The following is a 57671-nucleotide window of genomic DNA, read 5'->3' on the forward strand; positions in this document are numbered from 1 at the left end:
CCAGAGCGCCACGGAGTCCAAAGTGGACAGCCGGTTGCTCGTCGAACAGAAGATCCGCGCACAGCGCATGTCGGCCTCCGCGGTTCCCGCACTGGGGTCTGGGGCGATGGTCTCCGCGGCCGGCACCGTACTCGTGGACATCCGGGGCCAGGTCTCGGAAGAACTCCTCAAGAGCCTGCGTGAATCCGGTGCGGGGATTCGCGCGGTCTCGGCCCGCTACGGCAGCGTCCGCGCCGAGGTCCCGCTGAACGCGCTCTCCACGATCGCCGGCCGCGCCGACGTCAAGAAGGTCGAAACCGCCAACGAGGCGTTCACCGCCCGTCAGCTCGCCGAACCCGCCACCGCGGGCGAGCAGGGGGACCGGGAGACCAAGGAACAGAAGGCCGTCCGGATCGCGGACGAGCTGAAGAAGGCCGTCGAGGCCAAGGGCCAGCCCGGGATCGCCGCCGGACCGGTGAACAGCGAAGGCGACCGCGCCCACAACGCCGACACCGCGCGCCAGCAGTTCGGCGTCACCGGCGTCGGCACCAAGATCTGCGCGCTGTCCGACGGCGTCGACTCGCTCGCGACCTCGCAGGCCCGGGGCGAACTCCCGGCAGGCGTCGACGTCATCCCCGGCCAGGAGGGCGACGGCGACGAGGGCACCGCGATGCTCGAGATCATCCACGATCTCGCGCCGAACGCGTCGCTCGGTTTCGCCAGCGCGTTCAACTCCGACGCCAGTTTCGCCGACAACATCCGGAAACTGCGCTTCGACGCGAGCTGCGACATCATCGTCGACGACGTCCTGTACTTCAAGGAATCCCCGTTCCAGGACTGGATCATCGCCCAGGCCGTGAACGACGTGACCGCCGACGGCGCGCTGTACTTCTCCTCGGCCGGTAACGAGGGCAACGTCGCCAACGGCACCTCGGGTCACTGGGAAGGCGACTTCGTCGATTCCGGCAAGGGCGTCGGCAAGTTCGCCGGTGTCGCGCACAACTTCGCCGGTGCCGCGGGCAACCAGATCTTCCAGCCGATGTCGAGCGCGTCGCCCGGCGTACCGGTCACGCTGTTCTGGTCGGACCCGCTGGGCCGCTCGGCCAACGACTACGACCTGTACCTGCTGAACGCGGCGGGCAACGTCGTCGACTTCAGCCAGGACAACCAGACCGGCACCCAGGACCCGTACGAGCGGGTGGACACCACGGGCGGCGCCGGTCTGCGGCTGGCCATCGTCAAGTTCTCCGGTGAGGGTCGCTACCTGTCGCTGTCCGCGCTGCGTGGCCGCTTCTCCGATTCGGCCGACGGTCTCAAGGCCTACACCACCCCCGGCGTGACCGTCGGGCATTCCGCCGCGCGGGACGCGTTCAGCGTCGCGGCGGCACCGGCGGCCAAGGCGTTCCCGCGGGCCCTCGAACCGAACGACCCGGCCAACCCGGCCGGCCCGTTCCCCGGCGCGTTCAGCGCGGCGTCCAAGGTCGAACGGTTCACTTCGGACGGACCGCGGCGGATGTTCTACCAGGCCGACGGCACCCCGATCACCCCGGGGAACGTGTCCGGGACCGGTGGTGAGGTCCGCGCCAAGCCGGACATCACCGCGGCCGACGGCGTCTCCACCAGCGTCACCGGCTTCACCACGTTCTACGGCACGTCGGCCGCCGCGCCGCACGCCGCCGCGATCGCGGGCCTGGTGCTCTCGGGCAACCCGGGGCTGCCCCCGGCCGAGGTGCGCGCGGCGCTGATCAACACCGCCGTCGACATCCTGACCCCGGGTCGCGACAACCCCAGCGGCGCCGGTGTCATCCTCGCCGACAAGGTCCTCGCCTACACCGGTGCCAGCCCGCAGCCGCTCGCGACCGCGGGTCAGCCGACGGTCACCCCGGCCGACGGCGGTTCCGCGCTCGACCCGGGCGACACGGCCAAGGTGACCCTGCCGGTGACCAACCGGGGCGACGGCACGGCGACCTCGACCAGCGTCGTGCTCACCAGCCCGACCCCCGGCGTCACGGTGGCGCCGCGGGCGAAGTCGTACGGCACGATCAGCCCCGGCCAGACCGGGGTCAACGACTTCACCATCACCGTTCCCACCACCCAGGAACTGGGCGTGCCGGTGGTGCTGAACGCCCGGGTGACGTTCGCGGGCTCGTTCTCGCCGACCACGTCGACGTTCTCGCTGCCGGTCGGCACCCCGTCGCCGGTGACGCGGAACTTCGCCTACGCCGGTGCCCCGGTGGCTATCCCGGACAGCGACCCGACCGGCGTGACCGTGCCGATCGCGGTGAGCGGTGTCGGGCGCGCGTCGAAACTGACGTTCTCGGTGGACGGGGCCACGTGCAACACCGACCAGACGTCGGAAACGGTGGGCATCAACCACTCCTACGTCGGTGACCTGGTCGGCACGCTGACCGCGCCCTCGGGCGCCAAGGCGACCGTGTTCCAGCGCAACGGCGCTTCGGGCAACAACCTGTGCCAGGTCGTCTTCGCCGACAACGCGGCCACTCCGTTCAGTTCGGTGACGGCGTCGAACGCGCCCTTCACCGGAACTTACAAGCCGGCGCAGGCCCTCGGCGGCCTGACCTCCGGTACGGCCGCCGACGGCACCTGGACGTTCACCGCGACGGACGTCGCCGGGGGCGACACCGGTTCGATCCGCTCGGTTTCCTTGCACATCAACGGTTTCGTTCAGCCCGGTGTGGCGGAACGGCCCGCCGGTGTCGGCAAGTCCGTCGGGCGCGGGCCGGTGAAGCCGGTCTAGCAAGGCGTCGAGCTACAGGGGGTCGTGAGTGGCAAGTGCCGTTAGAACGGCACTTGCCACTCACGACCCGCGCGACGGTCCCGCACCGGCACGTACCTTGGGCACATGGCGAGGGAGCGGCAGGTGGCGGGCGGAGGCCGGGCGGTCGAGGTCGCCCCGGACCGCCTCGAAGGCTGGTATGCCCGGTTCGCCGTGCGCAACGACGGCATCCGCTCGACGGAGATAACGCCGGACACCGTCACGGTCACCGCGGACAACGGCGTCGTCGCCGTGGCGAAGGTCCCCTTCGGCCCGCTCCCGGTAGAAGCCGTGACCGTGGACGGACTCGCCATCGCCCCGCTCGTCGACCACGCGCTGATCTCCCGCCGGATCGCGCTCCTGCTGGTCCGCCGCGGCGGGCACAGCGTCGGGATCGCGCGCGGGGGAGTGGTCGTCCAGTCCAGGACCGACCGGCATCTCGTGCAAGGCCGGTCCGCGGCGGGTGGCTGGTCGCAACAACGCTTCGCCCGGCGCAGGGAAGGACAGGCGCGCACCGCACTCCGTTCCGCCGCCGAGGACGCGTTCGAGGTGCTCGTGCCCCAACTGTCCGAAGTGGACGCTGTCGTGCTCGGCGGTGACCGCCGGGCCTTGGAAACACTGCGCGAGGACAGGCGGCTGGCCCCGTTGTTCGCCCGCGCGGAGCCCCGCGTCCTCGACATCGCCGAGCCCCGGCGCACGGTGCTCGACGACGCGGCCGAACGCGCCATCGCGGTCGAAATCACCCTGTCCGGGCCGTGACGTCGGGCACGGTCGGATAAAACCGCTCGACAGCGGCCCGTACACTGATCGCGTGGACATCCTCTTGGAGTGAGCTCCCCGCCGGCCGTCGGCCGGCGGGTCGAAGCTGTCCACTCATCCACCCCCTGTACCGGGAGTTCCCGTGATCACGGCCTCTGGCCTGCAGCTGCGCGCTGGTTCGCGCATTCTGCTCGACAACACCAACGTCCGCATCCAGCAGGGCGACCGCATCGGCCTGGTCGGCCGTAACGGCGCCGGCAAGACCACTTCTCTCAAGGTGCTGGCGGGGGAGGGCGAGCCGTACGCCGGCGAGGTCCGCCGCAGCGGCGAGCTCGGCTACCTGCCGCAGGATCCGCGCGAAGGCGACCTGTCCGTCACCGCGAAGGATCGCGTGCTCTCCGCGCGCGGCCTCGACACGTTGCTGCGCAACATGGAAAAGGCGCAGACCGCGATGTCGGAACTCGTGGACGAGAAGGAACGCGACAAGGCGGTCAACCGCTACAGCCGTCTCGAAGAGCGCTTCGCGTCCCTCGGTGGTTACGCCGCCGAGAGCGAGGCGGCGCGGATCTGTTCCAACCTCGGCCTCGCCGACCGCGTGCTCGCGCAGACGCTGCAGACGCTCTCCGGTGGTCAGCGCCGCCGCGTGGAGCTGGCCCGGATCCTGTTCGCCGCCGCCGAGGCGGGCGCGGGCGGCAAATCCGAGACGATCCTGCTGCTCGACGAGCCCACCAACCACCTCGACGCCGACTCCATCAACTGGCTGCGCGGGTTCCTGAAGCAGCACGACGGCGGTCTCGTGGTGATCAGCCACGACGTCGAACTGCTCGCGGACGTGGTCAACAAGGTGTGGTTCCTCGACGCGACCCGCGGCGAGCTGGACCTGTACAACATGGGCTGGCAGCGCTATCTCGACGCGCGCGCCACCGACGAGAAGCGCCGCCGCCGCGAGCGCGCGAACGCCGAGAAGAAGGCGTCCGCGCTTCAGCAGCAGGCCGCGAAACTCGGTGCCAAGGCGACGAAGGCGGTGGCCGCCAAGAACATGGCGCGCCGCGCCGAGCAGATGCTCGCCTCGCTCGACGAGACCCGGCAGGCCGACAAGGTCGCCCGGATCAAGTTCCCCGAACCCGCCCCGTGCGGCCGGACGCCGCTCACCGCGGAGGGGCTTTCGAAGTCCTACGGTTCGCTCGAGATCTTCACCGGCGTCGACCTCGCGATCGATCGCGGTTCGAAGGTCGTCGTACTGGGATTGAACGGCGCGGGAAAGACGACTTTGCTCCGGCTGCTCGGCGGAATGGAAACTCCGGATACCGGCGAGACCATTCCGGGTCACGGATTGCGTTTGGGCTATTACGCACAGGAGCATGAAACGCTCGACCATGATGCTTCCGTGTGGGAAAATATCCGTCACCTCGCGCCGGACACCGGTGCGCAGGAGTTGCGGAACCTGCTGGGTTCGTTCCTCTTCACCGGGGAGCAGCTCGATCAGCCCGCCGGCACCCTCTCCGGCGGTGAGAAGACAAGGCTCGCGCTCGCCGGACTGGTGTCCAGCGCTGCCAACGTTTTGCTGCTCGACGAGCCGACGAACAACCTGGACCCGGCCAGCCGTGCCCAGGTCCTGGACGCCTTGCGCAGTTTCGCCGGAGCCGTCGTCCTGGTGACGCACGACCCGGGCGCGGTCGAGGCGCTGGAGCCGGAACGCGTGATCCTGCTGCCGGACGGAACCGAGGACCATTGGTCCGCCGATTATCTGGAACTTGTCCAGCTTGCGTGAGGTCTGCGTCCGTTCGGGTGCTTGATCGATGCCATCCGGCCACTGAAATGGCCCAATGTGATCGCGGTTTCAGCAGTTTTGCGCTCGTCGTCTGGCATTCCGGCGCTCAGTGTTCGATCATTGCGGCGACAGGGGCCGTTATGTGGCCCAGAACACTCTCGGCGGGAAGGCGATCGACGTGGCTGATCTCAAGAAAGGCGCGCGGATCACCGGCAACACGCGTGACAAGCTGGCCGCTGACCTCAAGAAGAAATACGAGAAGGGTTCGAGCATCCGCGCCCTCGCGGAGTCCACGGGCCGCTCGTACGGCTTCGTGCACCGGGTCCTCTCGGAGTCCGGCGTTCAGCTGCGGGGCCGTGGTGGTGCCACCAGGGTCAAGAAGAAGTAGTCACGAAGAAGTAGCGGACTGCTGCGCGGGGGGCGCAGTTCCCTTCTCCGGGACCGCTGTTTCCGAGGATTCACCGGCGGCGAACACCAGCCTGGCACCGAGCAGGATCAGCGGATACACCAGGTAGCCGTACCTCGTCGCCGGGGTGAGCAGGATCAACGCGCCGAGCCCGACGGCCATGCGCAGAAGCGCGTCCGAACCGGTCGCGGGGGGCCGGCGCACCAGCCAGACCAGGATGGCGACGGCCGCGATCCCGAGCAGGGCGAAGGAAAACGCGGTTCCGACGGGGCCGAGCGAGGCGATGAGATGACCGGGCAGCGGGCTCGCCGCCGGTGACTTGATCACGCCCAGTCCCAGTGGGAACCGGAAGACGTGCTCGACGAACGCTTTCGGGTCCACGAGATAGACCGGTACATGCAGGACCAGGGTCGTCACCACGAGTGCCGCGGCGAATCCGCCCAGTGCGCGAGGACCACGCCGCGTGAGCAGCAGGACACCCAGCACCACCGCCGCGGGCGCGACGATGAGTTTCGCGCTGATCACCAAGGCCAGCACGAGACCCGAGACGAGCGGGCGGCCGCTCGCCGCCAGCGCGAAGGACAGCACGAGCAGCCCGGCGATGGCCAGATCCGGTCCGGCGACGGCCCAGGTCAGCGCGGTCAGCGGGCAGGCGAGGGCGAGTTGTGCGGCGCTCACCGGGATTTTCGGCCACTTCAGCAGCCGCAGTGTCAGCAGTACACAGGCGACGGCCGCCAGCGCGAACATCCAGCGCGCGTCGGTGAGGGCGTCGGCCACCGGTCCGCCGCCCAGTAGCGCGCGCGGCAGACCGAAGACGGTCATCACCGGACCGTATGGCGTGTAATCGTTTACTTCCGCCGCGCGGCCGAGCGCGGTGACGTCGACGTACGGGGTTCCGTTCTCCAGAAGGAGTTTCGCCGACCGTTCGATGACCCAGACCTCGGGCTGGGCGGCCCAGGAGTTCGGCGTGATCAGCCAGTCCACTCCGGTCAGACGGCGAATGACGAGCATTCCCAACGGAAGGATCATCGCGAACAACCCGATGGCGCCGATACCGATCCACCGCGAGCCGAGCACGCCGGACGGCCGCGCGCCGCGCCGGGTGGCGATCGCCAGCCAGGTGGTGTGGACCACGGCGAGCCCGTACCCCGCCACCGCGAAATTCGCCCACACGCGGTAGCCGTAGAACTCCGCCACGGCCGTGTTCACCACGGCGAAGACGAGGCAGCCCGTGTAGAAGACCAGGTCTATGGTCAGTCGTCGCCGGTCCGGGTCCTTGGTCACCGGCTCAGGCTACCGACGCGGCCACGTCCGCCGGAAAGAGGACGCGGAAACCGGGAAGTATCCGGTGTGCTGCGGTGTTGGTGCTGGTTATATCCGGAAATAATCTCGACCAAGGTCGAGGTTTACTGGGGGCGAGGAGAAGGATCCCATGGACAACACGTGGTCGCTGATGAGCTCGGCGATGAAGTCGGCCGACGTTCCGAAGGGGCTGCACAAGGGGACGCTCCGCCGCGTCGCGCGGTTCGCCAGGCCGCATTGGCGGAGGCTGCTGATATTCCTGGTGCTCACCGTCGTGTCGGCGGTGCTGGCGGTGAGCACGCCGGTGCTGGCCGGGAAGGTGGTCGACGCGATCGTCGGCGGGCACGACACCGCGCTGGTGGTGTGGCTGGCCGTGGTGATCGCCGCGCTGGCGCTGATCGACGCCGGACTCGGGCTGGCGGAACGGGCGCAGTCGTCGAGGATCGGTGAGGGGATCATCCTCGACCTGCGGGTCGCGGTGTACCGGCATGTGCAGCGGATGCCGGTCGCGTTCTTCACCCGGACCCGCACCGGCGCGCTGGTGAGCAGGCTCAACAACGACGTCATCGGCGCGCAGCGCACCTTCACCGCGACACTGTCCGGTTTGGTCACCAACGTGATCCAGCTGGCCCTGTCGCTGGTGGTCATGATGACGCTGTCCTGGCAGGTCACCCTGCTGGCGCTGGTGCTGCTGCCGGTGTTCATCCTGCCGACGCGGCGGCTCGGCAGGCGGATGGCCACGCTGCAGCGGGAGGCCGGTCAGCTCAACGCGTCGATGACCACGCAGATGACCGAACGGTTCTCCGCTCCCGGTGCGACGCTGGTGAAGCTCTTCGGCGATCCGGACCGGGAAGTGGGCGACTTCGGCGCGCGGGCCGGGCGGGTGCGTGACATCGGGGTGCGGACGGCGATGCTGACGCGCTGGTTCCTGACCAGCCTCACCACCGTTTCCGCGCTCGCGCAGGCGCTGGTCTACGGCCTCGGCGGCTACCTCGCGCTGACCGGGGCGCTCGCGCCGGGCACCGTCGTGGCGCTGGCGTTGCTGCTGACCAGGCTGTACTCGCCGCTGACCGCGCTGGCGAACGTCCGGGTGGACGCGATGACCGCGCTGGTGTCGTTCGAGCGGGTCTTCGAGGTGCTCGACCTCAAGCCGATGATCGAGGAGAAGCCCGCCCCGCGCGCGCTGCCCGAAGGCCCGGTTTCGGTGGAGTTCTCCGACGTGCGGTTCGGGTACCCCGCGGCCGACCGGTACTCGCTGGCGTCGCTGGAGGATGTGTCCACTTTGGACCACCGGGGTGGCGAGGAGGTGCTGCACGGCATCAGCTTCCGTGCCGAACCCGGGCAGATGGTGGCATTGGTCGGTTCTTCCGGCGCGGGCAAGTCGACGATCGCCTCGCTGTTGCCGCGGCTCTACGACGCCGACGCCGGATCGGTCCGCTTGTCCGATGTGGACGTTCGCGAGCTGAGTTTCGCCTCGCTGCGGGAAACCGTCGGGGTGGTGACCCAGGACGGGCACCTCTTCCACGAGACGATCCGGGCCAACCTCGAATACGCGCGGCCCGGCGTCACCGACGACGAGATCTGGTCGGCGCTGGAGCGCGCGCGGCTGGCCGAGCTGATCCGGGAACTGCCGGACGGGCTGGAAACCGTGGTGGGGGAGCGGGGCTACCGGCTCTCCGGCGGCGAACGGCAGCGGCTGACCATCGCCCGGCTCCTGCTGGCGCAGCCGCGGGTCGTCGTCCTCGACGAGGCGACGGCGCATCTGGACTCGCAGTCGGAGGCGGCCGTCGGCGAGGCACTGACCGACGCGCTGGAAGGGCGGACCGCGCTGGTCATCGCCCACCGGCTGTCGACCGTGCGGGCGGCGGACCAGATCCTGGTCGTCGAACACGGGGAGATCGTCGAGCGGGGAACGCACGAGGAACTCCTCGCGCTGGACGGGCGCTACGCGACGCTGTACCTGACTCAGTTCTCGGAGGAACCCGCGGCCGCGTGACCCCGGTCGTGAGTGGTAATGACGGTTCTAACCGTCATTACCACTCACGAGCGTTCGGGCCGATGCTCACCGCGCCGGGCGGTCCAGGCCGGTGAGCCGGACGACGACCGCGAAGCCGTCGTCGGTACCCGGCCAATGCGCGCGGACGGCGTCCAGGCCGGCGCGGCGCACCACCCCGCGCAGGACCGCGGTGACGATGATCGCGTCGTCCGCGTAGCCCAGCACCGGGATGAAGTCCGGGATCACGTCGAGCGGCAGGGCGAGGTAGGCGAGCAGCAGGCCCAGCCGGATCCGCACCCCGCGCGGCAAGGACCTGTCGGCCGCGAGGCGCCGGACCAGGCGCAGTACGTCCGGCAGCAGCCGAAGCGCCTCCCGCAGCAAGCCGCCGCGGGGCCGGACGATGGCCAGCACGACGACCAGGACGACCCACGTCAGCAGCAGGGCGGCGCCCACGCCGATCAGCAGGTCCACCCCCACGAGCCGGTCATGGGAGCCGATGCTACGGGTGCCCGGAAAGGGACGGCGCCGCGTTCCTACCGCAGGGCGGGAACGCGCGGGCCGTACTTGGCCAGCAGCGCGGCGTTGGCCTCGTCGCCACCGTCCACGTTGGAGCTGCGCCACAGCGGGATCTCGACGCCCTGCGCCGCACCGAGGTCCACGACCTCGGCGAGGACGAGGTTCCACAGGAACGCGTTGATCACTGTGGACAGTGGCGCGGTCCGCGGCGCGTCCGGCGGGTAGCTCGAGTCGCCGGGGCGGACGTGGGAGTCGAGCACGATGCTCGCTTCTTCGATCAGCGTCGTCGCCGAGCGCTTCGGCGCCGCGGCCACGGACGCGGCCGAACTCACCGCGATGACCGACGCCCCGCGTGCCCGCGCCCCGGCGGCCAGCTCGACCGGGTACGGGTTGACGCCCGAGGTCGAGAACACCACCAGCAGGTCGTCGGGTCCCGGCGCGCGCTCGGCCAGTACCTCTTCGGCCAGCCCGGAGCGGCGTTCGGTCCTGGTGCTGTGCTGCGCGCCGTGCAGCGGCAGGAGTTCGGGGTGGTACACCGGATACACGCAGGCGAGGCCGCCGGCGCGGTAGAAGGTCTCGGCGACCGCGGCCAGCGAGTGCCCCGCGCCGGCGGTGAACACCAGCGCGTCCGCCCGGATGACCCCCAGTACCAGCTCGGCCGCTTTCCGGATCTGCTCCGCGTTACCCCGTTCGGCTTCCGCGAGCCGTTCGGCGACGTCTGCATAACGTTCGGTGGTGCTCACCACATCCGCCCTTCCGTCTGGAGGTCAGCGACGAATGTATCGCGTGGACCAATGGCCGAAGTGGAATACATCGGGTCATGATCGAGGTTGACCCGATCGCTGCGGCCGGGTTTCGGAGACTGGAGGGTCCAGGGTGAGCGAGGCTGATCCCGCGGTGCGGACTTGGCGAGCGCGTGGCCGGGCGGAAGCCGTGGTGCTGGTACTGCACGGCGGTGCCGAGCACAGTCATGCCCGCGTGGCGCCGTGGCGGCTGGCGTACCAGCGGATGGTGCCGCTGGCGAAGGACGTCCACCGGGCGGGCCGGGGGCACGGGGTCGAGGTCCGGCTCCTGCGCAACCGGATCTACGGCTGGAACGACACGGGCACCGACGCGCTCGCGGACGCGCGCTGGGCCCTGGAACGGATCCGCGCGGACCATCCCGGGGTGCCGGTGATCCTCGTCGGCCACTCGATGGGGGGACGGGTCGCGCTGCGCGTCGCGGACGACCCCGCCGTCGTGGGGGTCTGCGCGCTGGCGCCGTGGACACCACCGGGTGAACCGATCGGGGCCGTCGAAGGCCGTTCCGTGGTCATCGTGCACGGGACCAAGGACCGGATGACCGATCCGGTGGCCTCCCACGCTTTCGCGGAACGCGCCGAAAAGGTGACATCGCGGTCCGCGCGATTCGAAATCGATGGCGAGGGGCACGCGATGCTGCGACGGTCTCGAGTGTGGAACCGGCTCGTACGGGCTTTCACCCTCGAGCTGATCGAAGCGGGGGGAACTGACGAAACGGTGAGCGCGGCCTGGAACCGGCCGAGCTCCGAGCGGCTGCGGATCCCGGTCTGACCGGGTGGGAGGGAGCACCTATGTCCACCTCGAGCGTCGACCGGGCGGCAGGTCCGTCCGGCCTGCCCGTCCCTGACGAAACCCGGTGGCCGGGACTGGCCACGCCACCGCATTCCCCGTTACGGGCGCGGATCGCCGAGCAGTTGTTCCGGCAGGCGATCCGCCCGCTGAACGTTCGCGTGCGCATGCCCGACGGCTCACATCTCGGTGCGGGCGGTCCGGACGCGCCCGAGATGCGGCTCAACCGTCCCGCCGCCTTCTTCCACCGCCTCGGCGTCGACGCGAAGATCGGCTTCGGCGAGGCATACATGGTCGGCGACTGGACGAGCGACGCGCTCGCCGAGGTGCTGACCCCGTTCGCGGAGCGGATGGCGACGCTCATCCCTCCGCTGCTGCAACGGTTCCGCCGGTTCGTCGATCGCGGTCATCCCCCGGAGGAGGAGAACACCATCGAGGGGTCGCGGGCGAACATCCATCGCCACTACGACCTGTCCAACGAGCTGTTCGGCGCCTTCCTTGACCCGTCGATGATGTACTCGTCGGCGTTGTTCGGCCCGGGCGACGACCTCACCACCGCGCAGCACCGCAAGATCGACAGCGTCCTCGACTACGCCGGGGTCCGCGGGGGCAGCACGGTGCTCGAGATCGGCACCGGCTGGGGTGAACTCTCGATCCGGGCGGCCGCGCGCGGGGCACGGGTCACGTCGTTGACCATTTCCCGGGAACAGGCCGCGCTGGCGACCGAACGGATCGCGGCGGCGGGGTTCGCCGACCGGGTCGACGTCCGGCTCTGCGACTACCGCGACTCCACCGGCGAGTACGACGCGGTGGTCAGCGTCGAGATGATCGAGGCCGTCGGCGAGTCCTACTGGCCCACGTTCTTCGAGACCATCGGAAAGCGGCTGAAGCCGGGCGGCCGGTTCGGGCTCCAGGCCATCACCATGGACCACGAACGCATGCTCGCCGCGGCCCGTTCGTACACCTGGGTGCACAAGTACATCTTCCCCGGCGGGCTCATCCCGTCGACCACCTCGGTCGAACAGGGCATGCTGGAGCACACCCGCCTGAAACTGCAGGGGGTGCGCGAGTTCGGCCAGGACTACGCCCACACGTTGCGACTGTGGCGGGAGAAGTTCACCCAGCGGTGGGACGAAATCACCGAACTCGGTTTCGACGACGTGTTCAAACGGATGTGGGAGTTCTATCTGGCTTACTCCGAAGCGGGGTTCCGTTCGGGGTATCTGAAGGTCCACCAGTTCGGATTCGCCGACAACGGGCGGTGAACGCCACCCAACCGATGCGGGGTGCCGGACGTCCTTCACCTAGGGTCTGCGGTTGACTGGGCCCCACACGCGAAATCGGGACGGGTGATTCGGCATGACGTATGGAGGCGACGACCGAGGGCGACGGATGCCGCCACAACGGCCGCCGTCCGGCCGCCCCCGGCAGCACCAGCCCGCGCAGATGATGCCGCTGCCGGGCCGGGGGAGCAGCCCGTACGACGAACGGACGGCGCCGATGGGCCACGGGGGCGGGGAACGCCCCGGTGGCCCGCCACCGCGCCGTCCAGGGCCGCCGCAGCCCCCTCCCGGCCGTCCGGCCGGCGAGGCGCGCCCGCCGCGTCGTCGTCGCTGGGGCTTCGGCCGGGTGCTGCTCACGTTGCTGACCGTGTTCGTGCTGTTCCTGGCCGGCGTCTGGGTGTACCTGGAGTTCTCCATCAACCGCGTCGACGCGCTGGCCGACTACGCCGGCCGCCCCGCCGCGGCCGAGGGCACCAACTGGCTGATCGTGGGCTCCGACAGCCGGGACGGGCTGACGCCGGAGGAGCAGGAGAAACTGGTCACCGGCGACAGCAAGGCCGCCGGCGGCGGCAGGCGGACCGACACCATCATGGTCGCGCACATCCCGGACAACAGCACCAAGCCGACGCTGCTGAGCCTGCCGCGTGACTCCCAGGTGAAGATCCCCGGCCACGGTACGAACAAGATCAACGCCGCGTTCTCGATCGGCGGCCCGGCGCTGCTCGCGCAGACCGTCGAAGGCGCTACCGGCCTGCGCATCGACCACTACGCCGAGATCGGCTTCGGCGGGTTCGCCAAGATCGTCGACGCCGTCGGCGGGGTCCACATGTGCGTCGAGAAGCCGATGGAGGACACCCTCACCGGGATCAAGATCGCGCCGGGCTGCCAGGACCTCCAGGGCCCGCAGGCACTCGGGTTCGTCCGCATGCGGCACAGTGCGGCCACCCCGCGATCGGACCTCGACCGCGTCGCCAACCAGCGGAAGTTCATCGGCGCGCTGGTCAGCGAGATCGGCAGCCCCGGCACGCTGCTGAACCCGTTCTCGCTGTTCCCGCTGCTGTCGACCGCGCCCGACGCGCTGACGATGGATTCCGGCGACCACGTGCACAACCTGGTGGGGCTGGCGCTGGCCATGCGCGGGATCTCGTCGGGCGGTGTGGTCACCACGACGGTGCCGGTGACCAACGGGTCGGCGGAGAACTGGGACAAGACCAAGTCGAAGCTGCTGTTCGACGCGCTGAAGAACGACACGGACATCCCGGACAGCGCGATCCTCACGTGATCTGCCAGTGAGGTCCTGAGTGGCGGGACCAAGGCCGGCCCGGGGCTGAAGGGCGCTTTCCCCGCATGTGATGCGAGGAAAGCGCCCTTCGCCGCGTGCGATGCGAGGAAAGGCCCCTTCATCGCGTGCCCGGAACCCACCACCTGCGGCGAGCGAAAAGCGGAGGCGTTCCTCGACGCCCTCCGTCACCATGGAGCGATGGAAGCGCCAGCCGAGACCCTCGCCGACGACGTCATCGTCCTGCGCCGCTGGGCGCCGGAGCAGCTCGACACGTTGGCGGCCGTCGCGGGGGATTCCGCCGGGCACATCGGCGCCTGGCTGATCTGGGCCTCGAACGGCTACAGCACCGAGGAGGCCGCCGAGTTCCTCGAAACCACCGCGCGGAACTGGGCCGAGGGCAAGACCTACGACTTCGCCATCTTCGCCGGAGGTGAGGTCGCCGGCGGCACGGGCATGATCGTCCGGCCGGACGGGGTCGAGATCGGCTACTGGCTGACTCGCCACCACACCGGCCGGGGACTCGCGACGAGGACCGCCCGGCTGCTGACCGCCGAGGCCTTCCGCCTCGGCGCGGCGGAGGTGCTGATCCGGCACGACGAGAAGAACGTCGCGAGCGGCGCCGTGCCCGCGCGGCTGGGGTTCACGATGACCGGCGCCGAGACCGTCGAACCGCCGCTCGCCCCCGCCTGCACGGGTGTCAACCGGATCTGGCGGCTCAAGCGTCCTTGAGACAAGGGCGACGGACGCCTAACCCTCAGCGGTCTTGCGCTCACGCAAGGCCGCCAGGGCCTTGTCCGCGTGCACGGTGAACTTCAGTTCGCTCTTGATCACCTCGAGCACCTTGCGGTCGGTGTCGATGACGAACGTGTGCCGTTTGGCGTGCAGCGGACTGAACTTCCGCCAGACGCCGAACTGCCTGGCCACCACACCGTCCACATCGGACAGCAGCGGGTAGTCGAAGCCGTGCTTGGCCGAGAACTCCTGCTGCTTGGCGACGGCGTCCGGGCTGATCCCGACGCGGTGCGCGCCGACTTCGGCGAATTCCGCGGCGAGATCGCGGAAGTGGCAGCTTTCCGCCGTACAGCCACTGGTCATCGCGGCGGGGTAGAAGAACAGCACGACCGGGCCGGACGAGAGGAAGTCCGACAGCGTGCGCTCCTCGCCCTTGTCGTCGGGCAGGGTGAAGTCCGGGGCGATGTCACCTTGGTCCATGGACGGATCCTGTCACGTCAGTGGGCGTGCCGTTCGATCAGTTCGTCGACCTCGTCCCCGGTCGCGGAATCGGCGACGAACGGGCCGCGTGCGGCGAGTACGCCGTACCGTCGCAGCCGCTCGGCCTGTTCGTGACTGCGGACGCCTTCCGCGCCGATGCGCAGCTTCAGTTCCTTGGCACGCGCGACCAGCTGGCACAGATGCCGTACGTCGGCCTCGTCCTCGCGGTCGGCCAGCGCGTCGACCACCGCGCCGGAGAGGATCACGTGGCGGACCGGCAGCCGGTGCTGCGGGATGAGCTCCAGATCGGCCGAACCGGAGATGGTCAGCACCAGCTGGGCACCCAGATCGGACAGCACCGCGAAGGAGTCCAGTACCTCGCCGCACCGCGGGTCGAGGACGGATTCGCGGTCCGTGCAGAGCCGCAGTGCCTGTGCGGGCAGGTTGTGGCGGTCGAGCTGTTCCTTCACCAGCAGTACCAGGTCGGGGTCGATCGCGAGCCGGTTCGGCAGCCGCACGCAGACGTCCGGGGCGGCGTCGCCGAACCGGTTCCGCCAGCGCGCGGTGGCGGCGAGCGATTCGGCCAGCAGCCATCGGCCGAGCGGGATGGTCATCCCGGTGATCTGCGCCAGCGGGTAGAACTCGTCGGAGTCCAGTTCGCCCTTCTCCGGATGGTTCCACCGCAGCCCGGCGTTGACCGCGGCCAGCTGATCCGGGCTAGCGAGTTTCACCGTCGGCTGGTAGATCAGCGAGAACTCGCCGTTTTCGAGTGCGCCCGCGATGACGGCGCCGAGCTGGTAGCGGCCGCGGTCGCGCGCGTCGAGTTCGGGATCGAACAGCATCCACTGCGCCTTGCCCGCCTCCTTGGCCCGGTGCAGGGCGATCTCCGCGGCCCGGAGCAGGTCTTCCTGCCTGCTTTCGGTGACCGGCCGGACGACGATGCCGGCGCTCGCGCTGACCCCGATGCCGTGCCCGCCGACGTAGATGGGCTCGGCCAGTTCCTCCAGCGCCTGCTCGACCAGGCCGATCACCTGGGTCGGCGAGAACTCGCCGCGCAGCAGGACGGCGAATCCGTCACCGGACAGCCGTGCGACGGAACCCTCGTGCGTGCCGGTGAACACGCTCTTGAGCTTGTTCGCGACGCCGCGCAGCACCTGGTCGCCGACACCGGCGCCGAGCCCGTCGTTGATCACCTTGAAGCCGTCGACGTCGAGATAGACGAGCGCGACCTGATCGCCGCCGGAACCGGCCAGCGCGGTTTCGAGCGCGTTGCCGAACGCGGTGGCGTTCGGCAGGCCGGTCAGCGGGTCGTGCACGTTCTGGTGCCGCAGCCGTTCCTGCAGCAGGTGGATCTCGTTGGCGTCGGCGACCATCAGCACCGGATAGGACGAGCCGGGCCGGTCACCGGGGAGGTCGGTCAGGGTCACGTCGACCCACAGAGTGCCTTCCTCGCTGTGCTTCAGCAGCAGGCGGTCCTGCTGGATCTGCCGTCCGAGTTCCCTGAGCTGGGACAGCCCGTTCCGCAGCCGGGCGATGTCGTGGTCGGCGGAGCCGAGGTCGGGAATGGCCCGCCCGCGCAGCGTGGTGGGAGAGCAGCCGAGCAGCTTGCCGAGCGCCTCGTTGGCCTCGACGATCTTGCCGTCGGAGTCGGCGAGCGCGATCCCGACGGGGGAGGCGGAATAGAGCTTGGTGAAGCGCAATACGGCGGCCTGGTGGTCAGGCTCGCTCCGCACGGCGTCCTGGGCGACGCCGAGCAGGAGCTGTTCGAGTTGCTCTTGGGGAAGCGATACTCCTTTAGTGTCAGCGAGCGTCGCGGCCCATCTCCGAGCGACGTCCACCAACCCTGGCGTGGCACCAGGCTCAGGCACACTTCACCTCTTCATGCGCGGTTAATGGCCAGCTCAGACGGGATGTCCGGGCTCAGGGACCCACACTAGGTATGAGCCGACCGGGAATAGTGCCACGGCATCACGCGCGATCCGGGGTGTCTACCGGCTGAAAGGGTGATGGCCACTACACGAGTGGTGACCGGAAGTTACCAAGAGTACTCGTTCGTGTTGTCCCGTTCGCCGGGATTCAGCGTGGTGCGAGCCGGATCGGCAGGCTGTCCGCGGGAACGGGCAGCGAGACGTAGTCCCAGCGGGCGGTGTAGTCCCCGGGGACCGACCAGCGATACGCCCGCAGCATCTCGTGCAGCAGCGCCTTCACCTCGAACGTGCCGAAATGCAGGCCGATGCACTTGTGCGCGCCGCCGCCGAACGGCATCCACGCGTAGCGGTGCGACTTGTCCTCGCGGCGTTCCTCGCCGAAGCGGTCCGGATCGAAGCGCATCGGGTCGGTCCAGTGCTCCGGTGCGAAATGGTTGACGGTGGGGGAGACCCCGACCAGTGTCCCTTCGGGAATGAAATGCCCGAGAACCTCGGTGTCCTTCACGGTTTTCCTTGCCAGGGAAGGTACCGGGGCGACCAGGCGCAGGGATTCCTTGATGACCAGGTCGAGAGTCGTCAGGGTCTCCAGCGCCTCGATGTCCGGCACGTCGTCGCCGAGCGCGAGGGACTCTTGGCGCGCGCGTTCCTGCCAGTCCGGGTTCTTGGCGAGGTGGTAGACGGCGGCGGCGCTGGTGATGGTCGAGGTGTCGTGCGCGGCCATCATCAGGAAGATCATGTGGTTGACGACGTCGGCGTCGGTGAAGCGGTCACCGTCTTCGGTGGTGGCGTGGCACAACGCGGTGAAGAGGTCGTCGCCGTCGCTTCGCCGTTTCGCGGGCAGGTTCGCCGAAAAGTAGCGTTCGAGTACCTTGCGGCCGTGCAGACCCGCCGCCCAGCGGCCGCCGGGCACGGGGAAGCGCACGATGGCCGTGCCCGCGCGCACGGAGTTCACGAACGCGCGGTTGATCGCGGCCGCGTCGTCGCCGGACCGCATGCCCATGAACACGCGCGTCGCGACGTCGAGCGTGAGTTGCTTGAGGGACCAGTAGATCCGCGGGTTCGGCTTGTCCGACCAGGTCGCGACGCCCTCGCGCAGCGCCGGTCCCATCTGGTCGACGTAGCCGGTGAGCCGTTGGCGGGTGAACGCCGCCTGCATGATCCGGCGGTGCAGATGGTGCTCGCCGAAGTCGAGCAGCATCAGGCCGCGGTCGAAGAACTGCTCGATGAAGAACTTCCAGCCCTCCTGGGAGAAGGCCTTGTCCTTGTTCACCAACGCGATCTGGGTGGCCTCCGGGCCGGAGAGGGCGACGATGCGGCGGCCGAACGCGCCCATCCAGGACACCGGGCCGTAGGTTTCGTAGCGTTTGAGGCCGAATTCGATGCCGAACCGCATGAAGTCCAGTGCGTGCCCGATGACCGGCGGGCCTTCGTCGCCGAGGACGGGCTTGAGGCCGGGCGGGGCGGGCGCGAGTTCACGGACCGGCCAGGTCGCGCCGAGCCAGCGCTGGTCGACCGAACGCGGCAGGGGGATCGACGTGAGCGGCGGAACCCGCTCGCGCAGCGCCCCGGTGACCTTTTCGACCGTGCTCGCCATGGTGACCATCTCCCCGCTGAGATCGGCTACCGCCCCACCATCGCATCCTTATTGACGTCCTGACAATACCTCGAAGGAAGTCCGTGAAGGCCTCCTTCCCTACCTTCAGAGTAGGGAAGGAGGCCTTCACGGAACGGTCAGGCGAGTTCGGACCGGACCGCGCGCGCGGCCGCGACCAGGTTCCGCAGGGCGGGCTCGACCTCGGCGTAGCCGCGGGTCTTCAGCCCGCAGTCCGGGTTGACCCAGATCCGCTCGGCGGGCACGGCGCCGACGGCGGTCCGCAACAACCCGCCGACCTCGTCGACACCGGGAACGCGTGGCGAGTGGATGTCGTACACGCCCGGCCCGACGCCGCGGCCGAAGCCCGCCGCACCGAGATCGGTGACGACCTCCATTTTCGACCGGGCGGCCTCGATGCTGGTGACGTCGGCATCGAGCGCGTCGATCGCCTTGACCACGTCGCCGAACTCCGAATAGCACATATGCGTGTGGATCTGCGTCGCGTCGTCGATCCCGGACGTCGCCAGCCGGAACGACGAGACCGCCCAGGCGAAGTACGCCTCGTGCGCCGCGGCCCGCAGGGGGAGCAGCTCCCGCAGCGCCGGCTCATCCACCTGGATCACGCGGATCCCGGCCTCCTGAAGATCGTGCACCTCGTCGCGGATGGCCAGCGCGACCTGGCGGGCGGTCTCGCCCAGTGGCTGGTCGTCGCGGACGAACGACCACGCCAGGATCGTCACCGGCCCGGTCAGCATCCCCTTGACCGGCTTCGCGGTCAGACTCTGCGCGTAGCGCGCCCAAGCGACCGTCATCGGTTCGGGCCGCGAGACGTCGCCGTACAGGATCGGCGGCCGGACACAGCGGGAACCGTAGGACTGCACCCAGCCGAAGTCGGTGGCGGCGAATCCGGCCAGCCGCTCGGCGAAGTACTGCACCATGTCGTTGCGCTCGGGCTCGCCGTGCACCAGCACGTCCAGGCCGAGGTCCTCCTGCAGCCGGACGACCCGCTCGATTTCCGCCTTCATCGCGGCTTCGTAACCCGCGTCGTCCAGCGAACCCGCCTTGTGCGCGGCGCGTGCCTTCCGGACTTCGGTGGTCTGCGGGAACGAGCCGATCGTCGTGCTCGGCAACGGCGGCAGCTCCAGTGCGGCCTGCTGGGCGGCCGCCCGCCGCGCGTAGGGGGAGCGGACGGTGTCCTCGGGGCGCAGAGCCTCCAGCCGGGCGCGTATCCCGGCGTCGGCCAGGTCGGCCGCCGTGGCCCGGTCCGCGGCGGCGGCACGGGCGGCGGACAGGTCGACGCCCTCCTCCTTCAGCGCCCGGCCGAGCAGGACGACCTCGTCGACCTTCTGTTTCGCGAAGGCGAGCCAGCCCTTCAGGCGCGGATGGAGCCCGGTCTCGCGCTCGACGTCGTAAGGCACGTGCAGCAGCGAGCACGACGTCGAGACGCTGACCGCTTTCGCGGTGCCGAGCAGTGTCGCCGCCCGGCTGAGCGCGCGGGCCGGGTCGGTGCGCCAGACGTTGCGCCCGTCCACGACCCCGGCCAGGACCTCCTTGTCGCGCAAGGCGGGCTCGGCCGCGACAGCGTCCACAAAGGACTCATCGGTGACGAGGTCGACGGCGATCGCGTCGATCGGGGAGCGGGCGAGCACGCCCAGCCCGCGGCCGAGGCCGCCGAAGTAGCCCGCGACCAGGATCTTCGGCCGCGCCGTCGCCTTCGCGAGCCGGTGATAGGCGCGGATGAGGGCGTTGAGTTCCTGCTCGGTGCGATCGGCCGCGAAGGCGGGTTCGTCGAACTGAACCCACTCGACGCCTTCGTCGTGCAGCCGCCGCAGCAGCTCGACATAGCCGTCGAGGAGATTGTCGAGCAGTTCCAGCGGGCGGAAACCCTCAGGAGCGCTCTCGGCGGCCTTGGCGAGCAGCAGGAAGGTCACCGGCCCCACCAGTACCGGCCGTGTCTCGACACCGATCGCGCGGGACTCGCGGTACTCGTCCAGCGGTTTGGTACCGGTGAGCGAGAACGTCGTGTCCGGGCCGAGTTCGGGAACGAGGTAGTGGTAGTTGGTGTCGAACCACTTCGTCATCTCCAGCGCCGGCGCGTCCTGCACCCCGCGCGCGGCGGCGAAGTAGGTGTCGAGCGGTGAGAGGCCGAGGTCGGTGAAGCGTTCCGGCAGCGCGCCGAACAGCTCGGCGGTGTCGAGCACCTGGTCGTAGTGGGAGAAGGTGTTGGAGGGGACGGAATCCAGTCCGGCGTCCTTGAGCTCCCGCCAGGTCCGCGTGCGCAGCGCACGGCCGGTCTCCAGGAGCGCGGCCTCGTCGATCTTGCCCGCCCAGTAGCGTTCGAGCGCTCGTTTGAGTTCCCGGTCCGGTCCGATCCGGGGATAGCCCAGCACAGTGGTGCCGATTTCGGTCACAGCTCTCTCCTCGCGAGCTTGTCGGGGAGCCCGGAGCGCGCGCGGGAATGACCGCCGTTCGGTCGTGCCCATCCCACGAGGCCCGGACTCACGCACGCCGTCGGCGCGCGTACCACGGGCAGGTCTTCGGACTCGTGGGCGAAACGCTCGCTCCTACCGGCCGTCGCTTCCCGGGTCGCCATGACCCAGTGCTTTACCGTGTCTCGCACGGTGACGGCTTTCGTTCCCACATACCGCTGCGGGGCAGTCCCGGATTCCCACCGGGTTCCCTGTTACCTCGACCGGCCTGGGAGGCCGGGCGAACCAGTAGCACTGTGGAGCGTACTCAGTCGAGCCTCGTGAGTGGTAATGACGGTTAGAACCATCACTACCACTCACGAGGCGCGTGAAAAGGCCCGCCCGGCGCGAGTGCGCGGGGCGGGCCTTTCCTCGGCTCAGGTGATCAGTCCCAGTCGAGGGCGCCACCGGACTGGTACTCGATGACGCGGGTCTCGAAGAAGTTCTTCTCCTTCTTGAGGTCCATCGCCTCCGACATCCACGGGAACGGGTTCTCCGTCTCGCCGAAGATCGGCGCGAGGCCGATCTGCTGCGCCCGCCGGTCGGTGATGAAGTGCATGTACTGCTCGATCAGCTCGGCCGAGAGCCCGAGCATGCCGCGCGGCATGGTGTCGCGGGCGTAGGCGACCTCGAGTTCGCACGCCTCGGTCAGCATCGTCCGGATCTCCGCCTGGAACTCCTCGGTCCACAGGTGCGGGTTCTCGATCTTGATCTGGTTGATGCAGTCGATGCCGAAGTTCAGGTGGATCGACTCGTCGCGCAGGATGTACTGGTACTGCTCGGCGATCCCGATCATCTTGTTCCGGCGGCCGAGCGAGAGGATCTGCGCGAAGCCGGTGTAGAACCACATGCCTTCGAAGATCACGTAGAACGCGACCAGGTCCCGCAGGAAGTTCTGGTCGGCTTCGGGGGTGCCGGTCTCGAAGTCCGGGTTCTCCAGGTTCTGCGTGTACTTCAGCGCCCACGCGTCCTTGTCCGAGATGGACGGGACCTCGCGGTACATGTTGAACAGCTCGCCCTCGACCAGGCCGAGGCTCTCGCAGATGTACTGGAAGGTGTGCGTGTGCACGGCCTCCTCGAACGCCTGGCGCAGCAGGTACTGGCGGCATTCGGGGTTGGTGATCTGCCGGTACACCGCGAGCACGATGTTGTTGGCCACCAGCGATTCCGCGGTGGCGAAGAAGCCGAGGTTGCGCTTGAGCATGGTGCGCTCGTCCTCGGTGAGGCCGTCGGGCGACTTCCACAGCGCGATGTCGGCCTGCATGGCGACCTCGGTCGGCATCCAGTGGTTGTTGCAGCCGGCGAGGTACTTCTCCCAGGCCCAGGTGTACTTCATCGGCAGCAGCTGGTTGACGTCGGCGCGGGCGTTGATCATCCGCTTGTCGTCGACGTTGATGCGGGCGGCGCCGACTTCGATCTCACCGAGGCCGGTGGCGTCGGTCGAAGCGTCAAAGGTGGTCATCAAGGCTCACTTCACGATTCGGGGGTCGTGAGTGGTAATGACGGTTAGAACCGTCATTACCACTCACGAGGGCGGCTTACTGGCAGGCTTCGCAGTCGGGGTCGTCGATGCGGCAGGCCGCGCCGTCGGTGGCGACGAAGTCGACGTCGGCGACCTGCGGCATCTCCTTCGGCTCCGGCTTGGCTGCCGGTGCCGGAGCGGTCACCGGGACGGCCGGGACCGCGGCGGCGGGCGACGGCGAGACCGCGGCGGAAGCCGACGGGGCGGGCGGGGCCGCAGGGGCCGGTGCCGGTGCGGCGGCCTTCGGCGTGGGCGGGGCCGGGGTGGCCGAGACCGCGTTCAGCTTGCCGTCGGTGCCGCGCAGGGTGCTCTTCTCCACGTGCGTCGCGGACCGCGCCCGCAGGTAGTACGTGGTCTTGAGGCCCTTGTGCCAGGCGTAGCGGTACAGCTCGTCGAGCTTGCGGCCGCTGGGCGCCGCGATGTACAGGTTCAGCGACTGCGCCTGGTCGATCCACTTCTGGCGCCGCGAACCGGCGTCCACCAGCCACTTCGACTCGATCTCGAAAGCGGTGGCGTACAGCGCCTTCAGGTCGTCGGGCACGCGGTCGATCTGGCCGAGGCTGCCGTCGAAGTACTTCAGGTCCGACACCATGACCTCGTCCCACAGCCCGCGCTCCTTGAGCGAGCGGACCAGGTGCGGGTTCACCACGGTGAAGTCGCCGGACATGTTCGACTTGACGAACAGGTTCTGGAACAGCGGCTCGATCGACTGCCCGACCCCGCAGATGTTGGAGATCGTCGCGGTCGGCGCGATCGCCATCACGTTGGAGTTGCGCATGCCGACGGTCTTGACTCGCTCCCGCAGCGGCGCCCAGTCCAAAGTGGACGAGGTGTCGACGTCGAGCGCGTCGCCCTGCCGGGCGTCGATCAACAGCTGCAGCGAGTCGATCGGCAGGATTCCCTTGCTCCACAAGGAACCCTCGAACGTCTGGTACTGGCCGCGCTCCTCGGCGAGGTCGGTCGAAGCCGAGATCGCGTAGTAGCTGATGTGCTCCATGCTGGTGTCCGCGAACTGGACGGCCTCGTCCGAGGACAGCGGCACGCCGATCTCGAACAGCGCGTCCTGGAAGCCCATCAGGCCCAGCCCGATCGGGCGGTGACGCAGGTTGGAGCGGCGCGCTTCCGGGATCGTGTAGAAGTTGATGTCGATCACGTTGTCGAGCATGCGGACCGCGGTGCGCACGGTCTTCTCGAGGCGCTTCGTGTCGAGGCCCTCGGGGGTGACGTGCTTGAGCAGGTTCACCGAACCGAGGTTGCAGACCGCGACTTCGTCGGTGGTGGTGTTCAGGGTGATCTCGGTGCACAGGTTGGACGAGTGCACGACACCCACATGCTGCTGCGGCGAACGCAGGTTGCACGGGTCCTTGAAGGTGATCCACGGGTGGCCGGTCTCGAACAGCATGGTCAGCATGCGGCGCCACAGGTCGACCGCGCGGACCTTGCGGAACACCTTCATCTCGCCACGCTCGGCGGCGGCCTCGTACTCGCGGTAGCGCTCGGCGAACGCGGTGCCGTAGAGGTCGTGCAGATCCGGGGTCTCGTTCGGCGAGAACAGGGTCCACTGCGCGTCGGCCTCGACGCGGCGGAGGAACTCGTCCGGCACCCAGTTCGCGGTGTTCATGTCGTGCGTACGACGACGGTCGTCACCGGTGTTCTTGCGCAGGTCGAGGAATTCCTCGATGTCCACGTGCCAGGTCTCGAGGTACGCGCAGGCCGCGCCCTTGCGCTTGCCGCCCTGGTTCACCGCGACCGCGGTGTCGTTGGCGATCTTGAGGAACGGCACGACGCCCTGCGACTGGCCGTTGGTGCCCTTGATGTGCGCGCCGAGGCCGCGGACCGGGGTCCAGTCGTTGCCGAGACCGCCCGAGTACTTCGCCAGCAGCGCGTTGTTCTTGTACGCCTGGAAGATCGAGTCCAGGTCGTCGTCCACCGTGGTCAGGAAGCAGGACGACAGCTGCGGGCGGGTGGTGCCCGAGTTGAACAGCGTCGGGGTGGACGCCATGAAGTGGAACGACGACAGCAGTTCGTAGAACTCGATGGCGCGGTCTTCGCGGTTGTCCTCGCGGATGGCCAGGCCCATCGCGACGCGCATGAAGAACGCCTGCGGCAGCTCGAAACGGACGCCGTTGTGGTGCTGGAAGTACCGGTCGTACAGCGTCTGCAGGCCGAGGAAGCCGAAGTCGAGGTCACGTTCGGCGCGGATGGCCGAGGTGATCTTGTCCAGGTCGAAGGTCTGCAGCTCGGGGTTGACCAGCTCCAGTTCGATGGCGCGCTTGAGGTAGTCCCGGAAGTACTGCGGGTACCGCGCGGTCATCTCGTCCTGGCTGGCCTGCTGCGGAACGCCCGCGAGGTAGCTGAGCGCCTCGCCGCGGAGCTTGTCCGCCAGCAGCCGGGCGCTGACGTAGGAGTAGTTCGGCTCCTGCTCGACGAGCACGCGCGCGGCCATGATCTGGGCGAGGGCGAGTTCGTCGGCGCTGATGCCGTCGTAGAGGTTGCGCTTGGCCTCGGCCAGCACCGGCTCGGCCGAGACGTCCTCGAGTCCGGCGACGGCCTCGCCGACGACGTGCGAGACGCGGGCCCAGTCGAGCGGGCGGAGCGTGCCGTCGGCCGCCTTGACGCTGATGGCGACGTCGGAGGAGGCGGGCTTCTCGGCCTCGCGGGCCTTCGCGCGCTCATCGCGGTACAGGACGTAGGCGCGGGCGACCTTGTGGTGCTCGCCGCGCATCAGCGCGAGTTCGACGATGTCCTGGATCTGCTCGATGTGCAGCGCGGTCTCCGGACCGGCGTGGCGGAGCAGGGTGGTCTCGATCTGCTCGGTCAGTTCCTTGACCAGGTGGTGGATCCGCGACGAAGCGGCCGCGTCACCGCCCTCGACGGCGAGGAAGGCCTTGGTCACCGCGACCGAGATCTTGTTCGCGTCGAAGGGGGACACGCTGCCGTCCCGCCGGATGACTCGCACGGTCGCGGGCGTCGTGTCCGAAGACGAAGGCGGCCGCTGACCGGTTTCCACTGACATGCGTCACTCCACTGTGTCTCTCGAAAAAGGGCGCGTTGAAGCACCACAAGGCCTCACAAGGCCGTGCGCTGCAGGTTCACCAAGCTGTCCGACAACCGCTCCCGAGCGGTCTCCCCGTCGCTGGGCGATGTCGGTTCCCAGAGACTACATGTAGGGGTCGGAGGCTGCACGTGCCCCAATGGGTGGCGTGTCGCTGGCTCACCCTGCCGGGTTAGACGATCACGCTCAGCGGCTGGTCAGCCGCCGAAAACGATCTTGAAATCACGCAGGTGAGCGCTCAGGACGGGCCGCTGACCGGCGAGGAAGCCGAGTGGCCCGGAGTCGTTGATCCGCCAGTCCGCGGCCGCCGGATGCGGGCGAGCCGTCGCCCGGACGGGGCTGCGTTTGAGACGGCCGTCCAGCATCTGGACGACGTCGAAGGCGGCGGGCAGCTTCACCGGGAGGCTCGGGCGGGCGGTGAAGGCGGCCGTCGCGATCCAGTCCTCGTGAGTGGCCGCCGAGGCGGTGAAGGTCCGCCCATGGGTGAAGTCGAGCGCGGCGAGGTCCTTCGGGATGCCCCACAGCGCGCGCCCGCCGGCGAGCGAGACCTCGCTGTCGACCCAGATGTCGGTGATGGAGCTGGAGAGCCGCTCGCCCCGGACGGCCACCGTCGCCAGCAGTTCGTGGTACTGGAGCTGACCGGGCTCCTGGTAGTCGATCCAGGCCGTGAAGACCTGCGCGCGGCCGCCGACCACGATGGGCTCGGCCCCTTCGGGCAGGCCGGGAAGTTCGCTCACCGGGACACGCCAGACCGACAGGTACGCCTGGCCCGCCAGGTTCCACGGTTCCGGGGGATAGGCGGTCACGCGTTCCGCCAGGGCAGGTAGGCGGGCTGGTCGGTGTCGACACGCATGGAGAACTCCGGTGGTCGTTTCTGCAGGAAGGACATGACCCCCTCGACGGCGTCCGGGCTGGCGCCCAGGCCGCCGATCAGCCGTGAGTCCAGTTCGTGCACGGGGAACGGCGACGCGGCGCTCGCCATCCGGTACAGCAGCTGGCGGGTCACCGCGACCGACACGGGTGCCGTGGTCGTGGCTATCTCGTGAGCCAGTTCGCGGGCCTTGCCGAGTACCTCTCCCGGCTCGTGGACACTGTGGACCAGCCCGGCGCTCTTCGCCTCCTCGGCGCCGAAGACCCGGCCGCTGATCATCCAATCGAGTGCCGTGCCCATCCCCACCAGCCGGGGCAGGAACCACGCGGACGCGCCTTCGGGGTAGATCCCGCGGCGGACGAACACGAACCCGAACCGGGAATCGGTGGACGCCAGCCGGTAGTCGCACGACAGCGTGATCGTGATGCCGCCGCCGACGGCCGCGCCCCGCAGGGCCGCGATCACCGGTTTGTTCATCGTGAAGATCCGCTTCGAGCAGCGTCCCGCCGGTTCCTGCCAGGCCGCGTCCGGGCCGGTCTCCGGGTCGAAGTCGAAACCGCCCTGGGAAAGGTCGGCGCCCACCGAGAAATCCTTGCCGTTGCCGGTCAAGATCACCACCCGGACGTCTTCGTCGCGGTCGGCCCGGTCCATCGCGTCGCCGAGTTCGTCGGCCATGCGGATGGTGTAGCCGTTGCGGGCCTCGGGCCGGTCGAGCGTGACCGTCGCGACGCGATCGGCGACCTCGTAGGTGATTTCGGCGTACGCGCTCATGACGTGAAGGTAAGCCAACCCGAGTGTGTTGACAAGATGTCAATAAGGCTTCATTCGACGTCGTCCAGGTGGTCCGCGTAGTACTCGACCGCCCGCCGGTACCGCTGGACTCCCGCGTCGGCGCTGGTCGCCGCGAGCACCTTCAGCAGCGTTCCCGCGGCCTCGCGTGCTTCGCCGACGTTGTAGAGCGCCATGGCGAGGAACGTCCTCAGTGCCGCGTCGTCCGGGAACTCGTCCAGGCCGCGACGCAGGGTTTTGAGCGCTTCGTCGTAGCGGCCGAGTACGCGATACGTGCTGCCGAGTCCGACGAACACGCCGTGTCTGTCCTCTGTGGACAGCCCGTCGCCCGCCAGTGCCCTTTCGTAGAAGGGGGCGGCTTCGGCCTCCAGGCCGGCGGAATCGTGTGCCCACGCCGTCTGGTAGGCGATCACGGCGTCCCGCGGGTGCTGTTCCGTCAGTGCGATCAGCCGCAGGCGGGCCTCGTCGGTGCCTTGTTCCCGGAGCCGGATGGCTTCCTGTGCCTCGTTCATGCGGCGGCGCCGTCGAAGGGCGGATAGCTTTCGCCGCCGACACGCTCGGCCACGACGATGTACTCGGCCAGCGCGTCACGCGAACGCGCCAGCTTGGCCATCTGCTCGTCCAGACGTCCGAGGCGCTCTCGCATCGCGGCCAGCAGTTCGGGACAGCCGATCAGTTCGGGCTCCTCGCCGATCGCGCAGGGCAGGAGGTACGCGATGTCCTCGGACGACAGACCGGCGGCGAGCAGGTGGCGGATCTGCTTGACCCGCAGCAAGGCGGTCTCGTCGTACTCGCGGTAGCCGTTCGTGGCGCGGTCCGCCTCCAGGAGACCTTGGGCCTCGTAGTAGCGCAACTGATGGGCGTTGACGCCCGTCCGGTGACTCAGTTCACCGATCTTCATCGTTTCCCCACTTGACCTTCATACCGATATCAACGTTGACGATCGTGCCATGACAGACGCGAAAACCCCGGTATCGATCATCGGCCTCGGTCTCATGGGCACCGCGCTCGCCCGCGCGTTCCTGACGGCCGGGCATCCCACGACCGTGTGGAACAGGACCGCCGCCAAAGCGGACGCGCTCGTGGCCGACGGCGCCCGGCTCGCGCCCACGATCGGCGACGCGCTCGGTTCGGGCGGTGTGACGATCCTGTGCCTCACCGACTATTCGGCCGTCCGCGAACTGCTCGGCGGCGCCGAGCTGGCGGGCACCACCCTGCTCAACCTGACCTCGGGTGACTCCGCCCAGGCCCGGGAAACGGCCACCTGGGCGGAAAAACAGGGCGCCCGGTACCTGGACGGCGCGATCATGGCCGTCCCGTCGGCGATCGGGACCGACGAGGCGGTGATCCTGCTCAGCGGGCCGCGGCCGGACTTCGAGATCGGCGCGCTCGGCACGATCAGCCATCTCGGCGAGGACCCGGGGCTGGCTTCCCTCTACGACGTCGCCGGTCTGGCCATGATGTGGAGCATTCTGAACGCGTGGCTGCAGGGCACCGCGATGCTCAAGACGGCGGGCATCGACGCCGCGACCTACGCGCCGTTCGCGCAGCAGATCGCCGTCGGCGTCGCGGGCTGGCTGCCCGGGTACGCCGAGCAGGTCGACGCAGGCGCGTTCCCCGCGGAGGTGGCGGCCTTGGAGACCGACGCGCGGGCGATGGCGCATCTGGTCGAGGAGAGCGAGGCGCTCGGCGTCAACGCCGAACTGCCGAAGCTGCTGAAGGCGATGGCCGACCGCGCGATCGCCGCCGGACACGGCGGGGAGCAGTACCCCGTACTGATCGAAGAGTTCAGCCGCCCGGGCCGGTGAGTTAAGACGGACACGATGGCTGAAGCCGCCCGTTTCGGGTGGGTCGCGTGGGTCGTGAGTGGCGAGTGTCGTTCTAACGGCACTTACCACTCACGACCCACGCGAGGTCTGGGCCCAGGCAGGGGGCCTTCAGGACGGTGCCGCCCGGGCTGGGGGGTGGGCGGGTAAAACAATCAGGCGTGCTTGCTTTTTTCGGGCACGGGTGCCAGCCTGGGGAGGACGCGAGGAGGCGGGCATGGCTGACCTTGGCGTGATCCTTGGGGATCTCGCGGCGGAATCACAGGCCATCGACGACGTGGTGGCGGAACTGCCCGCGTCGGACTGGGCGCGGCAGACCCCGGCCGAAGGCTGGACGATCGCTCATCAGATAGCCCATCTGGCCTGGACGGACAGGAAGGCGCTGATCGCGGCGCGCGGGTCCGAGGCCGACTGGCAGGCCGAGATCGAAGGGCTCCTCGCGACGGGGGAGAGCTACGTCGACGAGGGCGCGGCCGAGGGTGCGAAGACACCGCCCCGTGCGCTGCTGGAGCAGTGGCGCGCCGGCCGCGCGGAACTCGCCGAGGCGCTCGCCGCGGTGCCCGACGGCCAGAAGATCCCCTGGTACGGCCCCCCGATGAGCGCGGCCTCCATGGTGACCGCGCGGCTCATGGAGACCTGGGCGCACGGCCAGGACATCTTCGACGCGCTCGGCCTCCCGCGCGAGAACACGGCCAGGATCTGGCATATCGCCCGGTTCGGGACCCGCACGCGCGACTTCGCCTACAAGCTCAACTCACTCGCCCCGCCCGCGGAGGAGTTCCGCGTCGAGCTGGCCGCGCCCGACGGCGCCACCTGGGCGTTCGGGCCCGAGGACGCCGGGCAGCGGCTCACCGGGAGCGCGGTCGACTTCTGCCTGGTCATCACCCAGCGCCGTCATCCCGACGACACCGACCTGGTCGCCACCGGGAAGGACGTCGAGGAATGGCTCGGGATCGCGCAGGCGTTCGCCGGTCCTCCGGGTGCGGGACGGCGGCCGGGGCAGTTCGCATGACGGCGGCCCCGATCAGGATCGGCAACGCGTCCGGGTTCTACGGCGACCGCTTCTCCGCGGTCCGCGAGATGCTCACCGGCGGTCCGCTCGACGTGCTGACCGGCGACTACCTGGCCGAGCTGACCATGCTCATCCTCGGCCGCGACCGGATGAAGGACCCGAACCGCGGCTACGCCAAGACGTTCCTCCGTCAGATGGAGGAGAATCTCGCGCTGGCGAAGGAAAAGGGCGTCAAGATCGTCGCGAACGCCGGTGGGCTCAATCCCGCCGGGCTCGCGGACGCGCTGCGTGAACTGGCCGGGAAACTCGGTGTCGACGTCGCCGTCGCGCATGTCGAAGGGGACGATCTCCTCCAGCGCGCCGAAGAACTCGGTTTCGGGAAGACGCTGACCGCCAACGCCTATCTCGGCGCGTGGGGGATCGCGGAATGCCTGAACGCCGGCGCCGACATCGTGGTGACCGGCCGGGTCACCGACGCGTCGGTGATCGTCGGCCCCGCCGCCGCGCACTTCGGCTGGGCCCGCGACGACTACGACGCGCTGGCCGGTGCAGTGGTGGCCGGGCACGTGATCGAGTGCGGCGCGCAGGCCACCGGCGGCAACTACGCCTTCTTCACCGAGCACGAGATCGGTGTCCCGGGATTTCCCCTCGCCGAGATCTCCGCCGACGGTTCCAGCGTGATCACCAAACACCCCGGTACCGGCGGTGTGGTGAACACCGGAACCGTGACCGCGCAACTGCTCTACGAAATCACCGGAGCCCGGTACGCGGGCCCCGATGTCACGGCGCGGTTCGACACGCTGACCCTGACCGAGGACGGCCCCGACCGCGTCCGGATCAGCGGCGTCACCGGCGAACCCCCGCCGCCGACGCTCAAGGTCTGCCTGAACGGTCTCGGCGGCTTCCGCAACGAGACGACGTTCGTCCTCACCGGACTCGACATCGAAGCGAAAGCCGCGCTGGTCAAGGAACAACTCGAAGGCTCGCTCAAGGCCAGGCCGCCCGCCGACATCCGGTGGACCTTGGCGCGGACCGACCACCCGGACGCCGAAACCGAGCAGCAGGCGAGCGCACTGCTGCACGTCGCGGTGAAGGACGCCGACCCGGAGATCGCCGGACGGGCCTTCAGCGGCGCGGCGATCGAACTCGCGCTGGCGAGTTACCCCGGCTTCCATGTCACCGCACCGCCCGCGGCGGCCTCACCCTATGGCGTCTACCGGGCCGCTTTCGTCGACGCGCGGGAAGTCCCCCACGTCGCCGTCCTTCCCGACGGCACGCGCCGGGACATCGCCCAGGCCGGCGAAACCCAGGTCCTGTCCGAAGTGGACGAACCGGGACCGCCCGCTCCCTTCACCCAGGACCGGATCCGCCGGGCGCCGCTGGGCAAGGTGATCGGCGCCCGCAGTGGGGACAAGGGCGGCAGCGCGAACGTCGGCGTCTGGGCGCGGTCCGACGAGGCATGGCGCTGGCTCGCGCACCGGCTCACCGTCACCGAGTTCAAGCTGCTGCTCCCGGAGACGGCGGAGCTGGAGGTCCGGCGCCATCTCCTGCCGAACCTGCGGGCGATCAACTTCGTCGTCGAAGGCATCCTCGGCGAGGGCGTCGCGTCGCAGGCGCGGTTCGACCCGCAGGCGAAGGCGCTCGGGGAATGGTTGCGCTCCCGCGAGATCGACATCCCGGAGGCCCTGCTGTGACCGACCTCTTCACCACGCCGGAACGCGTCGAGCTGCGCAAGACCGTCCGGCGCTTCACCGAAACCGAGATCCTGCCCCACCTCGACGACTGGGAGCGCGCGGGCGAGCTGCCGCGCGAGCTGCACCGCAAGGCCGGGGAACTCGGGTTGCTCGGTGTCGGCTTCCCCGAGGAGGTCGGCGGCGGGGGCGGCGACTACCTCGACGCCGTCGTCATCGCCGAGGAACTGCACTACGCGGGTGGATCCGGCGGTTTGTTCGCCTCGCTGTTCACCTGCGGCATCGCCGTCCCGCATATCGCGGCCGCCGGGGATCCGGTGCAGATCGAACGCTGGGTCCGGCCGACGCTGGAAGGCGCCAAGATCGGCTCGCTCGCGGTCACCGAACCCGACGGCGGCTCCGACGTCGCCGGGATCCGCACCACCGCGGTGCGCGAAGGCGACGAGTACGTCATCAACGGCGCCAAGACCTTCATCACCTCGGGCTGCCGCGCCGATTTCGTGACCACCGTGGTCCGCACCGGGGAATCCGGCGCCCACGGGATCTCGCTCATCGTGGTCGAACGCGGGACACCCGGTTTCACCGTGTCCCGCAAGCTGGAGAAGATGGGCTGGCTCTGCTCGGACACCGCCGAGTTGTCCTATGTGGACGTCCGGGTGCCCGCCGAGAACCTGATCGGCGCCGAGAACAGCGGTTTCGCCCAGGTGGCGACGCAGTTCGTCACCGAGCGGGTCTCGCTGGCCGTGCAGGGGTACGCGCACGCGCAACGCGCGCTCGACCTGACGCTGGACTGGTGCCGTCTGCGGGAGACGTTCGGTCGTCCGCTGATCTCGCGTCAGCTGGTACAGCACAAACTCACCGAGATGGCCCGCAAGATCGACGTCGCCCGGAGCTACACCAGGCAGGTCGCGCAGCGGCACGTCGCGGGTGAAGAGGTCATCGCCGAAGCCTGTTTCGCGAAGAACACCGCCGTTGAGACCGCCGAATGGGTGGTCAACGAGGCCGTGCAGCTGCACGGCGGACTCGGCTACATGCGGGAGTCCGAAGTGGAGCGTCACTACCGTGACGTGCGCATCCTCGGTATCGGCGGCGGCACCAACGAGATCCTCACCGGCTTGGCCGCGAAGCGATTGGGATACACCGCATGAGCACCATCAGGTCCACTGTGGACACGCGGAGCGAGGAGTTCGCCGCCAACCGCGAGTCCATGCTCGGCAAACTCGCCGAGATCGACGGGGAGCACGCCAAGGCGATCGCGGGCGGCGGCGAGAAGTACGTCGCCCGGCACCGCAAACGCGGCAAGCTGCTCGCCCGTGAACGGATCGAACTCCTCCTCGACGAGGACTCGCCGTTCCTGGAACTTTCGCCACTGGCCGCCTGGGGTTCGGACTACCAGGTGGGCGCCAGCGTGATCACCGGGATCGGCGTGGTCGAAGGCGTCGAGTGCATGATCTCGGCGAGCGACCCCACGGTCAAAGGCGGCGCGAGCAACCCGTGGACGGCCAAGAAGAGCTACCGTGCCGCGGACATCGCCGCGCAGAACCGCCTGCCGGTGATCAACCTCGTCGAGTCCGGCGGCGCGGATCTGCCGACGCAGAAGGAGATCTTCATCCCCGGCGGCCGGATCTTCCGCGACATCACGCGGTCTTCGGCGGCGAAGGTGCCCACGATCGCGCTGGTGTTCGGCAACTCCACCGCGGGCGGGGCGTACCTGCCCGGCATGTCGGACTACGTCGTGATGGTCAAGGAACGCGCCAAGGTGTTCCTCGGCGGCCCGCCGCTGGTCAAGATGGCCACCGGTGAGGAGTCCGACGACGAATCGCTCGGCGGCGCCGAGATGCATGCCCGCACCTCGGGCCTCGCCGACTATCTCGCCGCGGACGAAGAGGACGCGATCCGGCTAGGCCGCAGCATCGTAAAACGGCTCAACTGGACCAAGCAGGGGCCGACACCGAAGCCGGATTACGCCGAGCCGCTGTACTCCGCCGAAGACCTGCTCGGCATCGTGCCCACCGACCTCAAGGTGCCCTTCGACCCGCGCGAGGTGATCGCCAGGGTCGCCGACGGTTCCGACTTCGACGAGTTCAAACCCTTGTACGGCAGCAGCCTCGCCACCGGCTGGGCGAGTATCCACGGTTACCCGGTCGGCATCCTCGCCAACGCGCAGGGTGTGTTGTTCGGCGAGGAATCGCAGAAGGCGGCGCAGTTCATCCAGCTGGCCAACCAGATCGACACGCCGCTGGTCTTCCTGCACAACACCACCGGCTACATGGTCGGCAAGGAGTACGAACAGAGCGGCATCATCAAACACGGCGCGATGATGATCAACGCCGTGTCGAATTCGAAGGTCCCGCATCTGTCGGTGCTCATGGGCGCCTCGTACGGCGCCGGGCACTACGGCATGTGCGGCCGTGCCTACGATCCCCGGTTCCTGTTCGCCTGGCCCAGCGCGAAATCAGCGGTCATGGGGCCGCAACAGCTGGCGGGCGTGCTGTCCATTGTGGCCCGTGCCGCCGCCGCGTCGCGCGGGCAGGATTACAACGAGGAGCACGACGCGGCCATGCGCGCCATGGTGGAGGGCCAGATCGAGGCGGAGTCGATGCCGATGTTCCTCTCCGGGATGCTCTATGACGACGGGATCATCGATCCCCGCGACACCCGCACGGTGCTCGGGCTCAGCCTGTCCGTGATCCACAATGGACCAGTGAAGGGCGCCGAGGGCTTCGGCGTCTTCCGTATGTGACGGGAGGCGGAGCAGACTGATGTCGCGGCAACCAAATGTACGTAAAGGCGCGCGCTCAGCCGAAGGCCCCGCTATCGGGGCGGCAGGGCGCTTGTCGACCAAGAGTGCGGATGCTACGCGAAGTCGCGCCCTGGCGACCCGATCGCGGACGCGCGCAATCTCGCGTAAAGGACAGTGAGCGGCATGATCGAGAAATTGCTGGTCGCCAACCGCGGGGAGATCGCACGCCGCGTGTTCCGCACCTGCCGCGACGCCGGGATCGGCACGGTCGCGGTGTTCTCCGACGCGGACGCCGACGCCCCGCACACCGCCGAGGCGGACGTCGCCGTCCGGCTGCCGGGGAACGCGCCGTCCGACACCTATCTCCGTGCCGAACTGCTGATCAAGGCGGCCGTCGAGACCGGTGCCGACGCGATCCACCCCGGCTACGGTTTCCTGTCCGAGAACGCCGCGTTCGCCCGCGCCGTCCTCGACGCCGGGCACACCTGGGTCGGCCCGCCGCCGGAGGCCATCGAGAGTATGGGCTCCAAGGTCGAGTCCAAGCGGATGATGGCCGAAGCCGGTGTCCCGGTCCTGTCCGAATTGGACCCGGCCGAGGTCACCGAAGCCGACCTTCCCTTGCTGGTCAAGGCCTCCGCCGGGGGTGGCGGCCGCGGTATGCGTGTCGTGCGCTCGCTCGGCGAACTCGCCGAAGCCGTCGAAGGGGCCAGCGCCGAAGCGGCGTCGGCCTTCGGCGACCCGACGGTGTTCTGCGAGCGGTATCTGGAGACCGGACGCCATATCGAGGTCCAGGTGCTCGCCGACACCCACGGCACGGTGTGGGCGGTGGGGGAGCGGGAGTGCTCGATCCAGCGCCGCCACCAGAAGGTGGTCGAAGAGGCGCCGTCCCCGTTCGTCGACGAACCCATGCGGGAGGCGCTGTTCGACGCCGCGCGCAAGGCCGCGCAGGCGATCGACTACGTCGGCGCCGGCACGGTCGAGTTCCTCGCCGGTCCGGACGGGCGGTTCTACTTCCTGGAGATGAACACCCGGCTCCAGGTGGAGCATCCGGTCACCGAGGCCACGACCGGACTCGACCTCGTCTCCTTGCAGCTGCGGATCGCCGAGGGCGAGCACCTGCCCATCGAGGAGCCGGAAACGCGGGGCCACGCGATCGAGGTCCGGCTCTACGCCGAGGACCCGTCGGCGGGCTGGCAGCCGCAGAGCGGCACCCTGCACCGGTTCGAGGTTCCCGCGGCACAGCGGGAATTCGAGGTCGGTCCGGGTGTCCGGCTCGACTCCGGGTTCGTCAGTGGCCAGACCGTCGGTGTGCACTACGACCCGATGCTCGCCAAGGTGATCGCCTACGCTCCGGATCGCCGGAGCGCGGCTCGCGCCCTGGCCGGGGCCTTGGCCGGTGCCGAGATCCACGGTGTGGTGACCAACCGCGACCTGCTGGTGAACGTCCTGCGCCATGAGGCCTTCCTGGCGGGCGAGACCGACACGGCGTTCTTCGATCGCCACGGGCTCGAAACTCTGGCCCGGCCACTGGCCACTGTGGACAGTGTACGGATTTCCGCGCTGGCCGCCGCGCTGGCAGGCGCGGCCGCGAACCGCTCGGCCGCCGGGGTGCAGGGACGACTGCCGAGCGGATGGCGCAATGTCCGCTCGCAAGGACAGCGCAAACGTTTCCGTCGAGGTGAAGACGAGATCGAGATCGTCTACACCCTCGGCCGGGACGGTCTGCGCGCCGACGGCTTCGAAGGCGTCGAACTGGTTTCCGCCGAGAGCGACGGCGTGGTGATCGAGGTTTCCGGGGTGCGGCGGAAGTTCGCCGTCGCCCGGTACGGCGACACGGTGTACGTCGATTCGCCGGAAGGCACCGTCGAACTGGGCGTGGTGCCGAGGTACACCGACCCGGACGCGGCACTCGCCGCGGGTTCGCTGGTGGCGCCGATGCCGGGCACGGTCGTCCGGCTCGCGGTCGAGGCCGGGGACACCGTCAAGACCGGCGATCCGTTGCTGTGGCTGGAGGCGATGAAGATGGAACACCGGATCGCGGCGCCCGCCGACGGCGTCGTGACGGAACTCCCGGTGGTCGTCGGACAACAGGTCGAAGTGGGCACGATCCTCGCGGTGGTAGGAGAGAACGAATGAACGCGATGAACTTCACCGAACCCGAGGAGCGCGTCGCGCTGCGGGCGGCGGTCGCCGAACTCGGCAAGAAGTACGGGCACGAGTACTACGCCAAACAAGCCCGCGCCGGGCTCAAGACCGAAGAACTCTGGGCCGAGGCCGGGCGGCTGGGCTACCTCGGCGTGAACCTGCCGGAGGAGTACGGCGGCGGGGGAGCGGGGATCGCGGATCTCGCCGCGGTGCTCGAAGAACTCGCCGCGGCGGGCTGCCCGCTGCTGCTCATGGTCGTCTCGCCGGCGATCTGCGGCACGGTCATCTCGCGCTTCGGCACCGACGAGCAGAAGAAGCGGTGGCTGCCGGGGATCGCCGACGGCACCAGGCGGATGGTCTTCGCGATCACCGAACCGGACGCCGGGTCGAACTCGCACAAGATCACCACCACCGCGAAACGCGACGCCGACGGCTGGGTCCTCAGTGGACGGAAGGTCTACATCTCCGGTGTCGACGAGGCGGACGCCGTCCTGGTCGTGGGCCGCACCGAGGACGCGAAGACCGGCAAGCTCAAGCCCGCGCTGTTCACCGTCCCGACCGACGCGCCCGGCTTCGAGTACAAGCAGATCGAGATGGACATCGTCTCGCCGGAGAAGCAGTTCGGCCTGTTCCTCGACGACGTCCACCTGCCCGCCGACGCGCTGGTCGGCGAGGAGGACGCGGCGATCGCGCAGCTGTTCGCCGGGCTCAACCCCGAACGCATCATGGGCGCGTCGTTCTCGCTCGGCATCGCCCGCTACGCGCTGGGCAAGGGCGTCGCCTACGCCAACGAGCGCAAGGTGTGGGGCGCGCCGATCGGCACCCACCAGGGGCTCGCGCATCCGCTGGCCGAGATCAAGATCGAGCTGGAACTGGCCAAGCTGATGACGCAGAAGGCGGCGTCGCTCTACGACTCCGGCGACGATTTCGGCGCGGGTGAGTCGGCGAACATGGCGAAGTACGCCGCCGCCGAGGTCGCCATCCGCGCGGTCGACCAGGCCGTGCAGACCCACGGCGGCAACGGTCTCGCCAGCGAATACGGGCTGGGCACGCTGGTCACCGCCGTCCGGCTCGGCCGGATCGCGCCGGTGAGCCGCGAGATGGTGCTCAACTTCGTCGGCCAGCACAGCCTCGGCCTGCCGCGGTCTTACTGAAAGGCGAACCATGAGCACGCTCCACGGCAAGACGATCATCATCTCCGGTGGTAGCCGCGGCATCGGCGAGGCCATCGCGGTCCGAGCCGCTCGCGACGGGGCGAACATCGCCCTGCTGGCCAAGACCGCCGAGCCGCATCCGAAGCTGCCGGGCACGCTCTACACCGCGGCCAAGGCGATCGAGGACGCCGGCGGCCAGGCGCTGCCGATCGTCGGCGACGTCCGCGACGACACCTCGGTCGAGGCGGCGGTCGCCCGGACCGCGGAGCAGTTCGGCGGAATCGACATCGTGCTCAACAACGCCAGCGCGATCGACCTGACGCCGACCGAATCGGTCAGCATGAAGCGCTACGACCTGATGCAGGACATCAACGCGCGTGGCTCGTTCCTGCTGTCGAAACTCGCCATCCCGTACCTGAAGCAGGCGGAGAACGCCCACATCCTGACCCTGTCGCCGCCGATCAGCCTCGACGAGAAGTGGTTCCAGGCCGGGCATCTCGCGTACAGCATCGCGAAGTACTCGATGAGCCTGGTGACCGTCGGGCTCGCCGCGGAGCTGCGGCAGTACGGGATCGCGGCGAACTCGCTGTGGCCGAGGACCACGATCGACACCGCGGCGATCCGCAACGTCGTCGGCGCCGAACTGGCGGCGAAGTCGCGGACGCCGGAGATCATGGCGGACGCGGCGCACGCGATCCTCACCAAACCGAGCCGGGAGGCGACGGGGAACTTCTATCTCGACGACGAGGTGCTCGCCGCCGAAGGGGTCACGAACTTCTCGAAGTACCGCATCGGCGGCAGCGAGGAAGAGCTGCAGCTCGATTTCTGGGTCGAAAGCCGTACCCCGGAATCAGGGCCATGATCCGCGAACCGCAGCAGGAGCGCAGCCGCACCACACGGCGGCGGCTCGTCGAGGCCGCCGTCGAGACCATCGGTGAGCTGGGCTGGAACGGGACCACGGTCGCGGTGATCGCCGAACGCGCCGGGGTCTCGCGCGGTGCCGCGCAGCACCACTTCCCGACCAGGGAGGATCTGGTCGCGGCGGCGGTCGAGCACGTCGGTGAGATCCAGATCGTGGAACTGCGCTCCCGGGCGGCCGAGCTGCCGTCCGGGCGGTCGCGGATCGAACGGGCCGTCGACATGGTGCTCAATCTCTACAGCGGGCCGATGTTCCGGGCCGCGCTCCACCTGTGGGTCGCGGCGTCGACCGACGAGGCGCTGCGCGCGACCCTGGTGCCCCTGGAGGCGCGGGTCGGCCGGGAGGCACACCGGGTGACCGTCGAGCTTCTCGGCGTCGACGAGTCCCACCAGGGCGTCCGTGAGCTGGTCCAGGCCACTCTCGATCTTGCCCGCGGGCTGGGGCTGGCGAATCTGCTGACCGACGACACGAAGCGCCGCAAACAGATCGTCGCCCAGTGGGCGCGGGTGCTGGAACCGACGCTGACGCTCGCGAAAACCACGGAAAACTCACGGAACCGAGAAGTCACCGACAACGTCTGAGATCTTGTTAACACTGATGGAGCAGCGACCGATAACACGGTGTAAGTGCTGCCGATTCAGGTGGCTGATCGAGAGAGGTCCAGTCCGGTGTCCGGTTCAGAGGTCGAACTGTCCCATCGAGCCATGGCGATGCTGCGAGCGGTCGCGGCCCGCCGCGCCCAGATGTCGTGCAGCTGCGAGCCGGATCTCTTCATCGACGGTTTCGCCTGTTGTGACCAGATGACCGCGCACGCCCTCGCGCACGGCGGCTACATCCGCCCCGCCGAGTCCACCGGCCTCTCCGCCGTCACCGGCCGCGTGCCCGCCGAACTGACCGAGGCGGGCGAAGCGGCGCTGGCCGTCACGGCCGCCGCCTGACGATCTCCTCGTCTTCGTCCGTCCGGTGTGGACCACACCCGTTTACAACCGGCTGCCGCGTTCCTAGGATCCACCCCGGGATGAGGCCGTCGCGCTACGCGACGGACCGGGGTTGGGAGGTGCCGATGGCACGCACGGCTCGCCGCGAAAACGGTGGGGACGCCCTGAGCGAGTTGATGCGGGAGGCCGGCGCGGCACCCCGTCGCCGGGGACCGCGCGGGCCGAAGCACCGGGCTCCGGACACCACCGGCCCCGGCAGCCGGAAGGTCCGGCGGATCTCCGCGCTTTCGGCGGGCGGTGTCGTCGTCTGTGGCCTGCTCGCCGTGTGGCTCACCCCGGGCGATCCGGCCGAAGTCATTCCCGGTGCGCCGCTCCCGCCGCCGTCGTTGACCATCGCCCCGCAGGCGGTCGAATTCCCGGACGACGCGGCGCCTTCGCCCGTCCCGTCGGGACCGTCGGGCGGCAGTGTCGCGCCCCCGCCGCCGCTGACCGCGTCGATGAACGGCACGGAGACGCCGTCTCCCACTCCGGCGCCCGCGCCTTCCGAAGAACGGCAGGATCCGCGCGCCGGCCGTCACGACAATGACGGGTACTACGACTGGTATCACGACTGGTACGGCGGCGGATATCGCGGTGGTTATCCCGGTGGCCGCCAGCCGCAATGGGGCGGATAGCGCCGATCGGGTGATCGGCGCTCTCGCTCACCGTCGGTAGAGAATCACGATTCGGGCCGGATTGCGTCCTTTCGTGTCTGGTGTGAAATTTCCCGTGTCCCGGCCCCGATCAAGTACCTACGATGATCCGCACTCTCTTTCCCTTCCGGAGCAGAGCTAGGGGCTGAACAGGAAAAATGAGTGTGGGCCGACATTCTCCCGCGGTGATGTTCGCCCGGAGGATGCTGATCAACCGCGAGACGGGGAAACCGTCCCGCCCGCAGCCGGTGACCCTGCTGCTGGGGCCGGTCGGTTCGGGTAAGAGCACGGCTTTGGAGGCGATCCGCCAGGATCTGGGCTGGGGTGTCGTGCACGCCGGATTCGCCTTCGGGGCAGGCGGACGGCCGAGCACGATCGACGTGCTCACGAAACTGGCCTACTCGTTGTCGAGTAAATGGCGGAACCGACCGAAACCGCAGTTCGTTCGTTTCACCATCGCGCTGATCGCGGTTCAGGCGGAGCTTTCCGGCCGGAATCGTGACGAAGACCTGAGTCAGCTGAAGTCGTTGATCAACAGCTTCCACGGAATCCGCTGGACCCCGGCGATGGACACACTGCTCGACACGCTGACCGAGACGGCGAAGGCCACCGGTCTCGTGGAACCCGCGTACGCCGGAGTGTTCCGCCAGACGTTCCCGCATCTGGTGCGGAACATCCGGCCGAGACTCGGCAAGGCACTGCGCTCGCTCGCCGATTTCCCGAACGCCGAGGGCAGATCCGCGTTCGACGCGCTGCTGGAACTCAACCGGCTCGCGCACGGCAGCGCCCGTGACGCCAAGGCGGTCACCGAATGGCTGATGTCGGCGTTCCTCAACGACGTCCGGGAGAACCATCCGCGGATGGCCAGACCGGAGGAGAAGAGTCCGTGCGCCTGCGACATCTCGCAGCAGCGCAGGCACTGGCACAACTGGGTGGTGACGCTCGACGACGTCGATCACGCCGGCGGGACCGAGTTCCTCGCCGACCTGATCGCCGCACGGGAACGGTACGCCGTACAGCATCCGAACGATCGTGAAGCCCACGACGCGCTGCTGATCATCGCCACCAGCGGACGGTGGCACGACGACTGGGGCACCGCCTGGCTGGCGCCGTGGAAACCGGCGTCCGGCGCGCCGCCCGCCGTCCGGCCGGTGGCGGACTGCGAGGAGGCGTCCTACGAAGGCTGGGCGAATCCGGGCAGCGGCGCGCTCGAATCGCCCTACTACCCGGTCCGGCTGGCACCCCAGCCGATCGGGCGGATCGCCCGTGTCCTCGATTCCGGCGCGCTGACCCCGAAGGTCGCGCTCGCGCACCGGGCGACCGGTGGGCTGCCGTCGGCGGTCGAGCAGCTCGCCGACCAGCTGCGGGCGAGCGACGTGCGGGAAGGCGACCGCGACGTGCTCACCACCGATCCCCGCGGCGGGCAGGATCCTTGCTATCGCAGGCTGACCGAACTGAAGCTGACCGAGCATCTCGACGACGTCCACATCGACGATTTCGTGACCGCGGCCCCGTTCGCGACCGCGCCCTGGCTGATCCCGGACGCCGCGCAGAGCCGGATCGCCCAGCCGCACGTCGGGCGGATCCTGACCGAGCTGCGCACCGCGCTGTGGGTGACGGCGAAGAACTCGGCAGGCACCACCGACGACCAGGCGGCCCTGCATCCGTGGATCGCCGCGAACCTGGTGTCCGCGCTGGCCCGGCGAGGGGACGGGGACGGGCCGACCTACACCGGCCAGTTCAAGGCCCTGCGCGACGATCCGGACACCGCGCAGGACCCGGTGCGCCTGGCCTACTGCAACCTCGCGCTGGGCGACATCGGCGAGGTGGTCACCTTCTTCGAGCACGAGTTCAACCGGATCCCGCACGCGGAGTGGGTCGCGAAACTCGAACTGGTCCTGAACGCGCCGGACGATCTGCCGCCCGAGCGGGATCACGCGGAACTGTACGACGAGCTGGTCAACCTCGACGCCGAACTCCATCCCACCGGCCGGTCCGAGATCCGCAACAACGTCGCCCGGCTCATCGCGGCGGGCAGGCTGGCCGCCAACCCGTTCGCGGTCCGCGGGCAGGACCAGCACCAGGTGATCGCGAACGCCTTCGCCGCGCTGGCCACGACCTCGCATCGTCCCGACGTCGGCGCGCTCGTGTCGGCCAAAGACCTCGCCCGCCGCGGCGAATTCCCCTGAACCCGAACGGAATACCGTCATGTCCTGGCTCGACGCGTTGAGAACCCGTATGTCCCGTGCCCGCGAACGCGCGGCGACGGGCCCGCCGGTGCGGCCTCGCGGCTGGGCCCGCCGCCATCGCGCGTTGCTGATCGCTGTCGTGGTCGTGCTGGTGGGTGCCGGGCTGGCGGGGCTCAGGCCGTGGGAGTCCTGTGGCGCCGGGCTGCGCGCGGTGGACGCGGACGACGAGTCGGTCGGCTCGTCGTACGTCTGCGTCGGACTGAACCTCGATTCCGGTCCGATGCGGGAGAACGATCCGCTCACCAAACTGGAGGAGCTCATCAAGGGCCGCAACGACGCGGCGGGCGAGAACTTCAAGACCATCGTGGTACTGGAGAACCTGGCCCCGGATCCGAAAATCGACAGCCAGCCGTTCCCGTTCGTCCAGCGCGAGGTCCAGGGCGCGATCACCGCCGCCTGGCCGAAGAACGGGCCGCCGGGAATCAAGCTCCTGCTGGCGAACTACGGGAGCAACGCCGACCACTGGCGGGTCGTCGCCGACGAGATCATCGCCGCGGCCGCCGCCCAGCGGATCGTGGCGGTGACCGATATCGGCACCAGTTCGGAGAACAGCCGGGCGCTGGTGGCCGAGCTGTCCCAGCACGGTATCGCCTCCATCGGCGCCACGGTCACCGCGGACAACATGAACACCGATCCGAAGGGCGCACGGATCGACAACTTCTTCCGCGTGGGCCCGACCAACACCGACGAGGCGCGCGCGGCCGCGGGGTACATCTCGGCGCACGGCTTCCGCCGCGTGATGATGATCCAGGGCGTCAGCAAGGAGGACACCTACGCGACCACGCTCGCCGAGGCCTTCAAGAGCGCGTCGAAGGTCCCTGTCATCTTCACGAAGACCTACGACGTCAAACCGCTCGCCGACACCTCGCGCGAAGCCTATCTGCGGGGACTGTTCAGCAGATGGCACAACGACATCTGCGGGGCCAAACCCGATCTGATCTACTTCGCCGGCCGCGGGCTCGACCTCGGTGCCCTCGTGGCGGCGCTCGCCGGGGACGGCGCCTGCGAAGGGCTCGAATCGGTCACCGTGATGACCGGGGACGACGCGAGCACCCTCGCCGGAAATCCGTTGCCCCTGGACAAGGACATCGGCGTCCGGCTTCGCTACACGGCGCTCGCCTATCCCGACCAGTGGGACATGTTCACCGCAGATCCGGCGCATCCGACGTACAAGAAGAACTACGACAACTTCATCGCCGAATTCACCGGAACCCATGGTTTTCCCAAGGAGGAACTGTGGGACGGCGCCGCGATGATCGAACACGACGCGGTGGCCGCTGCGGTGGAGGCGGCGGTGCAGAACGTGTCGGCGGATCCGGTTTCGGTGGCGAACCTGCTGCGCAGCATCGACTGCAACTCCCCGGTGCCGGGCGCCACCGGGTTCGTCGCCTTCGACCAGGCGACCGGGAACCAGCTCGACAAGGCGCTGCCGATCCTGTCCATCGCGCCGGACGGATCCGTGCATCCGGTCGACCTCGTGTGGTCGCGAGGACGTCCGCTGAACACCGCCCCGGACTGCGGCCGTTGAAGGACTGCTGCCGGCTCGTGAGTGGTAATGACGGTTCTAACCGTCATTACCACTCACGAGTCCTTTTCGTCAGCCGGTGTAACCCGCCACGATCTTGGTGTAGTCGTACTTGCCCTGTGCGATTCCCGCGCAGTTGTTGCAATCGCGGTTCACCGCCCAGAACGACAGCCGGGCGAGATGTTTGCTCGCCGCGTAGTCGCGGATCGCGCGGAAGTCGGCGACGCTGACGGTCTCGCCGGCCACGTCGGTCTTCCCGTTCATCGACGAGAGCCCGCTGCGCCGGTAGGCCGCGTCGTCGCTCAAGCCGAAGGTGGATTTCACGACGTTCTTCAGTCCGTCCACGGCACTGCGGGTCTTGCCGGCCATGTCACCGCCGCTGGAGAAGTCGAACGGCATGACCGACCACGCGTCGACGCCCGCGCCGAGCACCTTCGACTGGTTGATCAGCCGTTTGCCGGTCGCGTTGGGGCCGCCGACCTCGGTCGGGATGGTGATGACCACGCGCAGGCCGGGATTCTTCTGCTTCGTGATCTTGACGGCGTTCAGGATCCGGTCCTGGACGGTGTAATTCTCGAACTCGTCGGTGTTCTCGATGTCGAGGTCGATCGCCTTGAGCTTGTAGGCGTCGATGACCTTCTGGTACGCGCCGGCGAGTGCCGTGGCGGTGCCGCATTTCGAGCCCAGCTTCGTACCGGACCAGCCACCGAACGACGGGATGACGTCCCCGCCCTTGGCCCGGATGTTGGCGATCATCGTGGCGTCGGAGCCGGTGAGCGAACGGCTGCCGTCCCATTTCGGGTTGCAGCCGCCGTCGGAGAGGATGAACGCGAGGGTGAAGGCCTTGACCCCGGTGGCGTTCATCGCGGCGATCGGGTCCGTCTGTCCCGACCACTGGTACAGATACGGCGAGGCGAGCACCGCGTCCGGGGCCGCCGAGGCGACGGGGGCGAGGCCGACGGCCGTGGCGAGAGCGGCGCCGACGGTGGTGGCCAGTGTCGCCCAGCGTCGTAGGGATTTCATAGGTCCTCCAACTGGTACGCGCGTGACGAGACGCGCAGGTGTGGAGCACCTCCGTCTTGACGCGGCGTATCAACCAGGAGGCCACTGTGTGCTCACTCACGGTGGACTAGACCATTGAGGACTGTCAAGAATTCACCGGGTTTCCCGGCGGGAACGACCGACCTTAGTAGGGGGTCATGACCCGGAAAGCGGATCGACAGCATCGCGATTACCGGCTAGTTTGCCGAAATGGTGGGGGACTCCCTGATGGCGACCGGAAGCCGCGGCCGAAGAGACCGGCTCGCCGCGCCGCGGCGCCTGCTGGGGACCTGGAGCCTGTGGGAACTACCCAGGCGGGGCCTGATCGGGTACCTGCTCCTCGTCGACGCGGCCGCACTGGCCGCCACCACCTACCTCTTCGCGCTGCGGCCGCCGGCGACGTCGTCGCTGCTCCCGTTTTCCGCTCTGCTGGCGGGAATGATCCTGAGTTCGGAGTTCTCGCGTCCCGTCGAGCGGTCCCGCGCCGACACCCGGCTCGGCGCCGGACTGGACGCGGCCTGGATCTTCGCGGGCGCGCTGCTGCTGCCGCCCGCGCTGGCCGCCGTGCTCGTCGTCGTCTCGGCGGGGTACCGCTGGTTGCGGATCCGGCGCGGGATCCCGCATCGCCAGGTCTTCGCGGCCTGCGCCACCATGTTGTCCGCCGTCGCGGCGGCGCTGGTGCCCATCCTGGTCGGAGCCGCGCCGTTCGCCGAAGCGGAAAGGGATTTCCAGGGCTTCGCGCTGGCCTTCGCCACCGGTCTGGTGTTCCTGTCCGTCGACGCCGCCCTCGCCGCCCCGGCGGCCGAATTCGGGGCGGAACCGTCGGGATTCGCCTTCGACGCGGCGATGGTCGCGTTCGGACTGTTGCTCGCGTGGTCGGCGGTGGACTGGCCGTTCGTCACCGTGGTACTCGCCGGGGCGCTCGTGGTACTGCACCGGGCGGGGACCATGCGCGCGCTGCGCGGCCACGCCGGCACGGACGCCGGAACCGGGCTGCTCACCGCGTCGTCCTGGTTGGACGGTGCCCGCACGCAGTTCGAGCTGCTTCGCGGCGGTGGTACCGATCTTTCACTGCTGATGCTCGATTTGGACCGCTTCGCGCGGCTGAACGACGAGCACGGCAGGCACGTCGGCGACGACGTCCTGCGCGCTGTCGCGGACACGTTGCGCGCCGAGGTCCGCGCCGCGGATCTGGTCGGCCGGTTCGGCGGCGAGGAGTTCGTCGTCCTCCTCCCCGGCACGAGCCGGTTCGACGCGCACGCCATCGCCGAGCGCATCCGGCTGCGGATCGCGTCGACATCCGTCTCACTGGGTGGGAGGTCGCCGGGTGACCCGCTGTTCGCCGGGGTGACCGTTTCGATCGGCGTCTCCTCGCATCCCGCCGGCGGCGAGACCCTCGACCGGCTCGTCGGCGCGGCGGACCAGGCGCTGCGCGCGGCGAAGTCGGCGGGCCGCAACCGGACCGTCGTCTTCGAGGCCGAGGAATCGCTCTAGCGCTCTGTCGGGACCCCGATGTCCTCGAACCACAGGTCCGGATGATCCTGGATGAACTCGGTCATCAGCGCGGTGCAGGCCGGATCGTCGAGCAGGGTGATCTCGACGCCGTTCTCTTCGAGCCAGCCGTGCCCGCCCTCGAAGGTCGCCGCTTCGCCGATGATCACCCGGCCGATGCCGAACTGGCGCACGAGCCCGCTGCAGTACCAGCACGGGGACAGTGTGGTGACCATGATCGTGTCGCGGTAGTGCGGCCGCCTGCCCGCGTTCCGGAACGCGGAGGTCTCGGCGTGCATCGACGGGTCGCCGTCCTGGACCCGGCGGTTGTGCCCGCGGCCGAGCAGGACACCGGCGGTGTCGAAGAGCGCGGCGCCGATCGGGACCCCGCCCTCGGCCTTGCCGAGTTCGGCCTCCTCGCGGGCGACGGACAGCAGGTGCGCGGGATCGATCACCCGGCCACCTTACGGTCTCGTGAGTGGTAATGACGGTTCTAACCGTCATTACCACTCACGAGCCGATTGCGGACCGGAGCTGTCCTCGATATCTGCCAGACTCCTTCCCATGAAGCGAGCGAACCGATGACCACGGCCACGTCGGCACGGCTGCTGAGGATGCTCTCCCTGCTGCAGGCGCGGCGCGACTGGCCGGGCGCGGATCTGGCCGACCGGCTGCAGGTGGACGTCCGCACGGTCCGGCGCGACGTCGAACGGCTGCGGGAACTGGGCTACCCGGTGCACGCCACCCCCGGTGTCGCGGGCGGCTACCGGCTCGGCGCCGGGGCCGCGCTGCCGCCACTGCTGCTGGACGACGACGAGGCCGTCGCGGTCGCCGTCGGGCTCCGGACGGCGGCGAACGGGACGGTGTCGGGGATCGAGGAGACCTCGGTCCGCGCGCTCGCGAAACTGGAGCAGGTGCTGCCCGCCCGGCTGCGGCACCGGGTGACCGCGCTGAACACCGCCATGATCCCGCTCGGCGGCGTCGTCCCGGTCATCGACGCGGAGGCGCTCACGGTCATCGCGTCCGCGTGCCGCGACCATCAGCGGCTCCGGTTCGGCTACCGCAGTCACCGCGGCGACGTCAGCGAGCGCTACATCGAGCCGTTGCGCCTGGTACACACCGGGCGCCGGTGGTACCTGGTCGCGTTCGACCTCGACCGGGACGACTGGCGGACCTTCCGCGTCGATCGCATCGACGGCGTCCCGGACACCAGTTTCCGGTTCACGCCGAGGGAACCGCCCGCCGAGGACCTCGCGGCCTACGTCTCCCGCGGGATCACCTCCTCGCCGTATCCGCACCAGATGGTGCTGCGGGTGAACACACCGGCGGAAGCGCTCGCCGAATACGTGTCCCCGACCGTCGGGACGATCGAAGCCATCGACGAGCACACCTGCCGGGTCAGGGTCGGTTCCAACGACCTGTCCGTGATGCCCTACTACCTCGCCCATTGGGACGTCGACTTCGTGGTGGAGGAGGCGCCGGACGAGGTCAAGGAGCGGCTACGGCTGGTCGCCGACCGCTTCGCGCGGTCGGTCGACTGAGTCCGGAGTGGACTGTGCCGCCCGGCGCGCGCGTTTGGCCAGCAGGCCGATCGAGCCGAGCGAGATCAGGGCCAGCACGATGATGTAGAGCGAAACCGACATCGAAGTCCCGGTGGATTCCAGCAGCAGCACCATGATGAACGGTGCGAGCCCGCCGCCGACGACCGCGCTGATCTGGTAGCCGAGCGAGGCGCCGGTGTAGCGCATCTCAGCGGTGAACAGTTCGGCGAAGAGCGCCGCCTGCGGGCCGTACATGATGCCGAGGAACAGCGATCCGACGAACGAGGCGACCACGAACAGCGGCAGCGAAGCCGTGTCGATCAGCAGGAACATCGGGATCGCCCAGAGCGCGACACCCGCCGCGCCGAAGGTGTAGATCTTGAGCCTGCCGATGCGGTCGGACAGTTTCGCCGCGAGCGGGATGATCGCCAGCTGCAGCGTGCTGATCAGCAGGGTCGCGACGAGCACGGTGGTCCGCGACATCCCCAGATGGCGGGTGGCGTAGTCGAGGACGCCGTTGAGCAGGATGTAGAACGTGGCGGTGTTGACCATGAACGAGCCGCCCGCCAGCAGCACGGTGCCCTTGTGGTGGCGCAGCACCTCACGCAGTGGCGACTTCCCCCGGCCGCGTTCCTCGGCCGCGAGTTTCGCTTCGGCACGGCGGTATTCCGGCGTCTCGTCGATCTTGACGTGCATGTACCAGGCCAGCGCGAGCACGAGGATGCCGACCAGGAACGGGATGCGCCACGCCCAGGTGAGGAAGTCGGACGGCGGCGCGACCTGCGCGGCGATCAGGAACACCGTGTTCGCCAGCACCACGCCGATCGGGACACCGAGCTGCACCAGGCTTCCGTAGAGACCGCGTTTGCCGGGGGGCGCGTATTCGGTGGCGAGCAGCATCGCGCCGCCCCACTGGGCGCCGACGGCGACCCCCTGAACGAGTCGCAGCAGCACCAGGATGATCGGCGCGGCGATGCCGATCGTGTCGTAGGTCGGGAGCAGGCCGATCAGCGTGGTCGCCGCCCCCATCAGCGCGATCGCCATGACCAGTACGGGTTTCCGCCCGCGTTTGTCGCCGAGGCTGCCCGCGATGATCCCGCCGAGCGGCCGGGCGAGGAAGCCGACCGCGAAGGTGGCGAACGAGGCGAGGACGCCGGCCGCGGCATTGGCGGTGGGGAAGAAGGTCTTCCCGAAGACCAGGGCGGCCGCGATCCCGAAGACGAAGTAGTCGTACCACTCGACGGACGAGGCGAGGGCCGCGGCGGTCGCGGCCCTTCTGCGCTGGGACACGGTGATCGTCGGTTCGGTGACGGGCTCGGGGGCTGTTTCGGGGGCGTTCTGTGCACTGTCGGCCATCGGTGTGCCCTTCGCTCGGCGCTGCTGCGGCGATGCAGTCCGGGCAAATTAACAACCGCTTAGTATGTGGTCAACGTCTCACCGGGTATTTCTCGATACCGACCGGTTGGTATGTCACTCTGGTGGCGGTATCGCCGACGGATGCCGATTCAGTACCGGTCAGGAGAGTTTCGTGCCGAGCATGCGGAGCACCAGCTCGCTGTACTCCTGGCCCAGCTTCTTCGGTGTCTGGCGGGCACGCTCGGTGTACCAGCGGGCGACGTCCACGCCGAGCGAGAGCACGGCCCGCGCGGCGGTGTGCGGATCGCCGACATGGAACACGCCCGCGTCCATGCCCTCGGTGATGACCTCGCGCACGACCTGCTCGATGCGGCGCCGCAGTTTCGCGACGATCTCGAACTCCTCGTCCGGCAGCGCGTGGAGTTCGTACTGCACCACCCGTGCCACGGTGTGCCGCCGGGCGTGCCAGGCCACGAAGTCCTCGACCAGCAGCCGGATCCGCTCGACCGGATCGGTCTCGCGCGCCACGACGCTTTCGACCAGTGCGAGGGTCTGCTCGTGGCCGTATTTGGAGATCGCGAACAGCAGGGCGGCCTTGGACGGGAAGTGCACGTACAGCGCCGCGGGGCTCATGCCCGCCGCCGAGGCGATGTCCCGGGTGGTGGTCGCGTGATAGCCGCGCCGCGCGAAGGATTCGACGCCGGCCAGCATCAGCCGTCGTGCCGTCTCCGGCTGGACATCGGGCCACAGTTCGGCCGACAGCGACATGGTCATCCGCAGATCCTCCCAGAGGCTCATGCCGGATGGTGGGCTTGACACCGGTTCCGGCGCTTCCCATTGTAAGTGAGCGCTCGCTTAGTGATGGCGCTCGCCAGTGAACTACAGAGGAGATCGAAGAGTGAACTCGTTCAAGGATCGCGTCGCGATCGTCACCGGCGCGAGCCGGGGTATCGGCCTCGGGATCGCCAAGGACCTGGTCGAGCGTGGCGCGAAGGTGTGCATCACCGCGCGCAAACCGGAACCGCTGGCCGAGGCGGTCAACGAACTGGGCGGGCCCGGCGTGGCCATCGCCGTCCCCGGCAAGGCCGACGACACCGCGCACCAGGACGAGGCGGTGGCCAAGACCATCGAGGCATTCGGGCGGCTGGACATGCTGGTCAACAACACCGGCATCAACCCGGTGTACGGGCCCACGCTCGACATCGACCCCGAAGCCGCCGCCAAGATCTTCGCCGTCAACGTGCTGGCGCCGCTTTCGTGGACCCGCCGGGCGCGGGACGCGTGGATGGGGGAGCACGGTGGCGCGGTGGTGAACGTCGCGTCCGTCGCCGGGCTCGGCGCGTCGCCCGGGATCGGCATGTACGGCGTCAGCAAGGCCGCGCTGATCCGGCTCACCAAGGAACTCGGCTTCGAACTGGGCCCGAAGATCCGCGTGAACGCCGTCGCGCCGGCCGTGGTGAAGACCAAGTTCGCGACCGCGCTGTACGAAGGCCGCGAGGAAGAGGTCTCGGCGTCCTACCCGATGAAGCGTCTCGGGGTCCCGGCCGACATCGCGGGCGCGGTCTCGTTCCTGCTGTCGGAAGAGGCGGGCTGGATCACCGGGCAGACCATCGTGCTCGACGGCGGCGTGACACTGGCGGGTGGCCTGTGACCGCGTCGTTCGCCGGATCCGGTGTCGTCGTCACCGGGGGCGGCGGTGGCATCGGCGCCGTCCTTGCCCGCCGGTTCGCCGCCGAGGGCGCGCGGGTCGTCGTCGGCGACCTGAACGGGGATGCCGCGGCCGAGATCGCCAAGGAGATCGGCGGCACCGCCGTCGCGGGCGACGCCGCGAGCGAGGCGGGTGTCGCGTCACTGATCGAGACGGCGCGCGAAACCCTCGGTGAGATCGATGTTTTCTGTGCCAACGCCGGTATCGCGCCGATGGGCGGCGTGGACGCGCCGGAGGAGGACTGGGCGCGGATCTGGGACGTCAACGTGATGGCGCACGTCCGCGCGGCACGGCTGTTACTGCCGCCGTGGCTCGACCGCGGGCGCGGGCACTTCATCTCGACGGTGTCGGCGGCGGGATTGCTGACCAGCCTCGGTTCGGCGTCGTACTCGGTGACCAAACACGGCGCGCTCGCGTTCGCCGAATGGCTTTCGGCGACCTACCGGCACCGCGGCCTCACCGTGCAGGCGATCTGCCCGCAGGGCGTGCGGACGGCGATGCTGGAGAACTCCGGCCCCGCGGGCGAACTGCTCATGGGCGCCTCGGCGATCCAGCCGGATCAGGTCGCGGACGCGCTGTTCGAGGCCATCGCCGAAAAGCGGTTCCTGGTGCTGCCGCATCCCGAGGTCGCGGAGTACTACGCCGCGCGGGCCACGCAAACCGACCGGTGGCTCGGCGGGATGAACAAACTGCAGCGCAAGGTGGAGCAGGTCGTCGGCGAGTGAGTTTGGTGGGTCTTGCCTGACGGGAGTGGGATGCTCGCGATCTTCCGGCTCACGTCGGCCGAGGAGATCGACTTCGACATCGACCTGCGAGAGCTGCAGGGGCAGGAGGGGGTCGACAAACTCTGCGGGTTCCTCGGCGAGATCGGGCGGAAACTGGGCAAGCCGGTCCTCATGACGGCGGAGGGTGGAGGCCGGGAACACGTGGTTCTCGGGTTCGATCCGGTGCTTGACCGAGTAGTGCTGCTGGCTGATCCGGTGGTTCGCTAGCGATCACATCGAGCCTTTCCCATCCTGGGGTTCCGAGGTGGGGGGTCGTGAGTGGTAAGTGTCGTTAGAACGACACTTACCACTCACGACCGGGTCCTCAATCCTCCACGCTCGCGCATGCCCCGTCGCCGGTCAGAGTCGTTGTCCGCACGATCCCGCTCCCTCGCGACTTCACGCCGGGCGGGAGGGGCTGAAGGGGCCTTTCGTCTCATCTCACGCGGCGAAGGGCGCTTTCCCCGCATGCGATGCGGGGAAAGCGCCCTTCAGCCCCGAGTCACAACCAGGATGAAAAGTCTCAGTGCTCAGGTGTATTGACCTGAGCATCTTCATCGGAGATGAAGAACGATGCAGGCGAGGATGATCTCGGTGCGGTGGTAGGCGGCTCGTTTGGCGAAACGAGTTATCAGGCCTCGGGATTGTTTGAGCCGGTTGAAGCATCGCTCGACGACGTTACTTGGCTTGTAGAGGTCGGGGTCGAAGGCCGGTGGTCTGCCACCACCTTCGATCACTTGCCGGTGACTACGCCACCGCCCACCCCGCTGCCCTGTCTCCGCAGGCGGCAACGGTCCGATCGCCGCCCATGCCCGATCCGTCAGCTCACCACGACCCGCCACACAGTCATTGTCTGCACACGATCATGAACAAGATCCGCAGGACACGCCATAGTCCGGTTCACGCGATCTATCAGACGTTGTTCCTGCGGCCAAAGGGAACGATGAAGTGCGAGGCAAGACCGGTCAGTGCCGAGGTTGAATTCGACACTGTTACCGATAAACTGAATTCGGGCGATGTGCCGACTTTTGAATCAGCCTCACCCACAAGTATTAAAACGAACACATGTTCGATTTGTTCGGGTATTCTGGAGAGGTGTCCGGCAGACGAACCCTCGAACCGCCACAGGAGCTGTGGCGTGCTGGTGCACGGGAACTCGCGCACGGCGTGGTCGAGCGTCTCTCGCTGGCACGTCAGGCGTTGGCGGAGGTCGGGCAGTTTCTGGCGGAGATCGAGTCGCGGGGACCGATGGAATTGTTCGGTCACGGTTCGACCGCGGGCTGGTTCGCCGAAACGGCGCGGATCACGCCCAAGGAGGCACGCGACACCGTGGCGCGGGCACTGGCGCTGAACGAGGGCCGTAACCTCGACGGCACCCCGGCCGCCGCGTTCGCTCCCCTCGCCGGTGCCGCCGCGGCCGAGGGCGACCTCGGTCCTCGGCAGCTGGATCCGCTTCTGGAGGTGCTGAAGAAGATCCCGGCCGAGATCTCCCCTGAAGAACGTTCCGGCGCGGAGCGAACGCTGGTGACCCTCGCCCGCCACGCGGGTCCGCGAGAGATCATCATCGCCGGCGCGGACCTCCTGGCTCATCTGGACCCCGACGGCGACGAGCCCAAGGACGAAGACCTCAAACCGCCGTCACGCGAGGTGTTCCTGCGTAAACGCGATGACGGCTGGTGGCGGCTCAACGGCCTCATCGATCCGGAATTCGGTGCCAGGGCCAACGCCCTGTTCGAGACCTGGGGCCAGCGAAGGCCGGTCGACGAGGACGGCAACCACGACCTGCGCGGCCCCGCCGAACGCAACGGCGACGCCTTGTTCGACGCGATTCATTACGCGATGACCAACGACAAAGCCCCGACCCTGTCCGGGGATCGGACCACCGTGGTGGTCACCATCCCGTTGGAGACGTTGTCCTCGGGATTGGGGAGCGCGTGCGTGGACGGGGTCGCCCGGATCACCGCACGCCACGCCAGGATGCTGGCCTGCGATGCCAAGATCATCCCCGTTGTGCTGGGCTCGGAGAGTGAACCGCTCGACATCGGGCGTGCCGCCCGCACGGTCACCCCTGGGCAACGCCGGGCGCTCAATCTCCGGGACCGTGGTTGTGCGTTTCCCGGGTGCCGACGGCGGCCGAAGCATTGCGAGGCCCACCATGTGCTGCCGTGGGGCAGCCTCGGGGATACGGATCTCGGCAATCTGTGCCTGTTGTGCCGGTACCACCACATGGTGATCCATGGGCGGTCCGGCTGGCAGGTCAGGATGGCGGCGGATGGGCGGCCGGAGTTCATTCCACCCCAGTATCTGGACCCGCTACTGACACCTCGCCGGAATACGCGCTGAACCCGAGGAGCCCGCCTGCCACGTCGGGGGCGGGCCCCTCGGCGTGCCTCGAAACCTCACCTGATGCGGATCAGCGCGATCACGAAAGCGGTCACCGACGCCAGGACAGGTGCACCGATCGCGACGGCGGACGTCAGCAGGTACCGCTTCCTGACCAGTTCCTCTTTTCTGAACTCCTCCAAGGTCATGGGAACCACCAGGGCGAAATGGCCGACCCGCTTCGGAGCCGTGAATCCGCGATAGAGCAGCCACGTGAGGAGCAGCGAGGAGAATAGGCCGAATCCCGCTGAAACAACCGTACTTCTGGTGGAGTCGCTCCGAACCACGCCCAGCCACGACAGCGCCTGTGCGAGTACCAGGAGCGTCAGTCCGGCGCGCTCACTCCGGGAGGTCCTCTCCGTATGCGCCAATACGGTGCGTGGCGGCAGCCCGGCGAACTGGCGAGGTCTTGCCCAGTCTTCGACCAGGTATACCAGCGGTTCGATGCCGACGGCGAACGCGTCGTCGATGCCCAGTTGGACGACGAGGTCATCGTGCGTCAACTCTGGTGCCGCCCTCTCTCCCCATGGCGTTTTGCCCGAGTTCGAAACCACGGTTATGGAAAGCGTCCGTAGGTCCCTGTCGGTGGACATGCGCAGGTCATCGGGAGAATAGATGGCCGTTCCGGCGTGGAGTACCACGCTCTCCGCAGGATAAGCCTTGCGCAGTTTGACCAAAAGCGCCTCGATGTCGCTGATGGTCACCTGCAGTCTGCCCAAGCTGGAATGTCTTTCCCTGACCAGCTCTGCCACGCGTCCATCCGACATCGGGTGTCTCGGGCAGTGCCGAACCGTCCGCGCGGTCAGGAATCCCTTTCATACGGCGGGAAGTCCGGCGCCCGGCGCTCCTCCCAGCTGGCCAGACCCTCGGGGAGTTCAGGACGGCCGAAGGAGTCGAGCATCAGCGCGGTGGCTTCGCGCGCGGCTTCTTCGAGGGAGAGCCCGGCTTCCCTCGCGACCTGGCGTTTCATCAGCGCCATCGAGCGGGGCGCGCTGTAGGTGGCGAGTTCGGTGGCGTAGGCGTGTGCGCGCAGCGGGAGTTCCTCCGCCGGGACGATTTCCTGGACCAAGCCGTATTCGTGCGCCTGTTCGGCGGTGAAGGTCCGGCCGGACAGCAGCAGGTCGAGTGCCCGGCCCCGGCCGACGAGTTGCGGCAGGAGTTTCGCGATCCCGTATTCGGCGATGAGGCCGCGCCGGGCGAACGCGGTGGTGAACTTGGCGCCCGCGGCGGCGAACCGGACGTCGGCGGCGCAGGCGATCACGAAACCGAGTCCGGCGCAGCCGCCGTTGATGGCCGCGACGACGGGCACGTCGGCATAGGCGGCGGCCAGGACGTTCCGGAAGCCATCGTGCTCCGGCGGGGACACGGTGCTCGACGAGACGTCCGCCAGCAGGCCCAGATCCGCGCCGGGGCAGAAAGAACGCCCGCTTCCGGTGACGACGACGGCGCGCACGCGAGGGTCGGCCGACGCCTTGCCCAGCAGGTCCCCGTAGCGGACCTGCATCTGGGGATCCATCGCGTTGCCGCGTCCGGGTTTGTCGAAGGTGATCGTGGCGACGGCGCCGTCGACGGCGAACCGGACAGTGTCCACATCGGACTGGGTCACGTCGGGCCTCCTTGCCTCATAGTCATACTAAGCGGACGCTTAGGTGTTCGTCGAGGCCTTGACGGGTCCTGGGGCCGCTCCTACGGTCAGTCGTACCGACTGGTCGGTGTGGGGATGGTCAAGGAGGACACCTGCATGAGCCCTTACGACGCGAAGCCGTGGCTGGCCGCCTACGACGACCGGATGAAGGCCGCGGAAATCCCGGAGGCGACCACCGTGCCGTCGGCGTTCCGGCGGACGGCGCGGCGCTCCCCGGACGCCACCGCGATCGCCTACTTCGACGGCAGGATGAGCTACCGCGAGGTCGACGAGCTTTCCGACGGCATCGCGCGGCATCTGATCGCGTCCGGCTTCGCCCCCGGGGACAGGCTCGCGCTGATCCTGCAGAACATCCCGCAGTTCGTGCTGGCCCTGCTCGGCGCGTGGAAGGCGGGCGGGATCGTCGTCCCGGTCAACCCGATGTACCGCGAGCGGGAACTGCGGCACGTCTTCGGCGACGCCGGGGTCCGCGCGGTCGTGTGCTCGCAGAGCGGCTGGAACCGCCGCGTCGCGCCGCTCGTCCCCGGCAGCGGCGTGAAGATCGCGCTGACCACCAGTGAACTCGATCTGCAGACCCGCGACGACCCGCGCGTGTTCGGCAGGTCCGTCCGGGAGCCCACGCCAGGCGCGGCCGATCTGCTCAAGGTGGCGCGGGCCGCCGCCGGGGGACCGCCACCGGATCTCGCGTCCGGCCTGGACGACGTCGCGCTGATCAGCTACACCTCGGGCACCAGCGGAACCCCGAAGGGCGCCATGAACACCCATGGCAACCTCGGCGCGAACGCGGCCGTCCTCAGCACCTTCAGCGGTCTCGGCGAAGGCGCCACGCTGTTCGGCCTGGCGCCGCTGTTCCACATCACCGGCATGGTCTGCGAAATCGCCTCCGCCATCGACATCGGCGGCACGCTCGCGCTCGCGTACCGGTTCGAGCCCGGTGTCGTGCTCGACGCCTTCCTGGAGCACAAGCCCGCGTACACGGTCGGCCCGTCAACGGCGTACATGGCGCTGATGGCACAGCCCGATGTCGGCCGACGGCATTTCGAGTCGTTCCAGCTGCTGTACTCCGGCGGGGCGGCGCTGCCGCCCGCGGTCGTCGACGTGTTCCGCGAGCGGTTCGGGCACTACATCCACAACGGCTACGGCCTCACCGAGACGACCGCCGGCTGCATCGTCGTGCCGGGCAGCCTGGAGGCGCCCATCGACGAGGAGTCGGGGACGATCTCGATCGGCCTGCCCGTCCCCGGCACCGTCGTGCGCATCCTCGGCGAGGACAGCGAGGAGCTGCCGTTCGGGGAGGCGGGCGAGATCGCCGTCGAAGGACCGATGGTGATCCCCGGCTACTGGAACCGGCCCGAGGCGACCGAAGCGGCGCTTCCCGGCGGCAGGCTCCTGACCGGCGACATCGGCTTCATGGACCCACGCGGCTGGGTCTACGTCGTCGACCGCAAGAAGGACATGATCAACGCCTCCGGGTTCAAGGTGTGGCCCCGCGAGGTCGAGGACGTCCTGTACACGCATCCGGCGGTGCGTGAAGCGGCCGTCGTCGGCGTTCCGGACGACTATCGCGGCGAGACCGTGAAGGCCTACGTCAGCCCGGCGCCGGGCAGCACGCCCGATCCGGGGGATCTCGTCGCGTTCTGCAAGGAACGCCTCGCCGCGTACAAGTACCCGAGGGTGATCGAGGTGCTGGACGAACTGCCGAAGACGGTGAGCGGCAAGATCCTCCGCCGCGAACTCCGGGCCAGGGGCT

At 68.8% G+C, this 57671-nt stretch carries 48 protein-coding genes and 1 riboswitch (2 of these 49 cut by a window edge); of the genes, 29 read left to right on the forward strand and 19 right to left on the reverse strand.

Features of this window, described 5'->3' with window-relative positions; all coding sequences use genetic code 11:
- The 4 genes from L324_RS39160 to L324_RS39175 all read left to right on the forward strand — a co-directional run.
- Window positions 1-2737, forward strand: partial view of a S8 family serine peptidase gene (locus L324_RS39160; RefSeq protein WP_037321186.1) — the 3' portion only. 146 nt of this gene lie to the left of the window's left edge; only the last 2737 of its 2883 coding nucleotides appear in the window; its start codon lies beyond the left edge, outside the window; the stop codon is at window positions 2735-2737.
- A gap of 105 nt (window positions 2738-2842) precedes the next feature.
- Complete coding sequence (locus L324_RS39165) at window positions 2843-3514, forward strand: acVLRF1 family peptidyl-tRNA hydrolase (RefSeq protein WP_037321057.1); 672 nt, start codon at window positions 2843-2845, stop codon at window positions 3512-3514.
- A gap of 142 nt (window positions 3515-3656) precedes the next feature.
- Window positions 3657-5285: an ABC-F family ATP-binding cassette domain-containing protein gene (locus L324_RS39170; protein WP_037321059.1), complete on the forward strand. Its 1629-nt coding sequence runs from the start codon at window positions 3657-3659 to the stop codon at window positions 5283-5285.
- A gap of 178 nt (window positions 5286-5463) precedes the next feature.
- On the forward strand, window positions 5464-5673 hold the full coding sequence (locus tag L324_RS39175; protein ID WP_003071237.1) for a helix-turn-helix domain-containing protein: 210 nt from the start codon (window positions 5464-5466) through the stop codon (window positions 5671-5673).
- Here L324_RS39175 and L324_RS39180 read toward each other — a convergent pair whose 3' ends face one another.
- A complete protein-coding gene (locus tag L324_RS39180; protein ID WP_037321062.1) occupies window positions 5674-6975 on the reverse strand; it encodes a glycosyltransferase 87 family protein in 1302 nt (433 codons plus the stop codon).
- A 148-nt stretch (window positions 6976-7123) separates the two neighbouring features.
- Between L324_RS39180 and L324_RS39185 the strand changes: the two genes are divergently transcribed.
- On the forward strand, window positions 7124-8989 hold the full coding sequence (locus L324_RS39185) for an ABC transporter ATP-binding protein (protein WP_037321064.1): 1866 nt from the start codon (window positions 7124-7126) through the stop codon (window positions 8987-8989).
- A gap of 66 nt (window positions 8990-9055) precedes the next feature.
- Here L324_RS39185 and L324_RS39190 read toward each other — a convergent pair whose 3' ends face one another.
- Window positions 9056-9466: a YkvA family protein gene (locus L324_RS39190; RefSeq protein WP_037321066.1), complete on the reverse strand. Its 411-nt coding sequence runs from the start codon at window positions 9464-9466 to the stop codon at window positions 9056-9058.
- A gap of 56 nt (window positions 9467-9522) precedes the next feature.
- Complete coding sequence (locus tag L324_RS39195) at window positions 9523-10251, reverse strand: sugar isomerase domain-containing protein (protein WP_037321068.1); 729 nt, start codon at window positions 10249-10251, stop codon at window positions 9523-9525.
- 130 nt (window positions 10252-10381) lie between these two features.
- On the opposite strand from L324_RS39195, the gene L324_RS39200 reads away from it, so the two are divergent.
- From L324_RS39200 to L324_RS39215, 4 genes are all read left to right on the forward strand, one after another.
- Window positions 10382-11077 carry an alpha/beta hydrolase gene (locus tag L324_RS39200; RefSeq protein WP_037321069.1) on the forward strand — a complete coding sequence of 232 codons (696 nt, stop codon included), beginning with the start codon at window positions 10382-10384 and terminating at the stop codon, window positions 11075-11077.
- 20 nt (window positions 11078-11097) lie between these two features.
- Window positions 11098-12360, forward strand: a complete 1263-nt coding sequence (locus L324_RS39205) for an SAM-dependent methyltransferase (RefSeq protein WP_037321071.1) — start codon at window positions 11098-11100, stop codon at window positions 12358-12360.
- 94 nt (window positions 12361-12454) lie between these two features.
- A complete protein-coding gene (locus tag L324_RS39210) occupies window positions 12455-13660 on the forward strand; it encodes an LCP family protein (RefSeq protein ID WP_037321073.1) in 1206 nt (401 codons plus the stop codon).
- 198 nt (window positions 13661-13858) lie between these two features.
- Window positions 13859-14389, forward strand: coding sequence for a GNAT family N-acetyltransferase (locus L324_RS39215; RefSeq protein ID WP_037321075.1), 531 nt, complete (start codon window positions 13859-13861; stop codon window positions 14387-14389).
- A gap of 18 nt (window positions 14390-14407) precedes the next feature.
- Here the strand turns inward: L324_RS39215 and L324_RS39220 are convergent, their stop codons facing one another.
- The 10 genes from L324_RS39220 to L324_RS39265 form a co-directional block, all read right to left on the reverse strand.
- Complete coding sequence (locus tag L324_RS39220; protein ID WP_037321077.1) at window positions 14408-14872, reverse strand: peroxiredoxin; 465 nt, start codon at window positions 14870-14872, stop codon at window positions 14408-14410.
- 17 nt (window positions 14873-14889) lie between these two features.
- Complete coding sequence (locus tag L324_RS39225) at window positions 14890-16713, reverse strand: putative bifunctional diguanylate cyclase/phosphodiesterase (RefSeq protein ID WP_162835895.1); 1824 nt, start codon at window positions 16711-16713, stop codon at window positions 14890-14892.
- Window positions 16714-16948: 235 nt separating this feature from the next.
- Window positions 16949-18394, reverse strand: coding sequence for a cytochrome P450 (locus L324_RS39230; protein ID WP_173426454.1), 1446 nt, complete (start codon window positions 18392-18394; stop codon window positions 16949-16951).
- A gap of 137 nt (window positions 18395-18531) precedes the next feature.
- Window positions 18532-20805 carry a 5-methyltetrahydropteroyltriglutamate--homocysteine S-methyltransferase gene (metE, locus tag L324_RS39235; protein ID WP_037321082.1) on the reverse strand — a complete coding sequence of 758 codons (2274 nt, stop codon included), beginning with the start codon at window positions 20803-20805 and terminating at the stop codon, window positions 18532-18534.
- A 100-nt stretch (window positions 20806-20905) separates the two neighbouring features.
- Window positions 20906-21128, reverse strand: a riboswitch (cobalamin riboswitch).
- A gap of 119 nt (window positions 21129-21247) precedes the next feature.
- Window positions 21248-22324 (reverse strand): ribonucleotide-diphosphate reductase subunit beta, encoded by a 1077-nt coding sequence (locus tag L324_RS39240; protein WP_016333204.1) that lies wholly within the window; start codon window positions 22322-22324, stop codon window positions 21248-21250.
- Window positions 22325-22400: 76 nt separating this feature from the next.
- Window positions 22401-25400: a ribonucleoside-diphosphate reductase subunit alpha gene (locus tag L324_RS39245; protein WP_037321083.1), complete on the reverse strand. Its 3000-nt coding sequence runs from the start codon at window positions 25398-25400 to the stop codon at window positions 22401-22403.
- Window positions 25401-25636: 236 nt separating this feature from the next.
- Window positions 25637-26245, reverse strand: coding sequence for an acetoacetate decarboxylase family protein (locus L324_RS39250; protein ID WP_037321085.1), 609 nt, complete (start codon window positions 26243-26245; stop codon window positions 25637-25639).
- Window positions 26242-27081: an enoyl-CoA hydratase-related protein gene (locus tag L324_RS39255; RefSeq protein WP_037321193.1), complete on the reverse strand. Its 840-nt coding sequence runs from the start codon at window positions 27079-27081 to the stop codon at window positions 26242-26244. Before L324_RS39255 ends, L324_RS39250 begins: the two co-directional genes overlap by 4 nt.
- Before the next feature lie 50 nt (window positions 27082-27131).
- Window positions 27132-27611 carry a tetratricopeptide repeat protein gene (locus L324_RS39260; protein ID WP_037321087.1) on the reverse strand — a complete coding sequence of 160 codons (480 nt, stop codon included), beginning with the start codon at window positions 27609-27611 and terminating at the stop codon, window positions 27132-27134.
- The gene (locus L324_RS39265; RefSeq protein WP_037321090.1) at window positions 27608-28000 is read right to left on the reverse strand and encodes a MerR family transcriptional regulator; all 393 of its coding nucleotides are present in this window, start codon (window positions 27998-28000) and stop codon (window positions 27608-27610) included. The genes L324_RS39260 and L324_RS39265 overlap by 4 nt, the downstream gene beginning before the upstream one ends.
- A 49-nt stretch (window positions 28001-28049) precedes the next feature.
- On the opposite strand from L324_RS39265, the gene L324_RS39270 reads away from it, so the two are divergent.
- From L324_RS39270 to L324_RS39330, 13 genes are all read left to right on the forward strand, one after another.
- Entirely contained in the window at window positions 28050-28907 is an 858-nt protein-coding gene (locus L324_RS39270) for an NAD(P)-dependent oxidoreductase (RefSeq protein ID WP_037321091.1), read from the forward strand.
- Between the two features lie 235 nt (window positions 28908-29142).
- Window positions 29143-29937 (forward strand): TIGR03084 family metal-binding protein, encoded by a 795-nt coding sequence (locus L324_RS39275; protein WP_037321093.1) that lies wholly within the window; start codon window positions 29143-29145, stop codon window positions 29935-29937.
- Complete coding sequence (locus tag L324_RS39280) at window positions 29934-31631, forward strand: acyclic terpene utilization AtuA family protein (protein ID WP_037321095.1); 1698 nt, start codon at window positions 29934-29936, stop codon at window positions 31629-31631. Before L324_RS39275 ends, L324_RS39280 begins: the two co-directional genes overlap by 4 nt.
- Window positions 31628-32776, forward strand: a complete 1149-nt coding sequence (locus tag L324_RS39285; RefSeq protein WP_037321097.1) for an acyl-CoA dehydrogenase family protein — start codon at window positions 31628-31630, stop codon at window positions 32774-32776. The genes L324_RS39280 and L324_RS39285 overlap by 4 nt, the downstream gene beginning before the upstream one ends.
- The gene (locus tag L324_RS39290) at window positions 32773-34371 is read left to right on the forward strand and encodes an acyl-CoA carboxylase subunit beta (protein ID WP_037321099.1); all 1599 of its coding nucleotides are present in this window, start codon (window positions 32773-32775) and stop codon (window positions 34369-34371) included. The genes L324_RS39285 and L324_RS39290 overlap by 4 nt, the downstream gene beginning before the upstream one ends.
- A 183-nt stretch (window positions 34372-34554) precedes the next feature.
- Window positions 34555-36507, forward strand: a complete 1953-nt coding sequence (locus tag L324_RS39295) for an acetyl/propionyl/methylcrotonyl-CoA carboxylase subunit alpha (RefSeq protein WP_037321102.1) — start codon at window positions 34555-34557, stop codon at window positions 36505-36507.
- Window positions 36504-37670 (forward strand): acyl-CoA dehydrogenase family protein, encoded by a 1167-nt coding sequence (locus tag L324_RS39300; RefSeq protein ID WP_081736613.1) that lies wholly within the window; start codon window positions 36504-36506, stop codon window positions 37668-37670. The genes L324_RS39295 and L324_RS39300 overlap by 4 nt, the downstream gene beginning before the upstream one ends.
- Window positions 37671-37680: 10 nt before the next feature.
- Window positions 37681-38532 carry an SDR family oxidoreductase gene (locus L324_RS39305; protein WP_037321104.1) on the forward strand — a complete coding sequence of 284 codons (852 nt, stop codon included), beginning with the start codon at window positions 37681-37683 and terminating at the stop codon, window positions 38530-38532.
- Window positions 38529-39170, forward strand: a complete 642-nt coding sequence (locus tag L324_RS39310) for a TetR/AcrR family transcriptional regulator (RefSeq protein ID WP_037321106.1) — start codon at window positions 38529-38531, stop codon at window positions 39168-39170. The genes L324_RS39305 and L324_RS39310 overlap by 4 nt, the downstream gene beginning before the upstream one ends.
- A gap of 87 nt (window positions 39171-39257) precedes the next feature.
- Window positions 39258-39527: a hypothetical protein gene (locus tag L324_RS39315; protein ID WP_037321108.1), complete on the forward strand. Its 270-nt coding sequence runs from the start codon at window positions 39258-39260 to the stop codon at window positions 39525-39527.
- Between the two features lie 125 nt (window positions 39528-39652).
- Window positions 39653-40201, forward strand: a complete 549-nt coding sequence (locus L324_RS39320) for a hypothetical protein (protein WP_235783776.1) — start codon at window positions 39653-39655, stop codon at window positions 40199-40201.
- A 206-nt stretch (window positions 40202-40407) separates the two neighbouring features.
- Window positions 40408-42408 carry a hypothetical protein gene (locus tag L324_RS39325; RefSeq protein WP_235783779.1) on the forward strand — a complete coding sequence of 667 codons (2001 nt, stop codon included), beginning with the start codon at window positions 40408-40410 and terminating at the stop codon, window positions 42406-42408.
- A 19-nt stretch (window positions 42409-42427) separates the two neighbouring features.
- Window positions 42428-43996, forward strand: coding sequence for a type 1 periplasmic-binding domain-containing protein (locus tag L324_RS39330; protein ID WP_235783777.1), 1569 nt, complete (start codon window positions 42428-42430; stop codon window positions 43994-43996).
- 69 nt (window positions 43997-44065) lie between these two features.
- On the opposite strand, the gene L324_RS39335 is transcribed toward L324_RS39330, so the two are convergent.
- Window positions 44066-45016 carry a chitinase gene (locus tag L324_RS39335; protein WP_037321113.1) on the reverse strand — a complete coding sequence of 317 codons (951 nt, stop codon included), beginning with the start codon at window positions 45014-45016 and terminating at the stop codon, window positions 44066-44068.
- A gap of 228 nt (window positions 45017-45244) precedes the next feature.
- Between L324_RS39335 and L324_RS39340 the strand changes: the two genes are divergently transcribed.
- Window positions 45245-46528, forward strand: a complete 1284-nt coding sequence (locus L324_RS39340; RefSeq protein WP_051174376.1) for a GGDEF domain-containing protein — start codon at window positions 45245-45247, stop codon at window positions 46526-46528.
- Here L324_RS39340 and L324_RS39345 read toward each other — a convergent pair.
- Entirely contained in the window at window positions 46525-46980 is a 456-nt protein-coding gene (locus tag L324_RS39345) for a nucleoside deaminase (RefSeq protein ID WP_037321115.1), read from the reverse strand. The genes L324_RS39340 and L324_RS39345 overlap by 4 nt on opposite strands.
- Before the next feature lie 126 nt (window positions 46981-47106).
- On the opposite strand from L324_RS39345, the gene L324_RS39350 reads away from it, so the two are divergent.
- Complete coding sequence (locus L324_RS39350) at window positions 47107-48066, forward strand: helix-turn-helix transcriptional regulator (RefSeq protein WP_037321117.1); 960 nt, start codon at window positions 47107-47109, stop codon at window positions 48064-48066.
- Here the strand turns inward: L324_RS39350 and L324_RS39355 are convergent.
- Window positions 48025-49422 carry an MFS transporter gene (locus L324_RS39355; protein WP_037321119.1) on the reverse strand — a complete coding sequence of 466 codons (1398 nt, stop codon included), beginning with the start codon at window positions 49420-49422 and terminating at the stop codon, window positions 48025-48027. The two genes, L324_RS39350 and L324_RS39355, sit on opposite strands and share 42 nt — an antisense overlap.
- A 159-nt stretch (window positions 49423-49581) precedes the next feature.
- Window positions 49582-50196, reverse strand: a complete 615-nt coding sequence (locus tag L324_RS39360; RefSeq protein ID WP_037321204.1) for a TetR/AcrR family transcriptional regulator — start codon at window positions 50194-50196, stop codon at window positions 49582-49584.
- Window positions 50197-50320: 124 nt separating this feature from the next.
- Between L324_RS39360 and L324_RS39365 the strand changes: the two genes are divergently transcribed.
- The 4 genes from L324_RS39365 (at window position 50321) to L324_RS39380 (ending at window position 54237) form a co-directional block, all read left to right on the forward strand.
- A complete protein-coding gene (locus L324_RS39365) occupies window positions 50321-51073 on the forward strand; it encodes an SDR family oxidoreductase (RefSeq protein ID WP_037321120.1) in 753 nt (250 codons plus the stop codon).
- Window positions 51070-51855 carry an SDR family oxidoreductase gene (locus tag L324_RS39370; protein WP_037321122.1) on the forward strand — a complete coding sequence of 262 codons (786 nt, stop codon included), beginning with the start codon at window positions 51070-51072 and terminating at the stop codon, window positions 51853-51855. Before L324_RS39365 ends, L324_RS39370 begins: the two co-directional genes overlap by 4 nt.
- Window positions 51856-51867: 12 nt before the next feature.
- The gene (locus L324_RS39375; RefSeq protein WP_201769702.1) at window positions 51868-52122 is read left to right on the forward strand and encodes a hypothetical protein; all 255 of its coding nucleotides are present in this window, start codon (window positions 51868-51870) and stop codon (window positions 52120-52122) included.
- 867 nt (window positions 52123-52989) lie between these two features.
- On the forward strand, window positions 52990-54237 hold the full coding sequence (locus L324_RS39380) for an HNH endonuclease signature motif containing protein (protein ID WP_037321206.1): 1248 nt from the start codon (window positions 52990-52992) through the stop codon (window positions 54235-54237).
- A 56-nt stretch (window positions 54238-54293) separates the two neighbouring features.
- Here the strand turns inward: L324_RS39380 and L324_RS39385 are convergent, their stop codons facing one another.
- The gene (locus tag L324_RS39385; protein ID WP_037321125.1) at window positions 54294-54980 is read right to left on the reverse strand and encodes a hypothetical protein; all 687 of its coding nucleotides are present in this window, start codon (window positions 54978-54980) and stop codon (window positions 54294-54296) included.
- 98 nt (window positions 54981-55078) lie between these two features.
- Window positions 55079-55882 carry an enoyl-CoA hydratase-related protein gene (locus tag L324_RS39390; RefSeq protein WP_037321127.1) on the reverse strand — a complete coding sequence of 268 codons (804 nt, stop codon included), beginning with the start codon at window positions 55880-55882 and terminating at the stop codon, window positions 55079-55081.
- Between the two features lie 135 nt (window positions 55883-56017).
- Here L324_RS39390 and L324_RS39395 point away from each other — a divergent pair, with 135 nt between their 5' ends.
- On the forward strand, window positions 56018-57671 hold the 5' portion of the coding sequence (locus L324_RS39395) for an AMP-binding protein (protein WP_037321208.1). 2 nt of this gene lie beyond the right edge of the window; the window shows 1654 of its 1656 coding nt (coding positions 1-1654); the start codon lies at window positions 56018-56020; its stop codon straddles the right edge of the window (only 1 of its three bases is visible, at window position 57671).

This window comes from Amycolatopsis orientalis DSM 40040 = KCTC 9412 (assembly GCF_000478275.1).
Classification (GTDB): Bacteria; Actinomycetota; Actinomycetes; order Mycobacteriales; family Pseudonocardiaceae; genus Amycolatopsis; species Amycolatopsis orientalis.

Excerpts from the sequence above, each read along its gene's own strand:
- L324_RS39255 (WP_037321193.1), bottom strand. The coding sequence starts at position 27,081 with ATGAGCGCGTACGCCGAAATCACCTACGAGGTCGCCGATCGCGTCGCG.
- L324_RS39280 (WP_037321095.1), top strand. The coding sequence starts at position 29,934 with ATGACGGCGGCCCCGATCAGGATCGGCAACGCGTCCGGGTTCTACGGC.
- L324_RS39305 (WP_037321104.1), top strand. The coding sequence starts at position 37,681 with ATGAGCACGCTCCACGGCAAGACGATCATCATCTCCGGTGGTAGCCGC.
- L324_RS39330 (WP_235783777.1), top strand. The coding sequence starts at position 42,428 with ATGTCCTGGCTCGACGCGTTGAGAACCCGTATGTCCCGTGCCCGCGAA.
- L324_RS39230 (WP_173426454.1), bottom strand. The coding sequence starts at position 18,394 with ATGGCGAGCACGGTCGAAAAGGTCACCGGGGCGCTGCGCGAGCGGGTT.
- L324_RS39240 (WP_016333204.1), bottom strand. The coding sequence starts at position 22,324 with ATGACCACCTTTGACGCTTCGACCGACGCCACCGGCCTCGGTGAGATC.
- L324_RS39210 (WP_037321073.1), top strand. The coding sequence starts at position 12,455 with ATGACGTATGGAGGCGACGACCGAGGGCGACGGATGCCGCCACAACGG.
- L324_RS39185 (WP_037321064.1), top strand. The coding sequence starts at position 7,124 with ATGGACAACACGTGGTCGCTGATGAGCTCGGCGATGAAGTCGGCCGAC.
- L324_RS39205 (WP_037321071.1), top strand. The coding sequence starts at position 11,098 with ATGTCCACCTCGAGCGTCGACCGGGCGGCAGGTCCGTCCGGCCTGCCC.
- L324_RS39340 (WP_051174376.1), top strand. The coding sequence starts at position 45,245 with ATGGTGGGGGACTCCCTGATGGCGACCGGAAGCCGCGGCCGAAGAGAC.
- L324_RS39165 (WP_037321057.1), top strand. The coding sequence starts at position 2,843 with ATGGCGAGGGAGCGGCAGGTGGCGGGCGGAGGCCGGGCGGTCGAGGTC.
- L324_RS39350 (WP_037321117.1), top strand. The coding sequence starts at position 47,107 with ATGACCACGGCCACGTCGGCACGGCTGCTGAGGATGCTCTCCCTGCTG.
- L324_RS39265 (WP_037321090.1), bottom strand. The coding sequence starts at position 28,000 with ATGAAGATCGGTGAACTGAGTCACCGGACGGGCGTCAACGCCCATCAG.
- L324_RS39270 (WP_037321091.1), top strand. The coding sequence starts at position 28,050 with ATGACAGACGCGAAAACCCCGGTATCGATCATCGGCCTCGGTCTCATG.
- L324_RS39335 (WP_037321113.1), bottom strand. The coding sequence starts at position 45,016 with ATGAAATCCCTACGACGCTGGGCGACACTGGCCACCACCGTCGGCGCC.
- L324_RS39220 (WP_037321077.1), bottom strand. The coding sequence starts at position 14,872 with ATGGACCAAGGTGACATCGCCCCGGACTTCACCCTGCCCGACGACAAG.
- L324_RS39300 (WP_081736613.1), top strand. The coding sequence starts at position 36,504 with ATGAACGCGATGAACTTCACCGAACCCGAGGAGCGCGTCGCGCTGCGG.
- L324_RS39215 (WP_037321075.1), top strand. The coding sequence starts at position 13,859 with ATGGAAGCGCCAGCCGAGACCCTCGCCGACGACGTCATCGTCCTGCGC.
- L324_RS39320 (WP_235783776.1), top strand. The coding sequence starts at position 39,653 with ATGGCACGCACGGCTCGCCGCGAAAACGGTGGGGACGCCCTGAGCGAG.
- L324_RS39295 (WP_037321102.1), top strand. The coding sequence starts at position 34,555 with ATGATCGAGAAATTGCTGGTCGCCAACCGCGGGGAGATCGCACGCCGC.
- L324_RS39260 (WP_037321087.1), bottom strand. The coding sequence starts at position 27,611 with ATGAACGAGGCACAGGAAGCCATCCGGCTCCGGGAACAAGGCACCGAC.
- L324_RS39275 (WP_037321093.1), top strand. The coding sequence starts at position 29,143 with ATGGCTGACCTTGGCGTGATCCTTGGGGATCTCGCGGCGGAATCACAG.
- L324_RS39360 (WP_037321204.1), bottom strand. The coding sequence starts at position 50,196 with ATGACCATGTCGCTGTCGGCCGAACTGTGGCCCGATGTCCAGCCGGAG.
- L324_RS39355 (WP_037321119.1), bottom strand. The coding sequence starts at position 49,422 with ATGGCCGACAGTGCACAGAACGCCCCCGAAACAGCCCCCGAGCCCGTC.
- L324_RS39245 (WP_037321083.1), bottom strand. The coding sequence starts at position 25,400 with ATGTCAGTGGAAACCGGTCAGCGGCCGCCTTCGTCTTCGGACACGACG.
- L324_RS39290 (WP_037321099.1), top strand. The coding sequence starts at position 32,773 with ATGAGCACCATCAGGTCCACTGTGGACACGCGGAGCGAGGAGTTCGCC.
- L324_RS39325 (WP_235783779.1), top strand. The coding sequence starts at position 40,408 with ATGTTCGCCCGGAGGATGCTGATCAACCGCGAGACGGGGAAACCGTCC.
- L324_RS39310 (WP_037321106.1), top strand. The coding sequence starts at position 38,529 with ATGATCCGCGAACCGCAGCAGGAGCGCAGCCGCACCACACGGCGGCGG.